Below are 56833 nucleotides of genomic sequence, written 5' to 3'. Positions count from 1 at the left end.
GGATAACACCGTACTGGGTCTGGTGTCCTACGCCTGGGCTGGCTTCGGCGCCGCCTTCGGCCCGGCCATCCTGCTGTCGCTGTACTGGAGTCGCATGAACCGCAATGGCGCTCTGGCCGGCATCATCCTGGGCGGCCTGACCGTGGTGATCTGGAAGCAACTGTCCGGCGGGATTTTCGACCTGTACGAAATCATCCCGGGCTTCATCCTGGCCAGCGTCGCCATCGTCGTCGTCAGCCTGCTGAGCGAAGAGCCCGAGGCTGCGCTGCAAGTCCAGTTCGACGAGGTCGACCGCAAGCTGGCTTGAGTGACGCGTTTCATCCCCGCCTGCAGCCGGTCGTCTGTGGGCGGGGCACCCGAGTCAGGATTTCACTGCTGATGCCCGGCTCGGGCCCCACGACGACCCGATAGTGCTTTGCCGGCCCACACCCCGTTGTGTTGGGCCGGTTTTTTTTTGCCACCGTACCCGTTAGCGCTTGTGTCACTCGGCGCGAGGCGGAGCCAGGTTTCCGGCAAGGCCCGGATTGCCTCCGCACCTGCGGGAGGCCCATCCTCGGGGCGAGCTTTTGGCGACGTTAGACCGGGCAACCCGGCGGGCTGCATCGCTGCGGGGGCGTGCCTCCTACAGGACCTGTGCATCATCGCGTCCCAGGCTTCACCTGGCTGACCAGCACCGGGGACATAGTCTTTTTTTGCCTGGGCAGATCAGTGGTCATGCGTGTGCTGCAGCGGCCTGCTATCCCTTACGAGGCATACTGGCGGAGCGCAACGGTGGCTTCTGTCCGCGCAGTGCTGCGCAAGCAACAGACTCAAGTGATTGATGGCCGGACTCGCGGATTTGGAAGAATGGCGGCCCTCTTCCAGGTAATCGCTGCCGGCTCTGTGACCGCCATTCAGCAACCCTGACAAGGGGTGTAATCATGGCAACCTTCATCTCGCTGGTTAATTTCACCGATCAGGGCATCCGGGCGGTCAAGGACTCGCCGGATCGTTTTCAGGCATTCAAGGCGCTGGGAGAAACGCTGGGCATAGAGGTCAAGGCCGTCTATTGGACCATCGGCAGTTACGACCTGGTGCTGATCGTCGAGGGCGACGAGGAGGCCGCAACCTCCCTGTTGTTGAAAGTGGGCTCGCTCGGCAATACGCGCACCCAGACATTGCGCGGCTTCTCGGAGCAAGAGATGCGCAAGATCATCGGCAACATGCCTTAGCGCCAGCCCGTGTCTGAGAGGCTGTGAATGCTTTGCCGCAGACGCACAACCGCAGCAGTCGTATAGCGGCCCATCCCCAAGGGGGAGGGGCCGTTTTTTTGTTGAGGCGATGCCGCTCGGCGCATTTTCCGCCGCCTGGGACGTCAGACCCGCCGGATGCTGCCAGAGCCTTGGGGGCGCTTGCAGACCATCGTGCGAGTCGCTCTGCAACGCTCGTGTAAGGCCAGTCGGGCATCTATCGGTTCGCCAGCTATTCTTGTTAACAACCCTTGGCTCAATCGGCAGGCGGCTTGGTTCCGTCGCCATCGAGGCTGAAGATAATGCGCAGCGCACTTTTAGGCTTGGGCGAGCCTGCCCCGTGGTTCACCTGTCGTACCGAAACCCGCGAGCGCTTCGTGTTCGATACGGTCGCTGGCCGTTATGTGGTGCTGTGTTTCTTCGGTTCCGCCGCCGAGCCCGGCAGTGCCCAGCTGCTGACGCAGCTGGCTGCGAGCCGCCAGCGTTTCGATGATGCCAATCTGTGCTTTTTCGGGGTCACGGTCGATCCCGAGGACGAACGACAGCAGCGGGTGCACACGTCGTTGCCGGGGGTTCGCTATATCTGGGATTTCGATCGCCGGGTCAGTGGGCTCTATGGGGCGCTGCTGCCGGATGGCAGTTACCGCCGAATCACCTATGTGCTCGATCCGATGTTGCGCGTGCTCGCGGTGCTGCCGTTCCAGGCTTCCACGGATCTGCACATGCCCGCTTTGCTGGCGGTACTGGATCGTCTGCCAGCCATCGGTCCGTCATTTCCGGTTGCAGCCAGGGCCCCGGTGCTGGTTTTACCGCGGGTGTTCGAGCCCAAACTGTGCCAGGCATTGATCGACTACTACCGTAACCGGGGTGGAGAGCCCTCCGGTTTTATGCAGGATATCAATGGCCGGACGGTGCTGGCGCATGGCCAGGATCACAAGAGTCGGCGCGACTGTACGCTGGAGGACGAGGAGTTGCGCCAGGCTTGTCGACGGCGCATCCAGGAGCGGGTGACGCCTGAAATCAACAAGGCATTCCAGTTTCGTGCCACGCGCATGGAGCGCTACCTGATCGGTTGTTACGAGGCCAGCGAGGGCGGGCACTTCCGTGCCCACCGCGACAACACCACCAAAGGCACGGCCCATCGACGTTTCGCCATTTCGCTGTTTCTCAACAGCGGTGACTATGAAGGCGGTTTTCTGCGTTTCCCCGAATTCGGCCCAGGGCTGTATACGGCGCCGCCTGGAGGTGCGGTGGTGTTCTCCTGCGGATTGCTGCACGAGGCCAGTCCGGTCACCCGTGGCCAGCGCTATATGTTTCTGCCGTTTCTCTACGATGAACAGGCGCGGCGCATTCGCGAGGAAAACCAGGCGTATCTCGATGCCGAGCCTGACGCCATGACGTCGTCGGACAGGCCGGGGGCGGTCGGTTAGCCCTGCAATCCGCAGCAACCTTCGTAGGCTTTTCTGTGCAGTGTGAGGCTTGCTCGTCTGTGTAAGTGTGCCTTGCCTGAGCAGAACCCCGTTTTATCAGGGGGCATGACAACTTGGCGCTGTGTTTGCCGCAAACATGGCTCTAGACTGCCCGGACATAACTACAACATTGCGTGACCTTGCCTGCATGAAAATCCATCCACTGCCTCCGCTCAACAGCCTGGTGGCATTCGAAGCCGCTGCGCGACATTTGAGTTTTACCCTGGCCGCCCAGGAGCTGAACGTCACCCAGGGGGCGATCAGCCGCCAGGTGCGTTTGCTCGAGGATTATCTGGGCAAGATCCTGTTCGAGCGCACCACCCGGGCGATCAACCTGAGCCCGACCGGCAGCCAATACTACGACACCGTGCGCGACGCACTCATGCAGGTGGCTCAGGCCACCGGCGAGATTCGTCACTGGCGTGGCGCCCAGCAGGTGACCGTCGCTACCAGCACGGCGATGGCCTCGTTGTGGCTGCTGCCCAAGGTGGCCGAGTTCCAGCGCGATAACGAAGAGATCGACCTGCGCATCATCGCCTACGACCACGTCAAGGAGTTCGCCCGCCTGGATTGTGATCTGGCGCTGTACTACTGCCGCACGCCGCCCAAGGATATTCAGGTCACGCCGCTGTTTTCCGAAGAGGTGTTTCCGGTGTGCAGTCCCGACTACCTGGCCAAGCACCCAGAGTTGCATGAGCCGCAGCAGCTGGCGGTCTGTACCTGGTTGTGGCTGGAGGATCAGCAGCGCGACTGGATCGGCTGGCCCGAGTGGTTTCAGCAGCTCGGGCAGAAGGCCCCGGAGCCCAAGCGGCGGATCAATATCAACAGCTATTCGATGCTGATCCAGTCGGCGCTGAGTGGCCAGGGCATTGCCCTGGGCTGGTCGAATCTGGTCGACAGCCACCTGCTGAGCGGGGCGCTGGTGCGGCCGGTCGAGACGGTGCTGAAAACCGAGGCGAAGTTCTGCCTGCTCGAACCGCAGAGCCGTGGGGTCAGCCGGCAGAGCGTCCAGCGCTTTCGCAGCTGGTTGCTCGAACAGTTGCCGCCGTCACTTGCCGAGGGGCAAGAAGCGCGATAAGGGATTGCCCGCCGTCTTCGCCGGAATGCTGTCGCGCAGAAAACCGGAGGCATTCGGGTCTATTGGCTATTGGGCACTCGTAGGAGCGGCGGGAACGCCCAGTTCCATGGTCGCGATGGGCCGCAATCCCGTCAAAATATTCGCGGCTAAGGCCCCTCCCAAAAGAACACCGCCCCCCCGCTCCTACAGAAAACTGCGGTGTCCGCTAACGCTGAAACGACCGCTGCCGCAGGCTTGTGGCCGGCGGCAGCGGTCGCTGGAGCAGGTGCGCTGAGAGCTTGTGAAAAAACACTCGCCTACTGCGACCGCCCCCTGGCGTCCGCTGCTGGCGTTGCGTTAAGCGAAAAACAGGGTCATTTAGCTCACTAAACTCCCCTATTTTTCGCGTAACACGCCTTGCCGCGAACACCAGGCGACGCTCTCGCCACGGCGCTCGATATTTTCACAACCTCTGAGTGCAGCGCGGTCGTTAGCAGGCCTTGCGCGCGTGTAACGCCAATGGCGAGGCCCCGCCCAGGATCGGGACAGGCTGGTCGGCTGTCTCGTCCTCGGCGTGTTCCCGGGTGGCGAAGTGGCTGCCCGGCAGCGGCGTGGGCAGGCCGCTGAAACGCTCCTGACGCAGACAGCGCATCAGGGTATAGCTCATCAGCAGGATGAACACCGCGATCGGCAAGCCTGCGGCGATCGAGGCCATTTGAATGGTCTTCAGGCCGCCGGCATACAGCAGGCCCATGGCGATAAAGGCTTGCAGCACGCCCCAGAGCACGCGAATGCCTTGCGGTGGTTCGGGATGTCCGGCGGCGCACAGGGTACAGAGCACCAGGGTGCCGGAGTCTGCCGAGGTGATGAAGTAGGTCGCCAGCATCAGGCAAACCAGCACGCTGAGCAGTTGCCCCAAAAGACCGCTGTCGATCTTCTTCAGCAGGGTGAACATCGCCGAGGTGGTTTCCGCCTTGGTCGCGGTCAGCACGTCACCGCCCTTGAATACCGCCGCCTCGCCAACCAGCTGACCGCTCTCGACCTGCTGTTGATGCAGCGCGCGGTCGTCCTGTTCGGCCTTCAGGGCCGAGCCACCGAGTACCGACATCCACACGATGGTCACCAGGGTCGGTACCAGCAGGGTGCCGGCGATCAGTTCGCGGATGGTACGGCCACGGGAAACCCGGGCGATGAACAGGCCGACGAAGGGACCCCAGGTCATCCACCAGGGCCAGTAGAAGGCGGTCCACCAGTTCTGCCAGCCGCCGTCTTTCTGGGTGTCGCTCCACACGCTAAGGCCGACGATGTTCTGCAGGTAATCACCGCTACTTTCCAGCATCAGGTTGAGCAGGTAGCGGGTCGGGCCAAGCAACAGCACCACGCCGACCAGCAGGATCGACAGCAGCATGTTCCATTCCGACAGGCGACGGATGCCGCGCGAAACCCCGGACATCACCGAGAGAATGGCGCAGCCGCTGATCAGCGCAATCATCAGGGCCTGCACGCCGAAATTGATCGGCAGGCCGAACACCTGGTTGAAACCGGTGTTGATCTGGGTGACGCCGAGCCCCAGCGACTGGGACACGCCAAAGGCGGTGATGGCCACGGCGAGAATATCCACGGTGTGGCCGATGGGGCCATAGATGCGCTTGCCGATCAGGGGATAGAGGATCGAGCGCATGCTCAGGGGCAAGCCCTTGCGGTAGGCGAAGTAGGCCAGGGCCAGGCCGACCATGGTGAAGATCGCCCAGGGGTGCAGGCCCCAGTGGAACAGGGTGAGGCGCATGGCCGCGGTGGCCGCCTCGTCGCTCAGCGCTTCGGCGAACGGGTTGCCGGCGTAATGCCACATGGGTTCGGCCACCGACCAGAAGATCAGGCCGATACCCATGCCGCCGCTGAACAGCATGGCGATCCAGGACGTGAAGGAAAACTCCGGGCGCTCATCGTCACGGCCCAGGCGGATATGGCCAAAGCGGCTGACCATCAGGTACAGCAGCAAGCCGAGCACGCCGCTGACCAGGCTCAGGTAGAACCACTTGAAGTTGTCGAGGATGAAATCCGAGGTGTGTTGGAAGAAGGCGCCAGCCTGTTCGGCGAGTACTGCGCAAAGCACTACGAAGCCGATGACCAGAAGCTTGGAGACCACGGTTACGGTTGGGTTTAGGCCCTTGAGCAGGCCTGACTGTGCACGCATTGCAATGTCCCCTTTTATTGTCGGTAAGGGTTTTTGTGGTGCAAGCCGGGGGCGTGGGGGTCCAGCTGCAGACTCGGCCAGTCCGGCCAAAGGCAGTCGCTCAATGCGCAGGTCAGCAGGTGGAACCGTCAGGCTCGGTTGCCCTGTTTCAGAGAACAAAGTGACGGTTTGGGCGATTGTCCAACAAACTATTTATTTTCATTGATTGATGAGTTTTTAACATCAATCAACTCAGCAGCTCGACCAACGGAGCGCTGTTGTTCAGCATTGATGGTGGATTCTCGTTTATGAGAAAAAGTCATTAATTGGCCTGTAAAAATCGTTTGTCGAACAATCCCCCGGTCTCGACACTCGCTGCCAACGGACCTTGGCCAGTGCGCCTGCCGATCATCAATCACCGTGCCTTGCAGGGGAGAACAACAATGAACAATTCCATCTCTCAACGAATTCCTGTGCAACAACTGGAACGTGTACTCAATCCGATCGACCAGGCCACCGGGCTTGGCAACGAGTTCTACACCGAGCAGCGTTACTTCGAGCTGGAGCGCGATCAGGTCATGGGCAAGACCTGGGCCTGCGTCGGTTTCGCCAGCGACCTGGTCAAGAATGGCTCGGTCAAGCCGGTCGACTTCATGGGCCTGCCGCTGCTGCTGATGCGCAACCGCGAGGGCCTGGTGCAGGTGTTCCATAACGTCTGCAGCCACCGCGGCATGAAGCTGGTGCAGGAGGAGGGTGAAGTGCAGGGCGTGATTCGCTGCCCCTACCACTCCTGGACCTATGACCTCAATGGCGGCCTGCGCGGCACCCCGCACGTCGGCGGTATCGACAAGCACAAGGACGAGCGTTTCGCCTGCGAGAAGCACGGCCTGAAAGCCCTGCGCAGTGCGATCTGGATGGACATGCTGTTCGTCAACCTGTCCGGCGACGCCCAGCCGCTGGAAGACATGCTGGCGCCGTTGACTGCGCGCTGGAGCCAGTTCCTCGGCGCCGACGGCATGGGCCTGCTGCGCCGCCGCCCGGGCTTTGATTCCACCACCCTGGATATCAACTGCAACTGGAAACTGGCAGTGGAGAACTACTGCGAGGCCTACCACCTGCCGTGGGTACACCCGAGCCTGAATACCTATTCGCGCCTGGAAGACCACTACAACATCCTCTTCGACGAGCGCTTCGCCGGCCAGGGTAGCTACGCCTACAACCTGTCCGACGTGGCCGGCACCCACCTGCCGAAGTTCCCCAGCTGGCCGCAGGATCGTCTGCGCAACGCCGAATACGTGGCCTTCTTCCCCAACGTGCTGCTCGGCATCCAGGCCGATCACGCCTTTGCCATGCAGCTGGAGCCGGTAGCACCGGGCCGGACCATCGAGCACCTGCGCCTGTTCTACGTCGGCGACGAGGCCCTGGGTGACGAGTACGCCGCCTGCCGCAACGCCATTCTGGAGTCCTGGAAAGTGGTGTTCGCCGAGGACATCAGTTCGGTGGAAGGCATGCAGAAAGGCCGTCATTCGCCGGGTTACAGCGGCGGTGCGTTCTCGCCGGAAATGGACATCCCGACCCACTTCTTCCATCAGTGGGCGGCCCGTCAGCTGCTCGAAACCACGCCGTCCGCCTGAGGAGGTTGCCATGTATCCGATTGCCCCCCACTGGCTGAATTACATCGACGGTGAGTGGTGCGACAGCACCCAGCACCTGACGGTGAACAACCCGGGCACCGCCGAGCCGTTGGCGAGCATTGCCCAGGCCAGCATCAAAGATGCCGAGCGCGCCCTGCAGGCGGCGCGCCACTGTGCCGATGGCGGCGAGCTGAGCCGGGTGCGCCCGGCGCAACGGGTCAGCTGGCTGCTGCGCATCGCCGCCGAGATTCGTGCGCTGGCCGACGAAGGTGCCTGGGTCTTGTGCCAGGAAAACGGCAAGAGCCTGGCCGATGCCAAGGACGAGTTCACCGAGGCGGCGCGCTACTTCGAGTACTACGCCGGCATGGCCGACAAGATCGAAGGCACCTCGATCCCGCTGGGCGACGGTTACATGGACTTCACCGTCTACGACCCGATGGGTGTTTCCGCGCAAATCGTGCCGTGGAACTTCCCGGTGTCGATCTGCGCCCGTTCGCTGGCGCCGGCCCTGGCCGCCGGTAACGCGGTGGTGATCAAGTCGCCGGAACTGTCGCCGCTGGGCATGTGCGTGTTGATCCGCGCCGTCGCCCAGGCCGGTTTGCCGCGAGGCGCGGTCAACCTGATCTGCGGCCGTGGCCGTGAGGTCGGTGCGCATCTGGTGAGCAGCGCCAAGGTCGATCAGATCGTCTTCACCGGTTCGGTGCCGACCGGCCAGTCGATCCTCCGTGATGCCGCCGAACATGCCATCCCCAGCGTGATGGAGTTGGGTGGCAAGTCGGCGGCGATCGCCTTCGCCGATGTCGACCGCGAGCAGCTGCTGGCCAGCGTCAAGGGCGGCATCTTCTTCAATGCCGGCCAGGTCTGCTCGGCCATGTCGCGGCTGCTGGTGCAGCGTGAAATCTACGAAGAAATCGTCCAGTCCGTGGTCGCGCTGGCCGAAGGGCTCAGCGTCGGCCTCGGCCAGGACAACCCGGACCTCACTCCGGTGGTCAGCGCCGGGCAACTGGCCGGCATCGAAACCCTGTGTCGGCGCGCAATCGATGAAGGTGCGGTAGCGGCCACCGGTGGTGAGGCCTTCAGCGACCGCGCCGGGCACTTCATGCGCCCGACCGTGTTCCGCGATGTCAGCCCCGAGATGTGCATCGCCCAGGAGGAGGTGTTCGGCCCGGTGCTGGCGATCATTCCCTTCGACAGCGAAGAGGAGGCCATCGCCATTGCCAACGGCACCGACTTCGGCCTGGTGGCCGGGGTCTTCACCCAGGACATCAGCCGCGCCATGCGCTGCGCGCGCCGCTTGAAAGCCGGCCAGGTGTTCGTCAACGAGTGGTATGCCGGCGGCATCGAAACCCCGTTCGGCGGCGTCGGCCTGTCCGGTTTCGGCCGCGAGAAGGGCCAGGAAGCCTTGTACAGCTACGTGCGTACCAAGAACGTAGCGATCCGCGTGGCGGGGGAGTAAGCGACATGTTCAAGACCTGGCTCTGTGTGGTGTGCGGTTTGATCTACGACGAGGCCCTCGGTTGGCCGGACGACGGTATCGTCGCCGGCACCCGTTGGGACGATGTGCCGCAAGACTGGAAATGCCCCGAGTGCGGGGTCGGCAAGGATGATTTCGAGATGCTCGATATCAGCCCGGTGGTTGTGGCAGTGGCCAGCGAACCGCTACCGCTACCGCTACCGCTGCCGTCGGTGGCGGTTGCTGCGCCTGTGCAGGCGGCGCAGGTGCGCCAGCCAATCGTGATCATCGGCAGTGGTTATGCCGGTTACGGTTTGGCCCAGGCCTTGCGCCGGGCCGACCCGCAGGTCGAGATCCGCGTGCTGACCCAGGAGTCCGGTCACCTGTATTCCAAGCCGGCGCTGTCGATCGGCCTGGCGCAGGGCAAGAGCGCCGCGCTGCTGTCGGGTGAGTCGGCCCTGGCGATCGAGCAGCGCCTGAAGATCCGTGTCTACCCCTATTGCACGGTCGAACGCATCGACAGCGGTGCCCGGCGCCTCTACACCAACATCGGCGAGATGGACTACGGCCAGTTGGTGCTGGCCAGCGGTGCCGCACCGATTCGTCTGCCGATCGAGGGCGACACGGCGGCGCTGCTCAGCGTCAACAACCTGCACGATTACCGCAGCTTTCGTGAGCGTCTGCTTGGCGTGCGTCGGGTGGCGATCCTCGGTGACGGCCTGATCGGCTGCGAGTTCGCCAACGACCTGGTCAGCAGCGGTTTTTCGGTCAGCGTCATCGGCCTCGGCCAGTGGCCGATGGAACGCCTGCTGCCGGTCGAGGCCGGCCGCCAGTTACAGGCGGCCCTGGGCGAACTGGGTGTGAGCTGGCATTTGCAGAACACCCTGCAGCGTATCGAGTCGGTCGAGCAGGGCTATCGCCTGACCCTCGCCGATGGGCAGTGTCTGCACGCCGACCTGGTGCTCTCCGCCGTTGGCCTGCGGCCCAATCTGAGCCTGGCCGAGACGGCCGGAGTCGCAGTCGGGCGGGGCATCCAGGTGGATGCCCAGTTGCAGTGCTCGCAACCGGGGATCTACGCCCTGGGCGATTGCATCGAGATCGACGGCCAGCTGCTGCCCTACCTGGCGCCGATCAACCAGGGCATCCAGGCCCTGAGCAAGACCCTGCTCGGCCAGCCGACGGCGGTCAGCTATCCGCTGATGCCGGTGACGGTAAAGACCCCGGCCGCGCCGCTGTGCCTGTTGCCGCCGGCCGTCGGTGTAACCGGCGAATGGCGCTGCACGGCTACTGACGATGGTCTGAGCGCCGGGTTCTACGATACCGAGGGGGGGCTGCATGGCTTCGTCCTGCTCGGTCGCCAAGCACAAGTGCAGCGCAACAGCTGGCTGCAATCCTGTCAGAACGCGCAACGGGCCGTGGCCTGAGAGCTTGACCATGAAGAAATCGATCAATCTACCCTACGATGATGCCAGCTGCGGCTGGTATGCCGCACTGCCTGCGGCCAAGCCTGCTACGCGTTTGCAGGGCGAACAGCGCGCCGATTACGCGGTGATCGGCGCCGGTTTTGCCGGCCTGGCTGCCGCCCGCCGGCTGGCCGAGCACCATCCACAGGCGCGCATCCTGCTGGTCGACGCCCAGCGCGTCGGCTACGGCGCCTCTGGGCGCAACTCCGGCTTCGTCATCGACCTGCCGCACAAGTTCGCCCTCGAGCACCCGGACCCGGCGCACAAGCAGCGCCTGCTCGGCCTTAATCGCGCCGCCATCGACCAGTTGCAGGGGCTGATCAAGCGCCACGGCATCGATTGCCAGTGGTCGCACGCCGGCAAGTACCAGGGTGCCGTGGGCTCGCGCGGCCTGGCCTATCTGGAGCATTTCGAGCACCTGCTCAGCGAGCTCGGCGAGCCCTTCCACTGGGTTGAGCGCGAGGAGCTGGCCAAGGTAGTCGGCAGCCGGCACTACAGTCGGGCGATCTACACTCCGGGCTGCTACCTGATGCAACCGGCGGCGCTGGTCACCGGCCTGGGTGCTTCGCTGCCGGACAATGTCGAGCTGCTCGAGGAATCGCCGATCCAGCGCCTGGAGCGTGACGGCCAGGGCGGCTGGATTCTGCACGGCAACAATGGCCACATCCGTACCCCGCAGCTGCTGCTCGGCACCAGTATCTTCACCCAGGAGTTCGGTTTCCTGCGCAACCGCCTGCTGCCGGTGATGACCTTCGCCAGCTGGACCCGGCCGCTGACCGACAGCGAGCTGCAGGCCTATGGCGGCGAACTGGATTGGGGCCTGACCCCGGCCGACCACGCCGGCACCACGGTGCGCATGACCCAGGATCGCCGCCTGATGATCCGCAACACCTACAAGCACGTGCCCAAGTACGGCCAGAGCACCAGCGATGCCATGCGCGCCGGCGTGCGCGAGGATCACCGCAAGGCCTTCCTGGCGCGCTTCCCGCAACTGGCCAACGTACCCTTCAGCCACACCTGGGGCGGCGTCTATGCCATCTCGCGCAACTTCACCAACTTCTTCGGCGAGCTGGAGCAGGGCATCCATGCCTCGGCCTGCGACAACGGCGTCGGCGCGGCCTGGGGCACCATCTCCGGCACCCTGCTGGCTGATCTGGCGGTGGGCGCGGATTCGGCGCAGTTACGCGACATCCAGGCGGTCACCGGCATGCCGTCGCTGAACCCGCCGGAACCCTTCCTCGGCCTCGGCGTGCGTTCGCGCATTCGCCTGGCGGCGTGGAACAGTCGGAGCGAGCTATGAATCAGGTCGTTTCCGGAAAGGGCCCGGTGCTGTTGGTCGATCACCATGATCTGGACTTTATTCCCCGTGGCGGCCCGCCCGGCGCCGCCTTTGTCGCCCGCGCCATTAGCAATGAAGTGTCGCCCAATATCGGTATCGGCTTCGCCCGCTGGGAGGGCGCCGAGGTCAACTGGACCCTGCTGTATGACGAGGTGATCTTCGTCATCGAAGGCTGCTTCGAGCTGCAGGCCAACGGTGAGCTGTACCGGGTCAAGCCGGGCCAGCTGCTGTGGATACCGGAAGGCACCGAACTGGTCTATGGCGGTCATGCACTGTTCGGTTATGTGGTTCATCCGGGTGACTGGAAGCAACGTCACGGCTTGGCCTGAGCCTCGCCCTGATCGTTTTGCCGGCGCATTCCCCGTTCGGGAGCGGCGACTTTGTTCATTCTGGCCAAGGAGCCACGCATGCTGGGACTGACACGGACCTTCGGCGCCCTGTACCTGGCCAGCCTGCTGATGCAGCTGGGCTCGACTCTGCTGATGACCTACCTGGCGTTGCGCCTGACGGCCGATGGCGTCGCCGAGTTCTGGGGTGGCGCGCTGATGGCGGCCAACGCCCTGGGCATGGTGGCCGGTGGCAGGGTAGGGCGCGTGCTGATCGAACGGGTCGGGCATATCCGTACCTACGTTGCCTGCGCCGGGGTGATTGCTGCCGCCGTACTGGCCCACGAATTCAGCAGTGCCTTGCCGCTCTGGCTATTCCTGCGTGCGCTGGTCGGTCTGGCCATGATGTGCCAGCTGATGGTGCTGGAGAGCTGGCTCAACGATCGCGCCCAGAGCGACCAGCGCGGCAAGGTACTGGGTATCTACATGGTCGCGGTCTATGTCGGCATGATGCTCGGCCAACTGGCCCTGAGTCTCAATGGCGACCTGGGTATCCACGCCTTGCTCGGCGTGGCCATGGCTTTCGCCCTGTGCCTGGTGCCGGTGGCGCTGACCGGCAGCATGCACCCGGCTGCGCTGCGCCCGGCCCCCATCGATATTCGCCTGTTCCTGCGGCGGGTGCCGCAGTCGCTGGTGACCATTCTGATCTCTGGCATGATCAACGGCGGCTTTTATGGGCTGGCCTCGATCTACGCCAGCCAGCAGGGCCTGGGTACGGTCGAGATCGGCCAGTTCATGGCGCTGGCCATTGCCGCCGGTCTGCTCGCCCAGTTACCGCTGGGCTGGCTGTCCGACCGTCTGCCGCGTGCCAGCCTGATCCGCGCTGTGGCCGTGCTGTTGCTCCTCGCCTGCCTGCCACTGGCGTTCTACCAGCACTTGTCGTTCGGCGCCTTGCTGTTGTTCGGCGCCGGCATCGGTTTCCTGCAGTTTTGCCTGTATCCGCTGGGCGTGGCCCTGGCCAACGACAATATCGAAGCCGAGCTGCGGGTGTCGCTGGCTGGCCTGTTGCTGGTGGCATTCGGCATCGGCGCCTGCATCGGCCCGTTGCTCGCCGGTGCGCTGATGGAGCAGTTCGGCGCGTCGAGTCTGTACGGCTTTTTCGCCGCTTGCGCCGCGCTGTTGGCCCTGGCCGTCGGCCAGGGCAAGGTCACCGGCGAACATTTGCAGGCGGATGCTCCGCTGCATCACCAGGCCACGCCCAACGGCCTGGCCAGTTCGACCCTGGCGGCAGTGATCGAACCCGTGGCCGAGGCGAGCACGGCATCCGCCATGGCCGAACCGGCAGCGGCGGGGAGTACAAGCGCCGCGCGGCTGTGACCCGCCATCATCAACAGGAAATTCGCGCATGTTCGACAATAACAATAAATACCCGAGCGACAGTTCATCCGCGCAGCCCCTGCGCAACCCGGTCGACGCCCAGACCCACAGGACGGCGCGGGCGTATCGCCTGCAGCGGGTGCGCGAGCAACTGCTGGCCGCCGATTGCGCGGCGATCCTGCTCTACGACCCGGTGAATATCCGCTACGCCACCGACACCTCGAACATGCAGGTGTGGACCCTGCACAACTTCGCCCGCTACGCCCTGGTCTTCGCCAGTGGGCCGGTGATCCTCTTCGAGTTCCATAATTGCGAGCATCTGCACGAGGGCAACGAACTGCTCGATCAGATCCGCCCGGCGATCAACTGCAGCTATTTCGGCGCGGGCTCGCGTATCTCCGAGAAGACCCTGGTCTGGGCCGATGACATCGCCAAAGTGATGCAGCAATACGCTGGCGGCAAGGCCCGTCTGGCGGTGGACAAGGCCGACCTGGAAGGGCTCGACCTGTTGCGCGAGCACGGCCTGAGCCTGATCGAGGGGCACAGCCTGATGGAGGAGGCGCGCAAGATCAAATCCGCCGAGGAGCTGGCATTGATGCGCTGGACCATTCAGGTTTGCGAGCGCGGTATCCAGCGCATGCACGACGAACTGCGTCCGGGCATGAGCGAGAACCAGCTGTGGGCCTGGTTGCACTACGAGAACATCCGCCACGGCGGCGAATGGATCGAGACCCGCCTGCTGGCATCCGGCCCGCGCACCAATCCATGGATGCAGGAGTCCAGCGAGCGGGTCATGCAGCAAGGCGAAATCGTCTGTTTCGACACCGACCTGATCGGCCCCTATGGCTATTGTGCGGATATTTCCCGGGCCTGGACCGTTGGCCACGTCGCGCCCACGGCCGAGCAACGCAAGCTGTATCGCCTGGCCCATGAGCAGATCCAGCACAACATGGACCTGCTGCGTCCGGGGCTTAGTCATCGCGAGTTCGTCCAGCGCGCCTGGGACATCCCCCAGCCCTATCTGCACAACCGCTACTGCTGCGTGGTACACGGCGCCGGCCTGGCCGACGAGTACCCGGCCCTGGCGCACAAGGGCGCAGACTGGGACAGCAGCGGTTACGACGGGGTCATCGAGGAAAACATGGTGCTCTGCGTCGAGAGTTATATCGGCGAGCGCGGCGGCAAGCAGGGCATCAAGCTCGAACAGCAGGTGCTGATCACTCGTGATGGCTGCCAGGCACTGTCGCAATACCCCTGGCAGGACGACTGGTTATGAACAGTCGAGAACTTACGGGTTCTGAGGTTGCTGGATATAAGGCCTGAATTCATAGAATAAGTGCAACGCTTGAAACGATAGGTAGAGAGCCAGTCACCGGTAAAATCCAGGCTCTCACACCCAAGGATTCAAGCGCAGATGACAAGGCATTACCTGCAGTTGACCCGAGACCACCGTTACCAGATCGAGGCTGGCTTGGTCTGTGGCATGAACCAAGTCCGTATCGCCAAACAGCTGGGTGTATATCTAGCGACGGTCAGTCGTGAAGCTCGCCGCAATGGGGCGCCAACGGCCGACAAGACGGTCTTGGCAGACCAGCAATGCGACGTTCGCCGAGCCAGTTCGCGTAAGTTTTGCAAGCCTCGCTCCAGGCCCTCCGGGCAGAGTCAAAAACAGCTGCACCGCCCCCGACCCGTTTGCTCCGTGACAGTGCGGCGTCGAAGACGCGTTGGGATTTCCTACATTCAATAACAATCAAATATCAGCCTTGTCCTGCCCCTTTTTCACCAACGTGGGCGCACCACTTTCGCTACGAATCTGCGCATGGCTGATCAAGGCAAAGATGAAACTGCCACCGATGATATTACCGGCCAGAGTGGGTCCGGCGAAGATCAGCCAAAAGTCCTTCCACGGCAACTGGCCCGCGAACACTAGGTATGAGACTTCGGCTGAGCCGACGATGATGTGGGTGAAGTCGCCCAGGGCCATCAGGTAGGTGATGAAGAGGATGATCCAGATTTTTGCGCTTTTCATGGACGGGATCATCCAGACCATGGTGGCGATCATCCAGCCGGAAACGATGCCTTTGGAGAACATTTGGTTGACGTTGTTTTCCATGACCTTGCGCCCTATATCGAGAAACGCAGCGTCGGTTTTTGAATCGAAAATCGGCAGGTTGAGCATGACGTAGGCCACTAACAAAGTGCCTGCCAGATTGCCCACCAACACCACGCCCCACAAACGCATCAGCCGGGCGAAATTGTACCGCGTGGGTTTGGTCATCACTGGCAACACGGCGGTCAGGGTGTTTTCGGTGAACAACTGCTGACGCGCCAGAATCACCGCCAGAAAACCTGCCGAATAACCGAGACTGGCAATCACATGGCTGGTCTCGACGTCGGGCAGCCGCGAGTAGAACAGGCCCATTGCCATTAGCGACAAGCCCATGGTCAGGCCTGCCGCGAGGGCTGACCACCAGAGCGCGGCAACGCTGCGTTCCAGTTCCAGCTCGCCTTGGGCGCGGATGGTTTCGTGCAGCACCGCCGCACGCGGGGGGTGCTGCTTTTCGACTTCCTTTTCTTCTTCTGCGGACAGGCCAGGAGTCTTGCCATCTTTTTTACTGTCCATAAAACTCCTTGAGTCGCATGTTGAATTCTGAATGGTTGAGACCCTGGATTCATGGATAAGTGCAACGCTTGAAACGATTCAGGAGGCAATACAAGTAACTCGGTGGTCAGTTCAGTGCGCTGATTGATCGGTGTTGATTGCGGCAGATACGGCGGGTCTCGGCGGTTGCCAATAAGGCTGTTGTTGCGTGCTTATATTGATGATCAAAAGTCATTAATGGCGCAGATAAAATGATTTGTGGCGAGCGCTTAGCTACTCGACCATCACTCATCTGTTCAATTCGGCTGGCCGGTGTTTTACGTCATTTAAGTGCTAGCCGCGATTGGCATGACTACAAAAATAATACAGTGAGGATCCTTGGGTGAAAGACATTGCCGTCGATGCTTCATTACCCCGGAATTTCAATATCCAACTACTGGGTTTGAACTTCCACAGGGTTATTTTCCCCGCTTCATTCGCTATCGTTCTGGTCTTGGTTCTGCTGGCCCTGAATGACCCCGTGGCCTTCGGTCTGGCCCTGGAAGGGGTCAAGGGCTGGATCCTGAAGAACTGCGACTGGTTCATCATGATCATGGGCAATCTGGCTGTTCTGTTCTGCGCCGGCCTGGCGCTATCGCCATTCGGCAAGATCCGCCTGGGCGGTAAGCACGCCCAGCCTGAATTCAGCACCCTGTCCTGGTTTTCCATGCTGTTCGCCGCCGGGATGGGCGTCGGCCTGCTGTATTGGGGCGTGGCGGAGCCAGTGGCGCAATACACCGAGTGGTGGAAGACCCCGCTCAACGTTCCCAAGCAGACCCCCGAAGCATTGCACGCGGCCATGGGCTCGACCATTTTCCACTGGGGTTTTCATCCCTGGGCGATCTACCTGACCAGCGCACTGGTGGTGGGTTTCTTTGCCTATAACAAGGGCCTGCCGTTTTCCCTCAGTTCCGGCCTTCAGCCGCTGATCGGCAAGGCGCACAAGGGCCTGCCCGGGCAACTGGTGGATACCTTTACCGTAGTGCTGACGGTGTTCGGTCTGGCCACCTCCCTGGGCCTCGGCGCCATGCAGGCGACCGCCGGGATCTCGCATGTGCTGGGTATTCCCAACTCCTTCGGCCTGCAGCTGCTGTTCATCCTGGTGGTGACTGGCGTGGCCGGATTCTCGCTGTGGCGCGGCATGGATGCCGGGGTCAAACTGCTGAGCAACATCAACATGCTGCTGGCGCTGGGCCTGTTCCTGCTGGTGGTTGCGGGCATTGGCGTGCTGAGCTTCTTCTCGGGCGTGCTGGACACGACTGTCGACTTTGCCGAGTTCTTCCTGCCGTTGGCCAACTGGGTCGATCGTCCGGATCAGGACTGGTTCCAGGGCTGGACCGTGTTCTATTGGGCCTGGTGGTGCACCTGGGGTCCGCTGGTCGGGGTGTTCGTCGCCCGCGTCTCCCGGGGCCGCACGCTGCGGCAGATGGTCGGCGTGGTAATGGTGGTGCCGACCATCGTGGCGATCTTCTGGTTCAGCGCCTTCGGTGGCGGCGCGATAGCCCAGGTCATTGACGGCAGTGGCGCGCTGGCGGCCGGTCTGACGGACGTCAACATGGCGATCTTCCAGTTCCTCGAAGTGCTGCCGCTGGCGGCCGTCACCTCGGTGCTGGTGGTGGTCCTGCTGGTCATCTTCATGGTCACCTCCATGGACTCCGGTGCGCTGGTGGTGGACAACCTGGCGGCCGGTGGCGACCCGGGTACCTCGCCGGTGCAGCGCGTGCTCTGGCTGGTGATGATTGCCCTGGTGACCATCACCTTGTTCGTGATTGGCGGCGATACGGCGCTCAAAGGCATTCAGGCCGGGGCCGTGGCCATGGGCCTGCCGTTCATGGTGCTGATGCTGTTCCTGATGATCGGCTTTCTCAAGGCGCTGAGCCAGGAGCCGCGCGGCTGACTCTCGCGAGGCAGGCGCATCGCCTGCCTCTGTCGTTGGCTGAACTACTTGCGCCGAGTTTGGCGCGAATGGATCGGCCGAGGACGTGAATAGAATACTTTTGAGTTGCCCCATGACCCTATAGTCAGCCGCCAAATAATCATCCGCTCGCCAAATTTTGGCGTGGCGTGCGGATGCACTTGGCAAACTTATGGATAGTGATGTTACCCCGCTCGGGGTGGTTTTCGTGTGCAAGCTCGAGTGCCGTTTAGGCAGGAGAAGAAAAACGCTGTTGTGAGTCGATTAATGATTAAAGCTCATTGATTGTTGGTATGAGAACCATGTGTCAGAAGTTGGTTTTTATCGAATTATCGGGGGCTGATAAAACAGCCTGGAGGTAACCGCACAGATTCATCAGCTCGCCCTGGGCCCCGCATGCACAGAGGCGTACAGACAATAACAATGGAGCACATGCTATGAGTAATTCCAGCGGGGTTTTTCGCGGCGTCGATGCGGGGATAACCTTGATCTCGATCCTGATAATTGCGGCCTTCGTCGGCTTTTGCGCCGTCATGGGTGAGCAAGCCGGGGCACTGTTCGGCGAGCTTTCCACGACTATCCTGCAGAACTTCAAGTGGTTTTATCTGGCCATGGCCTCGGCCGTGCTGGTTTACCTGTTGTATCTGATGACCAGCCGTTACGGCAATGTCACCCTGGGCAAGGACGGCGAAAAGCCCGAGTTCAGTACGATTTCCTGGTTGTCCATGTTGTTCAGTGCCGGCATGGGCATTGGCCTGCTGTTCTGGTCGGTGGCCGAACCCATGTGGCATTACGCCGGCAACCCCTTCAGCGTCACCACCCTGAGTGCCGAATCGGCCGAGTCGGCGATGCGCGTGACCTTCTTCCATTGGGGCATGCATGCCTGGGCGCTGTACCTGCTGCCGGCGCTGTGCCTGGCCTACTTCTCCTTCCGCAAGGGCAAGCCGCTGTCGATCCGCTCGACCCTGACCCCGCTGTTTGGCGAGGCGCGGATGAACGGCTGGCTGGGTAGCCTGTTCGACATCCTGATCGTGGTCGTCACCGCGTTCGGCATCGCCACCTCCTTCGGCCTCGGCGTCGAGCAGCTGGCCACCGGGATCAAGACCCTGAGCGGCTTCGAACTGGGCATCGGCCTGAAGATGGGCCTGATCCTGGCGATTTCCCTGATAGCGATCATGTCGGTGGTGTCCGGCGTGGACCGCGGCATCAAACTGCTGTCGCTGTGGAACATGCTGCTGTCGCTGGTCATACTGGCCGCGGTGATGGCGTTCGGGCCGACCCGCTACATCCTCAACACCATCCTCGAAGGCACCTCCGGTTACGCCCAGAGCGTGATCGGCATGAGCCTGTGGAGCGATACCCAGAACGACGCCGGCTGGCAGAACTGGTGGACCGCCTTCTATTGGGCCTGGTGGCTGACCTGGGCGCCCTTCGTCGGCACCTTCATCGCGCGGATTTCCCGTGGTCGGACCATTCGCCAGCTGGTGATGGGTTCGCTGATCATTCCGGTGCTGTTCAGCTTCGTCTGGATCGGCACCTTCGGCGGCGCCGCGCTGAACTACGAGAAGGCCGATCGCCTGGCCCATCAGGAGCAGGTCGCGAGTCAGGCGCTGAGCGGTGAAGCCGCCGAGTTCACTGGCGGCGCCATCCTGCTGGCGACCAAGGCCGATGCCACCGCCTCGCTGTTCACCCTGTTCGACAAGATCGAGCAGTCCTCGGGCATGGCCATCGGCGGCCTGCTCGGCGCGCTGGCCTCGCTGCTGATCGTGACCTACTTCGTCACCTCGGCCGACTCCGGCACCCTGGTGGTGAGCACCCTGGCCGCCCGCGGCAATATCCATCCGCCGACCTGGAGTCGCGTGGCCTGGGGGCTGATGGTCGGTGCCATCGCCGCGGCCCTGCTCTGGTCGGGCGGACTCAAGAGCGTACAGACCGCGAGTATCTGCGCCGCCTTGCCGATCGCGGTGATCCTGGTGCTGATGGCCATGGCCCTGCATCGCGCCCTGCTGACCGAACCTGCAGCCAGCCTGCAATTCACCAGCGTTGACGACCCGCGCGCCTCGGCCAGCTGAGCCTTGCGCGTGGAGTGAGACAAGGGCCTGCCTCCTGCTCGGAGGCGGGCCTTTTTCATTACGGCTGCCCAGCTTGTGACTGGGCTGGAGCACTGTGGATGAGCATCGATAGTTACACCCTGGAGCGCTTTATCGACGACCTGCGGCGCCTCGCCGCGAGCGCCGTCGACGAGGCCAGCCTGCTGGGGCAAATTGCACCGCTGGCCCAGCGGGTCGTCGCCGAACGTGGCTGGCTGCGGGCGGACATGTACCGCGCCGATCCGCAGCTGGGCTTTGGCACCAGTCTGCTGCACGTCGAGGCCGATCAGTCGCTGTTCGTGGTGGTCGACAGCTGGCTGCCCGGACGCGGCGTGCCCCCTCATGACCACGACACCTGGGCGCTGGTGGTGGGCGTCGAGGGCAGTGAGCGCAATATATTCTGGCAACGCCTGGACGATGCCACGCGCCCCGGTTATGCCGAATTGCAGCGTATGGACGAGCAGTGCATTGCACCCGGGCAGGTGCTGGCGATGCCCAGCGGTAGCATCCATAGCGTGATCAATGAAACGCCGCACACCAGCCTGTCGTTCCATGTCTACGGCCGTCACCTCAACCATACCGCCCGCCGTCAGTTCGACCCCGAACACCACCGCGAGCTGCCGTTCATCATCGACGCGCGCTGAGGTTGGCCGAGACCCAGCAAGCCAAGCGGCGTTTTTGCGCTGGAGCTGGCCAGGGAGTCAGGTCAGAATGTGTCCCTTCGCGTGCCCGAGCCTGTCAGCCGGTGCGCCTCGCCACGCTGTCGACACAGGTTACGCATGACCCAATTACCGAAAGACCCGCTACATGGCGTCACCCTGGAAGCCATCCTCAATGACCTGGTGGCCAAGCTGGGCTGGGACGGCCTGGCGGAGCGCATCGATATCCGCTGCTTCAAAAGCGATCCGAGCATCAAGTCCAGCCTGACCTTCCTGCGCAAGACCCCCTGGGCGCGGGAGAAGGTCGAGGCGCTGTATATCCGCCTGCAGAAGAAGGGCTGAACAGTACCCCTCCAGTAGGAGCGACGGGGACGCCCAGTTCCATGGCCGCGAAGGCCGCAGGGCCAGTAGTGGGTAAAGCGTCATCCAGGCTCTTGCCGCCCTTGCAGATGAAACATCGAGTCTACGCCTGATGCCTACTGCCCACTGACCTGCAGCGCTGTCAGCGGGGGAAGGCATTGGCTGTAGCTGCCCGGTTCCAGGTAGGGCGCGAGGATCGGTGCCATGCCTTTGAGTACCTGCACCGGCAAGGCCGAGGTGAAGGTGAATTTCTCGGCGGCGCGTCCAGGTACGAAGGCGGTGAGGGTGCCGTAATGGCGCGGGCCGATGAAGAAGACGAAGGTGGCGGTGCGGTTCATCGCCCTTGAGCTGAGAACGCGGCCGCCGCGGCCGACGGTTTCGACCCGGTTGTCGCCGGTGCCGGTCTTGCCACCAAGGGTCAGCAGGCGGCCGTCGGGCAGGCTGAAGCTGCCTTGCAGGCGCCGTGCGGTGCCGCCTTCGACCACTTGCGAGAGCGCGCCACGCAAGGCCGCGGCCACTTCGCTGGGCATCACCCGTTCACCGTCCAGGGCGTTGCGCGCGACCCGGGTGTCGTAGGGCGTAGCAGCGGCGAAGTGCAGGCTGTCGATGCGCACCGTGGGTTGGCGGATGCCGTCGTTCTGGATGATGCCCATCAGTTCGGCCAGCGCCGCCGGGCGGTCGCCGGAACTGCCGATGGCGGTGGCCAGCGACGGTACCAGGTACTCGAAGGGGTAGCCGTGTTTCTGCCAGCGCTGGTGGATATCGAGGAAGGCTTCGACCTCCAGCATGATGCGCAGGCGGCTGTCGCGGGCGCTCTTGTGCCGGCTGCGAAACAGCCAGCCGTAGACTTCCTGGCGCTGGTCGCGGCTGGCGAGCACGGCGTCGTTGAAGCTGGCCTCGGGTTTTTCCAGCAGGTAGCCGAGCAGCCACAGCTCCAGCGGGTGTACGCGGGCGATATAGCCCTGGTCGGGCAGGCTGTAGGCGCCGGGGCCGTAGTTCAGGTACAGATCGCGGATGCGCTTGTCGCTGAGCTTTTCGTTGGGCGCATGGGCGCGCAGGAAGGCGGCGAAGGTCGCTTTGTCGACTTCCGGCATCAGGTAGCGGTGTACGGCAGCGAGGCGTACCGAGGTATGGCGCAGGCCGCTGAGAAAGGTCTCGAGGCGTTGCTGGGCCGGCTGGCCCTGGTATTTGCGCCAGAAACGCAGGAGGAAGGTCGTGCCTTCGCGGTCGGCGAAGCGGCTGAGGTAGGCCTGGCGGCGCGGGTCCTTGTCGTCCTTGAGCAGTTCGGCGCTGTTACCGGGCGCCTGGTAGGTGCTGTAGCGCACCAGGTCGCGCATCAGGCGGATGAACGGCAGGTTGATCGACTCGCGTAGCGCTTCGCGCAGGGTCGGTCTGCGACCGTTGTCTTCGCGGCGGAAGTTGGCGAAGGTATGCAGGCCGCCGCCGGTGAAGAAGCGTTCGTGCGGGCTGGCTGAATACTTGCGTTCCAGCGCGGCCTCGAGCATGGCCGACAGTGCGGCGCCGGGGTCGCGGCTCAGGTAGTCGATGGCCCAGCGGGTCAGATAGTCCTGCTCGGCAACCTCCACGGCGCGCAGCTCGGCAGCGCTCTGCCCGGCATGGCGCTGGTGCAGTTCGGCGATGATTTCCAGGTAGGTGGCCAGCACCCGCAGCTTGGCGGTGGAGCCGAGTTCCAGTTTGCTGCCTTCGTTGATGTCGAAGGGTTGGTCGGTGTTGTCGGTCTGCACCCGCACCCGGCTGCCATTGGCGGTGCGTTCGAACAGGGTGAAGCTGTAGCGCACCTCGTCGGTCTTCTCGGCAGACAGCAAACGCTCGCCGAACAGGCCGATCTGCTCGGCAAAGGCGGGGTCGGCGAGCTGCTCCAGATAGCGGCTGACCGCTTGTTGCAGCTCGTCGTTGAGGGTGGTGCTGGCGGAGAGATCGAGGCGGTCGAGGTCATACAGCGGCATGTTGAGCGCGCCGGAAAGGCGTGTGCGGGCCACGCTGATGCCCTTGTTGCCGTCCACCGTGCGCAGGTTTGGCTCCAGCACCCAGTCGCGATAACGCAACTGCTGGGCCAGGGCGGCATCGCGCAATGCGGGGTCGATCAGGCCGCCGCCCGCCAGCAGGCGGATATGGCTGTCGATCAGTTTGTCCAGCTCATGTCGGCCCTGGGCCAGGTAATAGGAGGGCCGGCGCTGGGCGATCAGCATGGCCAGCACCTGGCGCAGGGCCAGGCCGCGTTCGGCATTGCTCGCCTCGGGCGAGCGTTGCGGGTCGAGCAGGCGGTTGACCTTGGCGAAGTCGGCAGCGAACCAGATGCGCAGGCCATCGGCCAGGCCATGCACCTCGCCGTGCCCGGGCGCAGCGGAGAGCGGCACGCTGTTGAGGTAGTCACGCACGATGTTCTGCCGTGCCGCCAGGGTTTGCGGGCCGCTTTGGTAGGCGCGCACGCTGGCCGAGACCATCTGCCGCAGTTTTTCCGCGGCCGAGTGGGTCAGACCATCCGGTGAGTGGCGGTATTTCTCCAGCTGGGTGGCCAGGGTACTGCCGCCGGCGGATTGATCCTGCACGTCGAGCACCTTGCCAACCTGGGAGATGGCCGCCATGGCGAAGCGCGGCCAGTCCACCGCCGGGTTGGCCAGGGGCTGTTCGGGGTCGAGCAGGTGACGATTTTCGATGAACAACAGGCTGCCGGCCACCAGCGGCGGGATGGCACTGAAGCTGGGGTAGCGTTGCTGCGGGTAGCGGAACTCGTAGAAGGGCGTGCCGCGGCAGTCGCTGATGCTCAGGCCGGTCTGGATTTTCTCTGGAAAGGGCGCGAAGAAGCCGCGTTGCGTGTAGTCGAGCAACGCCGGGGAGAATCGTGCCTGTTGGGTAATCTGGAAGTCGCGTTGCTGCAGGCGCTCCAGCATCAGCGGCAGGTAGGTGTAACCCAGGCGTTTGTCGAAGGGCCCGTCCTGCGGGTAGAGGATCGCCGGACTGGGGCCAGGCTCCACACGGTAGCTCAGGCTATTGCTGTAGCGACTGAGATAGTGGGCCTGGAAATGCGCGGTGCGCAGTTCGAACAGCAACAGCAGCGCAGCCGCCGCTATCAACAGTGCCAGCACCCCCCAGGTGACCATGTGCACTTTGCTGGTGCGCTTAACCGGCTTCAGGTAAAACGCTGGCTGCTTGCTTGCCGGTGGCGCCTTCTCTGGCGCGCTGGATTGCCATAGTACGCCCATAATCGTTCGGTCTGACCTCTCGTCACCCTTCACAACAGCTTAGTCGCTGCTTGATCAATTAGACGCTAGTGTTATTGGCCAAGTCGCACATATTTCAGCAGTGCGCGACTGCTCGACACTGTGCCCGAGCCCCTGGAGCAGGGCGGCCGGCACCGCCACTACTCTATCCGTCGAACCGGCAGCGAGGGACTATGCAGCGCGATCATCGTGAGCAGCTTGCCTTGAGCTGGCAGGCCAATGCCGATGCCTGGACCGCCGCGGTGCGCGAGCAACGCATCGAAAGCCGGCGCCTGGTCACCGATGCGGCGATCCTGCAGGCAGTGCTGGCCCTGGCGCCTGCACGGGTACTGGATGTCGGCTGCGGCGAGGGTTGGTTGTGCCGTGGCCTGGCCGCGCGGGGCATCGAGTCGGTGGGGGTGGACGCTTCTGCACCCTTGATCGAGGTGGCGCGGGCTGCTGACGAGCCGCGTGCCCGCTACCGGGTCTGCGGCTATGCCGAGCTGGCCAGCCAGGCCCGTGAGCTGGGCCGCTTCGATGTGCTGGTATGCAACTTCGCCCTGCTCGAGGAATCGCTGACGCAGACCCTGGATGCCCTGCATGGGGTGTTGGCGGCGGGCGGCCGGTTGTTGATCCAGACCCTGCACCCCTGGCGCGTCTGCAACGATGCGGGCTATCGCGATGGTTGGCGGGTGGAAACCTTCGCCGGCTTCGGCGCGGACTTTGCGCAGCCGATGCCCTGGTTCTTCCGCACCCTGGAATCCTGGCTGGGCCTGCTCAATGCAACCGGCTGGCGCCTGCAGTGGTTGCAGGAGCCGCTGCACCCGGAGAGCGAGCAGCCGGTGTCGTTGTTGCTGCTGTTGAGCTCCGAGCGTCAGGACCCTGCATAGCAGTCATCTGCGGGAGCTGAACATGCAACTGCTGCTGAATATCGATGTGCCGGATCTGCCGGCTGCCGTGGATTTCTATACCCGGGCCCTGGGGTTGCAGCAGGGGCGCCGCTTGTTTGCCGGTGAGGTGGTCGAGCTGCTGGGAGCTGCCCTGCCGATCTACCTGTTGGCCAAACCCGTGGGCAGTGCGCCGTTTGCCGGCAGCCAGCAGGGCCGCAGTTACCAGCGGCACTGGACGCCACTGCACCTGGATCTGCTGGTGGACGATCTGGATGTCGCCCTGACCCGCGCCCTGGCGGCGGGTGCGCAGTTGGAGGGGGCGGTCGAAACACAGGCATGGGGCCGTCTGGCCCGCCTGAGCGACCCGTTCGGCCATGGTTTCTGCCTGATGCAATGGCTCGGGCGCGGCTACCAACAGGTCGCCGATTGAGGCGCTGTTGAGCCCAGGTCGGGTAGCAATCCCCCTGCGCTAATGCGATGCGCTGTACGCCAAGGCCGCGGACCGCGGCGGCCGCAACTTCAGCTGTCGCGACCCGGGAGGGCATCTGTGGACGTTCACCCGCTATGATTCCTGGCGAGTGGATTGAACGAGGGCGAGACGATGCGAACGCTTGAACTAGCCGGTGTGTCGGTGCCGGCAATCGGCCAGGGTACCTGGCGCATGGGCGAAGTGGCCAGCCAGCGGCACGCGGAAGTGGCGGCGTTGCGCCAGGGTATCGAGTTGGGCCTGGGCCTGATCGACACGGCCGAGATGTACGGCGAAGGCGGCGCCGAGCTGGTGGTCGGCGAGGCGATCGCCGGGCGTCGCGATCAGGTGTTTCTGGTCAGCAAGGTCTATCCGCACAATGCCAGCCGCCGGGGTGTGGCGGCGGCCTGCGCGCGCAGCCTGAAAAGATTGAGAACCGAGCGCATCGACCTCTATCTGTTGCACTGGCGTGGCCAGTACCCGCTGGCGGAAACCGTCGAGGCCTTCGAGCGGCTGCGTGAACAGGGCCAGATCGGCCGCTGGGGCGTATCCAACTTCGACCTGGATGACTTGCAGGAATTGCACGACCTGGGCGTTGCTGGCTGCGCCACCAATCAGGTGCTGTACAACCCCGAAGCGCGTGGCGTCGAGTTTGACCTGCTGCCCTGGCAGCAACGCCAGGGCATGCCGCTGATGGCCTACTGTCCGCTCGGCCAGGGCGGACAATTGCTGCACAACCCGGCGTTGTGCCAGGTGGCCGAGGCGCACGGCGTGACCCCGGCGCAGGTTGCCCTGGCCTGGGCCTTGCGCCAGCCTGGAGTGATCGCCATTCCCAAGGCGATCGACCCCGCGCATCTGCGCTTGAATGCCGCCGCGGGGGGCTTGCAATTGAGTGACGCAGATCTTGCGCTGATCGATGCCGCCTATCCGGCGCCAGCGGGCAAACAGGCCCTGCAGATGGTCTGAACGAGCCCGGCAGCCGGGAGCAAGCGCGCCCTTGCTGGCGAGCTCCTTTCGTCGCAGTATTTGGAAGCGATTCAGCCATGCCCAGCTGTTCCGTCGGGTCGTTAACATGGAGTTCCAGCCGGACAAGGCGGCGGCGGGATAATCCTTTGGTCATTGCGGGTTGAACAACATGAGCGGCACCAGCCTGAGCGAGGAACAGGTTCGTTTTATCGAGAGCGGCGTATCCATCAGTGCAGCCTCGCGCGATGTGCGCCGGGTGCCCTCGGTGAGCAAGGTGGTGGGTTGCCGGGTGGCGGCGGATCGGCGCCAGGTCACGGTATTGGTCGATGCCACGCAGGCCGGCCAGTTGCTGCAGGACGTTGAGAGCAGCAAGGCACTGGCCGTGGTCTTCTGCCTGCCCAGCAGTCACCGCACCCTGCAGCTCAAGGGCTGCGACGCCCATCAGGTATCGCTGGCGCCGGGCGATACCGAATTGGCGGCGTGCCACCGTGATGCCTTTGCCGGGGATTTGCTGCCCTTGGGCTACGCGCTGCCGTTCGCCCGGGCCACCCACGAGTTCCAGCCGGAGCAGTTGCGGGCGCTGTGTTTCACCCTGAGTGACCTGTTTGAGCAGACCCCGGGGCCGAATGCCGGCTCGCGCCTGGAGCAGGGCAGATGAGCCCGGGGCCTAGCCTGGACGCCATCCGCCCGTGCCTTGAGGGCGCAGTGCCGGCGGCAATCGCCACCTGCGGGGCGGACGGCACGCCCAACGTTACCCTGGTCTCCCAGGTGCACTATGTGGACCCCAGCCATGTCGCGCTATCCTTCCAGTTCTTCAACAAGACCCGCCAGAACATCCTGGCCAACCCCCAGGCCACGGTGTTCCTCCTGCACCCGCAGACCAGCGCGCGCTATCGCCTGGCGTTGCTCTACCGGCGCACGGAGACCGCTGGGCCGCTGTTCGAGAGCATGAAGGCCAAGCTCGCCGGGATCGCCTCGAATGCGGGGATGAGCGAGGTGTTTCGCCTGCGGGGCGCAGATGTCTATCAGGTGCTGGATGTCGAGCATGTGCCTGGCGTCGAGGTGCCGCCAGCGCAGTGCCCGCCTTGCCACATCGCCCGCTTGCGCCAGTTGAGCCAGCGTCTGGCCGGCTGCAGCGATCTGGCCAGCCTGCTGGAGCAGTGCCTGGAGGGCTTGGCCAGCCAGCTCGAGATGCCCCAGGCCATGGTCCTGCTGCTCGACAGCCAGGGCCAGAAACTCTACACCGTGGCCAGTCACGGCTACCCGCTGTCGGGGATCGGCTCGGAGTTTCCCCTGGGGCGGGGCATCATCGGCGTGGCGGCGCAGTTCCGCACGCCGATCCGCATCGCCCACCTGGCTTCGGAATACGCCTACAGCCGGGCCATCCACGAGCACCTGGCCGAGGCTGGGCTCGGTGATCGGTTGGAGACCGAGATTGCCTTTCCCGGCCTCGCCGAACCGCATAGCCAGTTGTCGGTGCCGATCCTCGCAGCCGGGCGCCTGCTCGGCGTGCTGCATGTGGAGGACGCCGAGCCGCACCGCTTCGGCTACGACGAGGAGGACTGCCTTATGGGCCTGGCCAGCCTGCTCGGCGCCTCGATTCTGGCGCTGCAGCAGGTAGCCGATAACCCGAGCGAGGAGGGTGCCGCGCCGTTGTTCGCCGCGCCGCTACAGGGCACGCCGTTGACGGTGCGCTACTACCCGGCCAACAGCAGCGTGTTCCTCGGCGAGGACTACCTGATCAAGGGCGTGGCCGGCGCGATCTTCTGGCGCCTGCTGAGCCTGCACGTCGAGGAGCAGCGCAGCGAATTCAGCAACCGCGAACTGCGCATCGATCCGGCGCTGAAGCTGCCGGAACTGGACGACAACCTCGAAGCACGGCTGATCCTGCTGCAGCGCCGGCTGGCCGAACGCAGTCGCGACATCGTTCTGCAGAAGTGCGGGCGCGGACGCCTGCGCCTGCTGCTCAAGCGCCCGGTGCTGCTGCAGCAGATCGCGGCCCGCTGATCAGGCGCGGCGCCAGAGCACGTTGCCGGCGAACAGCAGCACCGCCAGCAGCATCACCATCGCGGCGCCGCCGAGCACCGGACCGGCTTGCGGGGTGCCGGTGATCACCAGGGTCAGGGCCACCATCATGACCGGCAGGCACAGGTTGTGCAGCCAGAACTGCAGGCTGGCCAGGCGGCTGGCGGCGGCCTTGGGGAAGTAGTGGTAGATGATCCCGACCAGGGTCAGGGTTACCCAGCCGAGCAGGTTCAGATGGGCATGCACACTCATCAGGCGGTGATCGCCGCTGGTGCCCATGAACACACCCAGGCTGACGGCCAGGCAGAAATAAACGATGGCGACATAGATCCAGCGACGCGAAACGGGACTCATCGGGGTACTCCTCTGGGTGGTGTTGAGGAGCTCCATGCTAGGGCGCGGCGCAGCGACGCATTGCGAAATAGACCCTATGCAATCCCTAAAATTTTCCTAAACGCCCGCCGGGCCGGCTAGGGTGCGCCGTGCCCACCAAGCGCCCTTGCCTGCGGTGCGCACGGCGCACCCTACGGAGGCGTAGCTGGGCGCGCCTTTAGTCGACGATGAACAGTCGCGCGCCGGTGGTCGTCGAGGAGCGGTGGGCTTCGGCCTGGTCGGCGACCTGGTAGCTCATGCCCGGGGTCATGACGAAGCGCCGGCCGTCCTCCAGTTCGGTATGCAGTTCGCCTTCCAGGCACAGCAGAATATGGCCCTTGTGGCACCAATGGTCGGCCAGGTAACCGGAGGTGTATTCGACCATGCGCACGCGAATGTTGCCGAACACCTGGGTGCGCCAGTAGGCCATGCCGGTATCGCCGGCGTGTTCGCTGGCTTCGATCCGGCTCCAGTCGGTGGTGCCGAAAGGGATGTTCTTTATGTCCATTCAGTAACTCCTCTAGCAGGCCGTTGAAAAACTACCTGCGTTGGCCCTCTTGATAAAAGAGAGGGGCGTTAAAAACAGGCTCGGCAAGCCGCTTGCGGCTAACGCGCTTCAGCGCGGCCCGTAGGGCGAGCGAAGCGAGTAATGCTCATTTACAGCACGTAAACTCCGCCTCCTCGCCTGTTTTTGCCTTGTCTTGCCTGCCTCGCCTACGTTTTTCAACGGCCTGCTAATTGTTCAGGCTGGCTTTGGCCGGTTTTGGTGCGAGCAGATGTTCCGGCAGATCCAGCAGGTCGTCGTCGAAGGTCTCCAGCGGCGGCGGGCGGCGTTCGAAGCGCGCGCCCAGCACCAGCAGGCAGGGGGTCAGCAACAGGGTCAGCACGGTGGCGAAACTCAGACCGCCGGCGATGGCGCTGGACAGCTGGGTCCACCACTGGGTCGAAGGTGCGCCCAGGCCCAGGCTCGGGGTCAGCAGGTCGACGTTGACGCTGAGCACCATGGGCATCAGGCCGAGCACCGTGGTCACCGCCGTGAGCAGCACCGGGCGCAGGCGCAGGCTGCCGGTTTCCAGCGCCGCTTTGCGCGGCTCCAGGCCCTGGCGGCGCAGCTGGTTGTAGGTGTCGATGAGGATGATGTTGTTGTTGACCACGATGCCGGCCAGGGCGATCAGGCCCATGCCGACCATGACGATACCGAAGGACTGGCCGTTGACCAGCAGGCCCATCAGCACCCCGGCGGTGGACAGGACGATGGCTGAAAGTACCAGGATGGCCTGGTACAGGCTGTTGAACTGGGTCACCAGGATCAGCGCCATGAGGAAGATCGCCACGCCGAAGGCGGTGGCCAGGAAGACCGCGGCCTCGCGCTGGTCGGCATCCTCGCCGGCGAAGGTCAGTTGCACGTCCGTCGGCAGCTCGCCCATGGCGTCGCGCAGCGCCTGCAGGCGTTCATCCAGGCGCGCGCCCTCGGCCAGATCGGCCTGCAGGGTGATGGTGCGGCTGCCGTCGACCCGGCGCAGGGTGCCGACCTTGGGCGCCGGCTCGAGGTCGACGAAGTTGCCCAGCGGCACCTGGCCACTGGGGGTATTGAGGGTCAGGCGGCCGAGTTGGTCGAGCGAACGCCAGTTGCCGGGCAGGCGCACGCGGATATCGACCTCGTCGGTGGCGTCTTCCGGCCGGTAGGTCGCCAGCTTGAGGCCATTGGTGACCATCTGCACGGCGTTGCCGACGCTCAGCACGTCGGCGCCGAAGCGCGCGGCGGCCTCGCGGTCGACCTTGATCCGCCACTCGATGCCGGGCAGGGCGCGGTCGTCTTCGATGTCCTGGAAGCCGCCGATACCGAGCATGCTGGCGCGCAGCCGCTCGACCAATCGATCGGCCTTGAGCGGGTCGAGGGCACTGATCTGCAGCTTGACCGGCTTGCCGCCGCTGGGGCCTTGTTCCTGTCCACGGAACTCGAGGACCACCCCGGGAATGTCGGCACTGCGTTCGCGCATGTCGTCAAGAATCTGTCGGGCCGGGCGCCGTTCATGCCAGTCGACGAACTGGAACTGCAGGGTGCCGATCACGTCGACCCCGAGCTGGCCGTCAGGCTGGGCCAGGGAACGGGCGTACAGCGCCTTGACCTCGGACATGCCGAGCAGGCGGCGTTCGACCTGTTGCAGCAGGGCGTCCTTTTCCTGCACCGACAGGTCGCCGCGGGCGCGCAGCCAGATCTGCGCATTCTCCGGCTCGACCTCGGGGAAGAACTCCACCCCATGGTTGAAACGGCCGTATCCGGCATAGATCAGGGCAACCAGCGCGAGTATGCCGAGCAGGGTCAGGCCCGGCCGGTGCAGCAGTTTGTCGAGCAGTTTGCGGTAGGCCTGGGCGCCTCGGCCGGGCGTGCTCGGCAGCGGCTGCGGGCGACCGCCGGTCACCGCGCCCAGTACCGGCAGGAACACCAGGGCCATGGCCAGGGAGGCGAGCAGGCAGACGATCACCGTGGCCGGCAGGTATTTCATGAACTGGCCGACCACCCCGGGCCAGAACAGCAGTGGCAGGAACACCACCAGGGTGGTGGCGGTGGAGGCGATCACCGGCCAGGCCATTCGCGTCGCCGCATTGGCCCAGGCCTGGCGCGGGTTCTGGCCCTGGTGCAGGTTGCGGTCGGCCAGCTCGGAGACCACGATGGCGCCATCCACCAGCATCCCGGCGACCAGGATCAGGCTGAACAGCACGACGATGTTGAGGGTGAAACCGAGCATCCAGATCAGCAGGATGCCGGTCAGGAAGGCGCCGGGAATGGTCAGGCCGACCAGCAGCGCCGAGCGCATACCCATACTCGCCACCACCAGGATCAGCACCAGGACGATGGCGGTCATCACGTTGTTGAGCAGGTCGCCGAGCAGGCTCTCGACTTCCTGCGACTGGTCCATGATGTAGCTGACCTGCAGGCCTTCGGGCAGCAGCGGCTGGGCCTGGACCATCAGCGCCTTGACCTGCTCGATGGTGGCGATGATGTTGGCACCGCTGCGCTTGGCCACTTCCAGGACGATGGCGGGCTGACCGTTGATCCGGGCGAAACCGGTCGGGTCCTTGAAGGTGCGCTGGATGGTCGCCACGTCGCCGAAGGTCACCACGCTGCCGCCGACCACCTTGATCGGCATGGCCAGCACGTCTTCCAGGTTCTCGATCACCCCGGGCACCTTCAGGCTCATGCGCCCGGCGCCGGTGTCCAGGCTGCCGGCGGCGACCAGGCGGTTGTTGCGGGTAACCAGATTGAACAGCTCGCTGTAGTCGATGCCGTAACTGTCGAGCACCTGCGGGTCGACGACGATTTCCAGCAGGTCTTCGCGGTCGCCGCCGATCTCCACCGAGAGCACCTCGGCGATGCCTTCGATGTTCTCCTTCAGCTGGCGGGCGACATACACCAGCTGCGCTTCGGCGATGGGCCCGGACAGGCCGATCGACAGCACCGGAAACAGTGCCACGTTGACTTCGGTGACCGTCGGTTCATCGGCTTCTTCAGGCAGTTTGCTGCGTGCGCTGTCGACCTTCTCGCGTACGTCGATCAGGGCCGCCTTGGCGTCGAAGCCGGCATCGAATTCCAGGGTCACCGAGGCCTGACCTTCGTTGGCCATCGAACGCATTTCCTTGACCGCTTCGAGGCTGCGCAGCTCCTGTTCCAGCGGGCGCACCAGCAGGCGTTCGGCGTCTTCCGGGCTGATGCCTTCCAGTGCCACCGAGACATAGATGATCGGGATACTGACGTCCGGGTTGGCTTCCTTGGGGATGGCCACATAGGCGGCCAGACCGCCGATCAGCAGAAAGGCCAGCAGCAACAGGCTGGTGCGGCTGCGGTCCAGCGCCGCGGCGATCAGGGCGTGCATCTCAGCTGCCCTCGTTGGCGAGTTGACTGAGCACCTGCTGGCCGGGCTCGACGAAGCCCTGGCCGAGGGTGATCAGCGCGACCCGTGACGGCAGGCCGCTGACCCAGGCGCCCTGATTGTCGACGCTGATCAGTGTTACCGGGGTGAACTCGACCCGTTGTTGCGCGTTGACCCACTTCACCCCATGCCGGCCGGCCTGATCCAGACTGAGCAGGGCCGGGGAGAGGCGGTGGGCCATGGCCTCGCCGGTCTGGATGTGCAGGGTGGCGCTGGCCCCGGCCAGGCGCAGCCGCTCGGGGTTGTCGACCCGCACCTCGATGCGGAAGCTGCGCGAGTCGGGGTCGGCGGCGGCGGCGATGAAGTGCAGCTCGCCGGCAAGCTCGCGGCCGTCGAGCAGCTGCACGCGAACCGGCTGGCCAAGGGTCAGCTGGATGACTTCCTGCTGGGCGATCTGCGCACTGACCTTGAGCTGGCGGATGTCGACCAGGGTCAGCAGGCTCTGCCCGGGCTGGACGAAGTCGCCCAGCTCGACCTGGCGCGCGTCGTAGACCCCGGCGAAAGGTGCCTCGATGCGGGTGTTGCGCAGGTGCAGGCGGGCGGTTGCCAGCTCGGCGCGGGCCTTGGCCAGCTCGCTGTCCAGGCGCAGCAGTTCGTTGGCGGAAAACAGGTTGCGTTCACGCAGGCGTTTGGCCGAACTGACGTCGGTCTCGCGCTGGCGCACCTCGGCTTCGCTGCGCGCCACCTGGGCGGTGCGGTCGTCCGGCGACAGGCTGAGGAGCAATTCGCCCTGTTCGACCGGCTGGCCCTTGTCCCGGTCCAGGCGCATCACGCTGGCGCTGATCTGCGCGCGCAACTCGACCCGGCGCCAGGCTTCGACCTGGCCCTGGACCACGTGCTGGCGCTGCATCGGCTGGGCTTCCAGCCACTGGATCTCGACTTTCGCCAGCCCCTGCTCCACGACGGGCTGATCGGCGCTGGCGGTTTTCTGCGCCTTGAACAGCGAGCCGCTGAGCAGCCACAGCAGCAGCAAGACGCTGATGGCGACGGCGATCAACCACGGACGTTTGGACACTTGACTGAACATGAGCGGTTACTCGCGGCTGGCGGATGGGACGCAAAGGTTGGCGGCCTGGCCACGCAGGCCGGCGATGATGAAATCGGTGACGCGGTCGAAGTAGTCGCTCAGGGCGATGGGTTCGGCCCAGTGCTCGAAGCCGCCGGAGGCGATGCGCGCCATCACCCCGTTGACACAGGCCTCCACGCCCCACAGCAGGTACTGGCAGTCGGCGGGGCAGAGGGCCGGCTCGCCGAGGGTGCTCTGCAGCAGCTGGCCGAAGAAGGCAACGTAGTCACGCTCCAGTTGCTGGAACTCCTCGCGGTAGGGCGCCTCCAGGCGCTCCTGAAAGGCCGGGCGGTCGCAGTGCAGGCACAGCTGGGTCAGGATCGGGTCGGCGAGCATCTGCTCGAAGGCGCGGCGGATCACCTGGCGCATCGCCAGTTGCGGCGGCTGCGCGGCATGCAGGGCGCGCAGTTCGTCGAGATTGGCCCGGCTCATGTCCAGCGTCAGGCGGGCAAACAGCGCCTCCTTGCTGGGAAAGTGCTTGTACACCGTGCCCTTGCCGATGCCGGCCTGGGTCGCCACCTCGGCGATGGTCACCCGGTCCCAGGGCTGCTGGCGAAACAGCAGGCGCGCGGCGTCGAGGAGGGCGCTTTCGCGCTGCAGGAAGAGTCGGTCTTGAAGGCGCATGGGCAGGAACATATCTGGCTGTGACTGACGGTCATGCTATGACTGCCGGTCACGGCGAGCAAGCGGACAGTTGTAACAGCGCTTGGCGACGGCTGGGTTTATCTGCGGGGTCTGCAGGTGCTCGTAGGCGTTCGCTCGCCGTCTGCGCTGTCGCGCTGTCGCGCAGCAAACTGGGGGTATTCAAGGATCAAAGCCAAGATGGGTTTGGCGCCCGAAAATTGACCTGCTGCCAGCAGAACAAACGCGCCATAACCCATCATCGGTATTCGCCATGCCTGCAGGTGCAGACATAAACCGCTTGATGGGTATCGCTGCGCTCATCCTACGTGGCCCGACGGATCGCCGCCCGCACCATCCTGCTGCCGAGTTGGGTCGGCATTTTCAGTACGGCTTATTAAATATTTACATGTAAAAACAATGGATTGTTTTCAGTTTGATAAGAGCCAGGAAGACGCCCAGTCCTTGCTCGCGATGTAGTTGTCTGCGTCCCCGATTACGCGCTTTTTAGCGTCATCGTCGGCGTGCTAGGGTGGCGTTTTGTCATCCGCGGAGGCCCAGCAATGCCCGTATCCCTGCTGTATCGGCTCGGTTTGATCCTCGCCATGGCGGGCGCCGCCGGCCTGGTTCAGGCCGCAAGCTGGCCGACTGCCGATTGGGCGCAGGAGCCGGTGCCTGCGAGTCCGGCCATCGCCGAGCTGGAGGCCTATGCCTTTCCCGCCCGCGACGACGAAAACCGCACGGGCGTGCGCACCGATGCCTTGCTGGTCATCCGCGATGGCCGGGTGGTTTACGAGCGCTATGCCGGGCCGACTCGAGCCGACACCCCGCACCTGACCTGGTCGATGAGCAAGAGCCTGCTCGCCACCACGCTGGGCGTCGCCTACGGCCAGGGCCGCTTCCAGCTCGATGCGCCAGTGGCGCAGTATTACCCGCCGTTCGCCAGGCACCCGCGGATCAAGGTCGGCCACCTGCTCAACTGGGCCTCGGGCCTGGACTGGCACGAAGACTACGAATTCGCGCCGCTGAAGTCCTCGGTGGTGGCCATGCTCTATACCCGCGGCCGCGCAGACATGGCGGCCTTTACCGCGGCGCACGCTGCCGCTGCCGAGCCTGGCGCCCGGTTCCGCTATTCCAGTGGCGACAGCAACGTGCTGGCCGCCGCGTTGAAGGGCATGGTCGGCGCCGAGGCCTACGCGGATTATCCCTGGAACGCGCTGTTCGAGCCGCTCGGCATCACCTCGGCGGTCTGGGAAACCGATGCTGCCGGTACCTTCGTCGCTTCGTCCTACGCCTACATGAGCGCCCGTGACCTGGCCCGCATCGGCCTGTTGATGCAGCGCGATGGCCGCTGGGGCGAGCAGCAAGTGCTGCCGCAGGCCTGGGTCATGTTCAACCGCACGCCCTTGGCCAGTTATCAGGCCCAGAGCGCCAAGGCGGGAGACGCCGTGCCGGGCGGGCACTGGTGGCTGAACGCCGAGCTGCCCGGCGCAGCCAGACCCTGGGCGGATGCGCCGGCCGATGCCTTCGCCGCCCTCGGTCACTGGGGCCAGGGTCTCTATGTGTTGCCGACGGAGAAACTGGTGATCGTGCGCTACGCCGATGATCGCGACGCCAGTTTCCAGCACAACCAGCTGCTCAAGCGGGTCAGCGCCGCCTTCGCCCGCGAGGTGCAGCCATGATCCGTCGTCGTCCGTTGCGCACGCTGCTGCTGGCGATCGTCCTGCTGCTGGTGGGGCTCGGCTGGCACAATCGCGCGCACCTGCAGGCCTTCCCCGACATCATCGGTGCCTACACGGCCAAGGAATATTGTTCCTGTCGCTACGTGATGAACAACCCCGCGCCCTACTGCGAAGGCTATGTGAGCCAGTACGTGCCGATCAGCCAGTTGCTCGATGACCCGAGCCGCAAACGGGTCACCGCCAGCGGCCTGGGCCGCAGTCACAGCGCCATCTGGCTCGGCCCGCGGCAGGGCTGCCAGTTGCTGCCCGCCGGGTTAATTCCACCACAGCCGTAAGCGAGCGGGCTTTGCAAGGCCGCCACGGGCGGCTATCGTGGCGGGCTCGACGCTTAACCTACGGGGACTTATGCGAATCCGCCAGACCTGCTCCTTGTTGCCGGCTTCGTACTGATGCCTGGGATGGTTTTCCCATGGCGCAACGGCAACCAGTTTGCCTTGCTCAACGATGGCCCGACATTCTTCCCGCGGATGATTGAGGCTATCGACGATGCTCGCGAGCTGGTCGCCTTGGAGCTGTATCTGGTGGCCAGTGGCGCCTGCATGGAAGTCCTGTTGCAAGCCCTGTGTGCGGCGGCGCAGCGCGGCGTCGCGGTGCGTTGCCTGTTTGATGATTACGGTTCCCAGGCGCTGCTCCAGGTCGACCGTCGGCGCCTGAGCGCCGCTGGCGTGCAACTGCGGCGCTATAACCCGCTGCGCTGGCGCCGCGGCATGCGCAATTTCTATCGCGACCACCGCAAGCTGTTGCTGGTCGATGGCCGGCTGGCCTTTATCGGCGGCACCGGCGCGACCGACCAGTTCTGGATACCGGGCGAGGCGGACAGCACCTGGCGCGAGGTCATGGTGGAAATCGCCGGGCCGCTGGTGACGGACTGGCAGGCGTTGTTCGACCGCCAGTGGCATGCCCTGCATGCGCGCTTTGCCTGGCGGCCAAGGCCGGCGCCCGGGCTGAAACGCCTGCCGCTGTCGCCGCCAGTGGGGCAGGGTCTGGGCCGGGTGGCCTACGCCGATGCCCGCCAGCACCGCGACATCCTGCAGTCGCTGGTACGCGCGTTGCGCGGCGCCAAGCAACGCATCTGGCTGGCCACGCCGTACTTTCTGCCGACCTGGAAAGTCCGCCGTGCCTTGCGCAAGGCGGCTGAGCGCGGGGTCGAGGTGCGCCTGCTGCTCAGCGGCCGCCACACCGACAACCCGCCGGTGCGCTTTGCCGGCCAGCGCTATTACCCGAAGCTGCTCCGCGCCGGGGTGCAGATATTCGAATACCAGCCACGTTTTCTGCACCTGAAAATGGTCCTGGTGGACGACTGGGTCAGCGTCGGCTCGTGCAACTTCGACCACTGGAACCTGCGCTTCAATCTCGACGCCAATGTGGAAGCGCTCGATCCGGAGTTGACCGCCGCCGTGGTCGCCAGCTTCCAGGCGGATTTCGCCGACAGCCTGGAGATCAGCCAGGAATACTGGCTCGCCCGGCCCTGGTGGCGGCGCGTGCAGGAGCGCCTGTGGGGGTGGCTGGATCGGCTGGTGGTGAACCTGCTCGACCGCCGTCGCTAAGCAGCATCTTGCCAGGGGACTGTCGTCCGACGTGCGGGCATGTTTCCTGGCGATGTAGTTCTAGGCTATTACCTGTCCGCTGGATGGGGCGCGGATACTGGTTGCGCTCCCTCAACCCGTTACAGGAGAACGCTCATGGCTGCGAAAAAGGTTCTGATGCTGGTCGGCGACTACGTCGAAGATTACGAAGTGATGGTGCCGTTCCAGGCCCTGCAGATGGTCGGCCATACCGTGCATGCGGTCTGCCCGGGCAAGAGCGCCGGAGAAACCGTGCGCACCGCCATCCACGACTTCGAAGGCGACCAGACCTACAGTGAAAAGCCAGGGCACAACTTCGGCCTGAACTTCGACTTCAGCCAGGTCAAGGCCGACGATTACGACGCCCTGCTGATTCCCGGCGGCCGCGCCCCGGAATACCTGCGCCTGAATGCCGAGGTGCTGGCCCTGGTGCAGGTCTTCAATGCCGCCAACAAGCCGATCGCCGCGGTGTGCCATGGCGCCCAGCTGCTGGCCGCCGCCGGTGTGCTCGACGGCCGCGAATGCAGTGCCTACCCGGCCTGCGGGCCGGAAGTGCAATTGGCGGGTGGCCGCTACATGGAGATCGCCGTAGACCAGGCTCATGTCCAGGGCAACCTGGTCACTGCCCCGGCCTGGCCTGCGCATCCGGCCTGGCTGGCCGGCTTCCTCAGGCTGCTGGGTACCCAGATCAACCTGTAGACTGCAACCCCGTAGGAGCCAGCAAGGACCAGGCGTCCCCTGGCTCCCACCCACTACCCATCTTCCGCCCGAGGAGAGGCATGCCATGTGCGAGCTCTATGTCAAAGCCGACCCCATCCTCTATGAATCCCGCTCGCGCTCGCTGCGCATCCGCGGCGTGGTCACCACCCTGCGCCTGGAAAACCAGTTCTGGGACATCCTCGCCGAGATCGCTGCGGTCGACGGCATGACCACCAACCAGCTGATCAGCAAGCTCTATGACGAAGTCATGGACTACCGCGGCGAAGTGGTGAATTTCGCCTCCTTCCTGCGTGTCAGCTGCACGCGTTTTCTCAGCCAGCGACCGAGCAATGTGCGCGAGCTGTCACTGGCGCAGCGGGCGCAATAGCCAGGCAGGCAAAACAGGTACTGCGCGATCCTGGTTGCCGTGGCTTGTGCAGCCAACTGAAAGGTTATGTTGCTGTTGCGTTCGGTCTACGCCATCGAGCTGTTTGCCGGCGCGCCGCGGACGCCTGGGCTTTATCCGCGAAAGTCGCGAAACCTGAAATTTTTGCCGGCCCCGGCCCATCCAGTCTGGACCCTGCTGACCGAGCCGGCGGCTCGTCTGGCGGCATTGCAGCCGGCGACCGAGTGATGCCGGCAACAGCGTTCTTGCGCCGAGTGGATTAAACTCGCTTACCAGGCAGGACAACGGAGGCGAGTAATGAGCGGCGAATTAAAGATCGAAGATATTCAGGTGGGCGAGGGCAAGGCAGTGGTCAAGGGTGCCCTGATCACCACCCAGTACGACGGTTTTCTCGAAAACGGCACCAAGTTCGACTCCTCCTACGATCGCGGCAAACCCTTCCAGTGCGTGATCGGCACCGGACGCGTGATCAAAGGCTGGGATCAAGGCCTGATGGGCATGCGAGTCGGCGGTAAACGCAAACTCTTCGTCCCGGCCCACCTCGGCTACGGTGCAACAGAGTTCGGCCCCCATATCAAACCCAACTCCAACCTGATCTTCGAGATCGAGTTGCTGGAAGTGCTGACGCGGGATGATTGATCGAGGGCTGGTCAAACATCAGTAGCTGAACGGCATGGCGGCTCAGTCGGGGTTTGTGGTGGACACCATGTAAGCCATCACTTACATCGCATGTAAGTGATTAAGGGAAAGAGTGGCAGGCAAGTCGCTGCTTTAATCTAATTATTTAGTTCAAGCTACTGATTTATATGGTTATTTTATTTTTGTACTGACGCGCATTGAGCTTTTTCGGGCGTTTGGTGGGCTTGTGGCTGCTCAGGGGAACGCTAGTATTACACCTGTGCCGAGGGACTGGCACAGGCCGCAACGGATTGCAGCCAGGACAACCGCAGGACGTGGTTTCATCAGGACGATGAGCAGGGAATACAGGGAGTAGGGACAAAAGAGTGGGCGGGTAATACCGCCCCTTTTTTTGTCTGCAAGAAAGCAAAAGACCCGCGCAAGGCGGGTCTTTTGGTGAGCGCCGGTCGAGCCTTAGCGTTCCAGGTGTTGCAGCTTGTCTTTTACGCCATCCCATTCTTCAGCATCAGGCAGCGCTTCTTTCTTCTCGGTGATGTTCGGCCAGACTTCAGCCAGGTCGGCATTGAGCTCGATATATTCCTGTTGATCTTCCGGTACTTCGTCTTCGGAGAAGATCGCTTGGGCCGGGCACTCCGGCTCGCAGAGTGCGCAGTCGATGCACTCGTCCGGGTGGATCACCAGGAAGTTCGGGCCTTCGTAGAAGCAGTCCACCGGACAGACTTCCACGCAGTCGGTGTACTTGCACTTGATGCAGTTGTCGGTGACGACGAAGGTCATTTCTAATTCTCTCCTCAGGCTACGGCACGGGGACTGTTTTCCATAAACAGCCCCTCGACTCGGGAAACTATGACTGCGACGCCAGGCTAGTAGGCCGCAGCATCCCAAAGCGCGCGCGATTCTAACAGCTTGCGCGCGCGGGCGTTAGACTCGCGCTTTCCATGTATATAACAGCTCCAGCGCTTTGCGCGGAGTCAGATCATCCGGGTTGATCTTGTGCAATTCCTCCAGCACCGGGTGTGGCAGGCTGGCAAACAGGTCGCTTTGCAGCGGCGTCAGCGGCTGTCCGGGCTCGCTGCGGGGCAAATCATGGGGCAGGCTGGTGGTCTCCAGGCGCGCCAGATGTTCGCGGGCGCGCAGAATCACTTCGCCGGGCACACCCGCCAGTTGCGCTACAGCTAAACCATAGCTCTGGCTGGCCGGGCCGGGCAGTACATGGTGCAAAAAGACGATGCGCTCATTGTGCTCGGTGGCGTTGAGATGCACGTTGGCGACCAGCGGTTCGCTCTCCGGCAGCACCGTGAGTTCGAAGTAGTGGGTGGCGAACAGCGTGTAGGCGCGCAGTTTGGCCAGCTGTTCGGCGGCGGCCCAGGCCAGCGACAGACCGTCGAAGGTGCTGGTGCCGCGGCCGACTTCGTCCATCAATACCAGGCTGCGTTCGCTGGCGTTGTGCAGGATGTTGGCGGTTTCGCTCATCTCCACCATAAAGGTCGAGCGGCCGCCGGCCAGGTCGTCGCTCGAGCCGATACGGGTGAAGATGCGGTCGACCAGCGACAGCTCGCAGTTTTTCGCCGGGACGAAGCTGCCGATATGGGCCAGCAGTACGATCAGCGCGGTCTGCCGCATATAGGTGGATTTACCGCCCATGTTCGGCCCGGTGATGATCAGCATGCGCGTGTCATCGTCCAGGCTCAGGTCGTTGGCCACGAATGGCGTGGTCAGCACCTGCTCGACCACCGGATGCCGGCCCTGTTCGATGCGCATGCAGGGTTCGTCGACGAAGCGCGGACGATTGAGGTCGAGATTCAGTGCGCGCTCGCCCAGGTTGCTCAGCACGTCCAGCTCGGCCAGGGCCGCGGCGCTGTCCTGCAGCGGGCCGAGGTGGCCGATCAGGTGTTCCAGCAGCTCTTCATAAAGGATCTTCTCGCGGGCCAGGGCGCGGCTCTTGGCCGACAGGGCCTTGTCCTCGAACTCCTTGAGTTCGGGGGTGATGAAGCGTTCCGCACCTTTGAGGGTCTGGCGACGGATATAGTCGGCCGGGGCCGATTCGGCCTGCTTGCTCGGCAGTTCGATAAAGTAGCCGTGCACGCGGTTGTAGCCGACCTTGAGGTTGGCCAGGCCGGTGCGGGCTTTCTCGCGCACTTCCAGGTCCATCAGGTACTGGCCGGCGTTTTCGCTGAGCGACTGCAGTTCGTCCAGCTCGGCGTCGTAGCCGGTCTTGAGCACGCCGCCGTCGCGGATCACCGCCGGCGGGTTGTCGATAATGGCGCGTGCCAGCAGCTCGGCCAGTTCCGGGTAGGTGCTGACGATGCCCGCCAGGTCGGCCAGGTGCGGCGAGTCGAGGTTGGCCATGGCCATTTGCAGCGTCGGCAGGGCGGCCAGGGCATCGCGCAGGCGTGCCAGGTCCCGTGGCCGGGCGTTGCGCAAGCCGATACGGGCGAGGATGCGCTCCAGGTCGCCGATTTCCTTGAGCTGCGGTTGCAGGGTCTCGAAGCGGTAGCGCTCGAGCAGGCAGGCGATCGACTCCTGGCGCGCTTCCAATATGGCGCGGTCGCGCAGCGGGCGGTTCAGCCAGCGGCTGAGCAGGCGGCTGCCCATGGCGGTCTGACAACGGTCGACCACCGACTGCAGGGTGTTCTCGCGGCCGCCAGCCAGGTTGATGTCCAGTTCCAGATTACGGCGGCTGGCACCGTCGAGGATCACGGTGTCGTCCAGGCGTTCGTGACGCAGGCTGCGCAAGTGCGGCAGGGCGGTGCGCTGGGTCTCCTTGGCATAGGCCAGCAGGCAGCCGGCGGCGCCGATGGCCAGGCTCAGGTTTTCGCAGCCAAAACCCTTGAGGTCCTGGGTGGAGAACTGCTGACAGAGGCTCTTGTGCGCACTGTCGCGCTCGAAATCCCAGGGCGCGCGGCGGCGGCAGCCACGGCGTTTTTCTGCTGGCAGGCCCTGGGGCCAGTCGTCCGGAATCAGCAGCTCGACCGGGTTGAGGCGCTCCAGCTCGGCCAGCAGGTTCTCCCAACCGTTGATTTCCAGCACGCTGAAGCGGCCGCTGGTGATGTCCAGCACGGCCAGGCCGAACAGGCGCTCGTCGCCGAGTACGGCGGCCAGCAGGTTGTCGCGACGCTCGTCGAGCAGGGCTTCGTCGCTGACCGTGCCGGGGGTGATGATGCGCACCACCTGGCGCTCCACCGGGCCCTTGCTGGTCGCCGGGTCGCCGATCTGCTCGCAGATGACCACCGACTCACCGAGCTTGACCAGTTTGCCGAGGTAGCCTTCGGCAGCGTGGTAGGGAATTCCGCACATGGGGATGGCCTGGCCGGCCGACTGGCCGCGGGCGGTGAGGGTGATATCCAGCAGTTTGGCGGCTTTTTTCGCGTCTTCGTAGAAGATCTCGTAGAAGTCGCCCATGCGGTAGAACATCAGTTGGTCCGGGTGCTGGTTCTTCAGCCGCCAGTACTGTTGCATCATCGGGGTGTGGGCGGATAAGTCCTGGATTGCCATATTCATCAGATAGTTAGCGCAAGTAGTTAAATTGTGTGGGGCAGGCTGTGGGCTTTTTTCCTGGGTTTTGCTTGACGTGCTGGATGGGTTGGCACTCGTTCGGCGACTCGTTTTCCATCCATCCGGCGTAGACATCGACCCGCAGGGTGAGGTCTTTGTGCCCCAGCTGCCTTGAAATGAACGCAAGGTTACCACGGGCCGTTAGGCGCCAGCAGGCATAGGTGTGGCGGGTTTGCCATGGGCGGCGAGGGCGGATCTTGTCTTGGCGCTGAATGTTGCCCTGTTTAGTATCGCAGGAGGTAGGTACGCAGCAGGCGTTCAGCGTCTTGCGTACCTGTACCACCTGGCGTTGCCGAGCCCTGATCCCGGTGCATGTCACGCCTTCCCGGAGTGGGCGGGCAGTGGCACACGTGCAGAGGTCAGGCGCAAGCGCAATTCAGCGGTACACGGGGCGCTGCGGATTGACCGAGCGTGGCAGATGCACGCTGACCAGCAGCCCGCCCAGCGGCGAGTCGAGCAACTCGATGTCGGCGTTATGTAGTTCGGCGATGCGCGCGACGATCGACAGGCCGAGGCCGGCGCCCTGCCCATCGCCTTGGCGGAAGAAGCGCTGAAACAACTGTGGGCGCAGTTCGGCTGGCACTCCGCGGCCGCTGTCCGCTACCTCCAATATCAGGTTGTCTGCCCGGGTTTCCAGGCGCACCTGAATCTGTCCGCCGGGTGGGGTGTATTCCAGGGCATTGCCTACCAGGTTCTGCAACAGTGTCGCCAGGCTGGCGGCATCGCCGATCAGGCTGAAGTCTTCGCCTTCGGCGGCGTCCAGGGTCAGCTCCTGCTCGCGGGTGAGGGCAAGCGGCGTCAGCTCCGCCAGGGTGTCGCGAACCAGGGTAGAGAGATCCAGCGCTTGCATGCGCAACTGCTGCGCGTTCGGTTCCAGGCGCGCCAGGGTGAGTAGCTGGGTGACCACCCGAGTGGTGCGATCGACGCCGGTTACCAATTGCTCCAGCGCCTGTGCCCGGTCGGTTTCGTCGTGGGTCTGCAGGGCGTTCTGCGCGTGGATGCGCAACACCGCCAGCGGCGTGCGCAGCTCATGGGCAGCATCGGCGATAAAGCGTTTTTCCCGTTCGACCAGCTGCCTGACCTGCTGCAACAGGCGGTTCAGCGACGCAGCCACCGGCTCCAGCTCCGAGGGGAGCGGGGCCAGCAGCAGCGGCGAGAGATTGTCCGGGTCGCGGCTTTTCAGCAGCTGAGCTATCTGTGCCAGCGGTCGCAAGCCCCAGCCCACCGCCAACCAAATCAGCAGCGCCAGGAGCGGCAGGCCGATCAGGTCCGGCAGCAGGCTGCGCCGGGCGATCTTGCCGACCAGCTCGCCGCGCACGTCGTCACGTTCGCTGACCAGAATCCACAAACCGTCCTGGCGATCATGCAGCAGAAACAGTCGCCAGTCGTGGGCGTCGAGCGCCACGTCGTGGTAGCCGCTGTCCAGTCGGGCGAAAGGTTGCGCCGCCGCTGCGCCGGCCCTGGCGAGCAGCTGCTGCAGCGCACCCTCCGGAGCCCCGGCCGATTGCAGCAACGCACTGCCATCTTCGGCGAAGACCTGGAAACCCAGCTTGGTCTCATAAATATGCCCGGGGGTACCCTGGCTGCGCTGCGCGTTCACCGCTTCGTCCAGTGCGGCCTGTAGCGACTGGCGTACCTGCGGGCTCATTTCGCGCACCACCAGCCCCTGCACCAGTCGGGCGCTCTGCGCCAGCTGGGCATCGAACAACTCTTCGATTTCATGGCCCGCGTCGCGGTAGCTCTGGTAGGAGATCAGGCTCAATGACAGCACCAGTGCACCGAGCACCAGCGCCAGGGTGCGGTTGCGGATCGAACGCCTCAGCATTTGTCCACCAGATAGCCGACGCCACGCACGGTGCGGATCAACTCGGGGAAGAACTTCTTGCGTAGGTGGTGGATGTGCACTTCCAGCGCGTTGCTTTCGACTTCTTCGTCCCAGCCGTAGAGCACTTGCTGCAGCTTGTCGCGTGTCAGTACCCGACCGGACTGGGCCAGCAGCTCATGCAGCAGGAGAAATTCCTTGCGCGGCAGGTTGACCGGGTTACCCAGGTAGCTGACCTGCTGATCCACCGGGTCGAGCCGGATACCACGGTATTCCAGCGCCGGCTGTGGGCGGTTGAAGCTGCGCCGCAGCAGCGCACGTAGGCGCGCCTTGAGTTCAGCGACATCGAACGGCTTGACCAGATAGTCGTCGGCGCCGGCATCGAGCCCGGCGATGCGGTCGCTGGTGGCATCGCGGGCGGTCAGTACCAGCACCGGCACCGGATTCGCTGCGCTGCGCAGAAGCTTGAGCAGTTCAATGCCATCAAGCCGTGGCAGGCCGAGGTCGAGAATCACCAGCTCGAAGCTTTCATGGGTCAGTGCATGGAGCGCGCTGGCGCCGTCCTGCAGCCAGTCGACGGTGTACCCCTCGGGCTTGAGCGCGGTGCGAATACCTTCAGCGAGTGCGCGGTCATCTTCTACCAACAATAGGCGCATGGATTTCCTGTGAGGCTTGAATCCGGGATGTTGCGCAGCATTCAACTCCGCTGCGTTGGGTTATTCCAGCCTTTTGCTGACGTCGTCGAGCAGTTTACGGGCTTCGCTACGGCGACCGGTATCGGCAATCACGCGTCCGGGCCGATCGGGGGCTGCCAGGGCCGTTTCCAGTGCGGTGCGGGCTTCGGCGTAGCGCTCCTGATCGATCAGGAAACCGGCGTAAAAGTAGTTCGAGTCGATGCCGTGTGGGTTGATTGCCAGGGCCTGGCGGAACAGCTCTGCGGCCTTCTTATCGTCACCGAAACCGATCGGCCAGCCGGGTACTTGATAGTAGAGGCTGGCGAGGCTGGTGTAGGCAGAGCCGTTGAGCGCCTGCGGATCGAGTGCCAGTGCACGTTCGAAGCGTGCCTTGGCCTGCTTGGCCAGGCCGAGCGCGCCGAGTCCACCCTTGGCGCCGGCCCAGGTGCTGCGAATGATGCCGTCCCAGATCAGCAGCTCGGCTGCATCGGGCTCGCGAGCCAGAGCCTGTTCGGCCACGTCGGCGAGTTTGGCGAATGCCGCTTCGCGTTGCGCCGCCGGCAGCTGATAGTTGATTTCGGCCCAGCGTTGCTGCAGTTGTTGCAACGCCGTCTCGCTGGCGGAGTTGAGGGCGAAGATCGGCTGGCTGAGCAGCGCCAGCAGCGTGAGGCAAATGCCGAACAGGGATTTCATGGTGTATCTCCATTGGAATGGTTGATGGCTGGAATAACCGTCGTGTCGGTGTCCGCATGGCGCCGGGCGAAGCGTTTGATCACCGGCAGTTGCTTGCGCAGTGCCTGGTCAACCAGGCGCGGCAGCAAACTGTTAAGGCGTACGAAGAGCTTCTCCGGCCAGCCGAGATAGAGCTCTTCGCGCTCGCGGGAGATGGCCTGGACGATTTGCGCGGCTACGCTATAGGGCGCGTCCATGTTGACTTTCAGCTCGTTGTTCATCGCCACCACCAGGTCGTTGTTCATTGCCGTGCGGGTGGCGCGTGGGGCGATGTAGAGCACCTTGATCCGGCTGTCGGCGAGTTCCCGGCGCATCGCCTCGGAGAACCCGCGCAGGGCGAACTTGCTGGCGCAGTAGACGCTGAAACCCGGGTAGCCGATGGAGCCGAAGGTCGACCCAAGATTGACCAACAGCGCCTTCGACTGTCGGCGCAGCAGCGGCAGCAGCAGGTGGGTCAGCTGCAGGGTGGCGGTGACGTTGACTTCGATCAGCCGGGCGATGGCGTCTTCGTCCTGCTGCTCCAGCAGGCTGAACTGGTTGATCCCGGCGGCATGGATCACACAGTTGAGCCCGCCGAAATGGCGCGCGGCATCCCGCACCCGGTGCCGGTCGTTGCGCTGGCTGAGATCGGCGCAGACCAGCTTGATCTGCCCCGGATAACGCTGGGCCAGGGCTTCCAGTGCAACGCTATCGCGGCCGACCAGGAGCAGCGCCGCGCCGCCCGCACAGAGTTGTTCGACCAGCACCTGGCCGATCCCGCCACTGGCGCCGGTGAGCAGGGCCCGACATTCATTGAGTTGCATGATCGTGCCCTCTGGCCGTCAGGCTGCGGAAGATGTCGCCATAGAGGCGGTACACCACCGTGGCGGTATGCAGAACGGCGTTCTTGTCGTCCTCGCTGTCGAGACGGTTCATCAGTTTCTTGAACAGTTCCATGTGCTCCAGGTCGAGGCTGCCATGGGAGGTCAGGTAGCTGAAGGCCTGGGCAGGCAGCTGCAGCCGATCCTGCAGCACGCCGGCAGCCTGGGTGGCCAAGGCAATGCTGGTGCCTTCCAGTACGTTGACCATGCCGAAGAAACTCACCGGGTTGTGCCGCGCGATGCGGTCGTAGACGTAGGCGACCATCAGCTCGGTGGGCAGTGCCGGCTGGCTGTTGCGCACAAGGTCGGGATCGCCACCGCAGGCGCGGATGTCATTGAGGATCCATTCCTGGTGGCCGAGTTCTTCCTCGATGTACTCGGCGATTGCCTCGCGCAGCCATTCCAGCCGCTCCGGCAGGCGTGCGCCACAGGCCATCAGCAGCGGCACCGTGTGCTTGACGTGATGATAGGCCTGGGTGAGGAAGGCGATGTACTGCTCCAGTGTGGCGCTGCCGTCAAATGCTGCTGCGAAAATCGGCGCGCCGAGCAGGTATTCGCGCTCGTTGCAGGTCTGGTGTTGCAGCTGGTCAAAGAATTCCATGGTGCTCCTCACTGGATCGGGTTCTGCACGGCCTCGATGGCCGGCTGGTAATGGCTGAACAGAGCCGCGCGGCGCAGGCGACCATTGGCGGTGGCCAGGCCGTTGGCGGCGCTGAAAGATTGATCGGCGCGCAGCCAGTGGTGCGCGCGGGCATAGTCGGGAAGGTGTTGGTTGACTGCCGCCACGGCTGTGGCCAGTTCGGCATCGCTGCAGTCGGTGCGCCGCGGCACCAACACAGCGACGTTCTCTGGCAGCGCCTCGCCATGCAGCCAGGCTTGAGCGATCGCCGTCTGCTGCAGCAGTTCGGCCTCGACCCATTCGGGATTCACGTTGCGCCCATAGGCCGTGACGAACTGGTGCTTTTTGCGCCCGTGCAGGATTAGAAAGTTGCCTTCCCAGTGACCGAGATCGCCAGTCGCCAGCCAGTCGTCGACAAGCGGCGGCTCGCCGAGATAACCAAGCATGCGTGGGCCGCGCATCAGTACTTCGCCGTCATCAGCCAGGCGCAATTCGACGTGGGCCAGGGGCTGGCCGACGCTGCCGATCCGACGCGCCTGGGGGGTGTTCAGGCAGACCACCGAAGCGCACTCGGACAGGCCGTAACCCTCGAATACAGGAAGCCCGAGATTGTCCGCGCGCTGCAGTAACTGTGGCGCCACGCGGCCACCGCCAACGGCAATGAAGCGGAGCGAGGTCGGTAGCGACAGCCCCTGCTCCGCAGCGTTGACCAGTGCCAGCAGCAGTTGCGGGAGCAGAATCAGGCTGTGCGGCTGGCTCTCGCGCAGCGTGCTGATCAAGCGCAACGGATCGAAGCCGCTGGCGCCGCTGAGACCGATCTCGGCCAGCGGGCGCAGCTCGACGCTGGCCCCGGCCAGCAACGGCGCATAAAGCCCGGCGATGTTTTCCAGCAAGGTGGCCAGCGGCAGCACGCAGAGGTGGCGCTGTACGTCGCAGCTGCGGCTGGCCAGCCAGAGGCTTGCGGCGACCTCGAACTGTGCCTCGGCATCGAGGCAGACGCCCTTGGGTTGGCCGGTGGTGCCGGAGGTGTAGGTGATTTTCAGCGTGCCGCTCGGCACCTCGTTGACGGTTGATTGCTGGCGTTGCAGAAGTCCGGGCGCGGTTTGTACGAAGCCGCCACTACGGGTCAGCTCATTTTCCGCACCGAGCAGACAATCGATGCCTGCGTGATCCAGCACATGCTGTTGCTGTGCAGGGGAGAAGAAGCCCGGCAGCGGCACGCAGACCAGTCCGGCGCGCAGCAGGGCGAGATCCCACAGGGCCCACTCCAGGCCGTTGTCCATGGCCAGGGCGACGCGCCGCACGCCGAGTTCTTTCAGTTGATTGGCGCGGGCCGTCACTGCGTGGCGCAGTTCGGCATAACTCAGCGTGCGTTCGCCTTCGATCAGGGCGTCACCGCTGTGTTGCGCGAGCTTCTGCCAGAAATGTTCAACTGCAGGCTGCATGCGCTATCTCCCCGACGTTGAACAAGGGTTGGTAGCCGAGACGCGGATAGGCACCGAGCTGCAGCAGGCGTTGGTGACCGGGCAGGATCTCGCCGGCCATCACCTGCGGGCGGCTGGCGTAGTAGCTGCCCCAGTCGGCCAGTTCATCGCCCATTCGTGCCGGATCGGCGAGCCCCAGCGCTATCGGCGTCAGTGCCAGGCGCTGGAAACTGTTGAGCAAGGCCGGCGTGCCGGTGAACACCACCCAGCGGAAACCCTGGGCGACCAGCAGGTCGGTTAGCGCAACGATCAGCAGGCGCGCCGAGCCGTTGCCGAAGGCGGCCAGGTTGCCCACCTCGACGATTTCCTCGCGTGGCACTTCGCGTCCGCAACGCCGGCTGACCGCCTGTTCGATCGGTTCATCCAGGTAGCGTTCAAGGAACAGCTGGCGCCGCTGGGCGCTGCGCAGACCGATCGCGCCCTGCACCTCGCCATTGTTGGCATGCAGGCCGAGCAGGCAGGGCATGAAATGCCGGATGCGCGCCTGATAGTGCAGGGCAAAGCGGTCCCGGATGAACGTCTCCAGCGCCTCGCGGCGCTCGCCCTGGCCACTCTGGGCCAGTTGCAGGGTCAGCGGCTGCTCGCGACCGATGCGTGCCAGTGCGTCTGTTTGATCTACCCAGGGCAATTCCATGGGGGAACCTCGGTTGAATGTCTGAGCCGATTATTGGTGGCCATTCTTAAGGCAGTCTTAAGTCGCGGGGCGCATATTTACTGGGTGAGCCCGGGGCTCGTCTGCCGACGTTTTCTTCACGTTCGGTCTGCTATTTTTGCCGCGCCTAACGTTGCGTTGAGCGCGGTATGACCCATTCGCCGAGAGATATCCATGCGCATCTTGGTCATCGAAGACAACCGCGACATCCTGGCCAACGTGCTGGATTATCTGGAACTCAAGGGCTACGGGGTCGACTGCGCCCAGGACGGGCTCAGTGGTCTGCACCTGGCCGCGACCGGGCACTACGATCTGATCGTGCTGGACATCATGCTGCCGGGCATCGACGGCTATCAGGTGTGCAAGCGCCTGCGCGAGGACGCTGGGCGCGATACGCCGATCATCATGCTCACCTCCCGTGATGCTCTGGGCGATCGCCTGCAGGGGCTCGCCGTCGGCGCCGATGACTACCTGGTCAAGCCTTTCGCCCTGTCCGAACTGGTCGCGCGCATCGAGGCGATCCTGCGGCGCAGCCAGGGCGCACGCCGGCACCAGTTGCAGGTCGGCGACCTGCACTACGACCTCGACACGTTGCAGGCCACTCGTGCCGGTCAGCCGTTACGGCTCAACCCCATCGGCTACAAGCTGCTGGCGATCCTGATGCAGAAGAGCCCGGCGGTGGTACGCCGCGAGGCGCTGGAAGAAGCGCTGTGGGGGGAGGATCCGCCAGACAGCGATAGCCTGCGCAGCCATATCCATCAGCTGCGTCAGGTACTGGACAAGCCATTCGCCAAGCCGCTGCTGCACACCCTGCATGGCGTCGGTTTCCGTCTGGCGGAGGACGATGATGCTCGCTAAACAGCCTCTTGCCCGGCGCATCGTCATCGCCTTCACCCTGACCACCCTGGTGGTCAGTGGCGTCTTCGCCCTGGGCATCGTTGCGGTGGTGCATTTTATCGAGGAACAGCTGGTCAGCGAGGAGCTGAGCCGCGAGATGGACATCGTGCTGGGCGAGGACCTGCCCCGCGGGCAGCCGCCGAAGCTGGATGCCCGCACCCGTTTCTATGCCTCCCACTTGCCACAGTATGCGATGCCCGAAGGCCTGGTCGCGCTCGGCGAGGGCTTCACCGAGCTGGTGCGCGGCGACGAGGCCCATTACGTCTATGTGCGTGATATTGCAGGCGAACGCTATATGCTGGTCGAGGAGCAGCACGAGTTCGAGGCTCGCGAGAGTGCACTGTTCAATGTGGTGCTGGCGGGGTTTCTGCTCAGCGTCGTCGGCGCCTGGGGGCTGGGCCGGCTGATGGCGCGGCGGGTGATGGCGCCGGTTACGCGCCTGGCGCAGCAGGTGCGCCATCGCGATCAGCTGCACCCGCTGGCACCGCCACTGGCGCTGCAATACCCCGACGATGAAGTCGGTCATCTGGCCGCGGCGTTCGACAGCACCCTCGGTCAACTGCGGCAGACGCTGGAGCGTGAGCGGCTGTTTACCAGCGACGTCAGTCACGAGTTGCGCACACCGCTGATGGTCATCCTCGGCGCCTGCGAGCTGCTCGATCAGGTCGAGTTGCCGCCGCTGGCGAGGCAGAAGACCGCGAGGATCCAGCGTGCTGCGCAGGAAATGCACGAGCTGGTGCAGACCTTTCTGCTGCTGGCCCGGGCCCGCCCCGAAACAATCGCCCTCGGCGGCAACGCCACCCTGGCCCGCGTGGCGCAGGAGCAGGTCGAACGTTGGGCGCCGCTGCTGCGGGAAAAAGGCCTGCATTTCGAACGTGTGGAGGAGGGCCATGACAGCGGCCTGTACAACCTGACGCTGCTCAGTACGGTAATGTCCAACCTGCTGCGCAATGCCCTGCATTACACCGAAAGTGGTGCGGTACGGCTGGTGCTGGGCCGTGGCGGCTTTCGCGTCGAGGACAGTGGTGTGGGCATTCCACTGGAACAGCAGGAGCGCATGTTTCAGCCGTTCGTGCGTGGTTGCGAGGCACGAGGGGAGGGGCTCGGACTCGGGCTTTCACTGGTCAAGCGGATCTGCGCGCATCAAGGTTGGGCGGTCAGTGTGCAGCAGCACACACCTCAGGGCAGTCGTTTTCAGGTGGTGCTCAGGCCCGACGCGGCTTGACGTTTTTTTCACATCCTTTTGACAGGGGCTTGATGCTCGTCTCGTTAGTCTGGCGTTCTGCTTTTTAGAGGAACACCTGCCATGAGCGATTCGAGCCCCATCGAATTGGAGTTCTCGCGCAAGTACGACCGCGAGCACGCCCATCAATACCTGCTCAAGCATCGGGACGGCCTGGCCCGGCGTCTGTCGCACTGGCGTGACGAGCAACTGGCACGCCGCGCGCTGAAGCTGGCGGGTGATCCCGACCTGGTTCTCGATCTGCCCTGTGGTGCCGGACGCTTCTGGCCGCTGTTGGCCGAACATCCGAGCCGGATGATCTTCGCCGCGGACAACTCGAGCGACATGCTGGCCATCGCCGAAGCCGCACAGCCGCTGGAGGTGGTCAACCGGGTGGAGCTGTTTCAAGCCTCGGCCTTCGCCATCAATATGGGCGACAACGCGGTGGACAGCATCTTCTGCATGCGTCTGCTGCACCACATTGCCGACCCGCAGCACCGCCTGGCGATGCTGCGCGAATTCCACCGGGTCAGCCGCGATACCCTGATCGTTTCGCTGTGGGTCGATGGCAACTACAAGGCCTGGAAACGCAAACGCCTGGAACGCCGCCGCGCGCCCAAGGACAACCAGAACCGCTTCGTGGTCGCACGCTCGGTGATCGAGGCGGAGTTCGCTCAGGCCGGCTTCGACATTATCAACCGCAACGACTTTCTCCCCGGTTACGCCATGTGGCGGGTCTATGTGCTGCGCAAGAAGAACTGAACATGAACAGGCCCCTCACCCTGCCCGCACGTGAAGCCCTGACCAGCACTTTCCGGCGCTGGTGGAACACCCAGGGCGAATGGGTCGAGGCACCCAACCAACGCCGCGATGGCGAAAGCGGTGTGCAGCGCTTGCAATTGAGTGATCCGTCGCTGCCGGCGCTTTACTGCAAGCGCCAGGTTGGCCATCTGTATCGCTCGTTGCAGCACCCCTTCGGCCGCCCCACCGTTCTGCGCGAGCGGCAGGCATTGAGCGCCCTGACGCGTATCGGCATACGGGTGCCGGAACTCGTCTACTGTGGCGCGCGCAGGGAGGCCGGGAAGTGGCAGGCGCTGCTGATAACCGAGGAGCTCCAGGGCTTTGTCAGCCTGCAAGACTGGTACCGCGGCAAGCTGTATGAGCAGTGGGGGACGCTGATTCACCGGCAGCTGTTGCAGAACCTGGGGATCACCCTGAGCCGACTTCACCACGCCCACTGGCAGCATGGCTGCTGCTATCCCAAGCACGTTTTCATCAAGGTCCACGGCAAGGCCGATTCGGCCTGGGTCGAGATCGCCTTGCTCGATCTGGAAAAGAGCCGTCGCCGTCTACGGCGCTCAGCCGCCTCGCGACATGATCTGCGCCAGCTGTATCGCCATTGTCAGGACATGCCCGAGTGCGACTGGAGCCTGCTGCGGGTTGCCTACGATGCATCCTTTGCCAATCCAGGCGGGGTATATAGGGATGCCATCTGATTCGATAACAACAAATGGCAAGGCCATGAAAAGACGCAGCGGGTTTTCCCGTATCTGGTATGCCTCCGGTTATTCGGCGGCGGGTCTCAAGACGGCCTATATTGGCGAAGCGGCGTTCCGTCAGCTGGTCCTGCTCAATCTGATATTGATCCCTGCCGCCTTCATGCTCGATGTCAGCCGGGTCGAGCGCGCCCTGTTGATCGCCGTGGTGTTCCTCGGGCTGATCATCGAACTGCTCAACTCGGCCATCGAAGCTACCGTCGATCGCATTTCTCTCGAATTGCACCCGCTCTCCAGGCAGGCCAAGGATATGGGCAGCGCCGCACAACTGCTGGGGCTGATCCTGATCCTAGTGGTCTGGGCTGTGATTCTGCTATGAACCCGCGTGCTCAGCACCAACAAGGACTCCCCATGAAATCCATTGAACGGCCGTTCGCGGGGCATCCGCTGTCGGTTGGCATCGGCCAGCACCTGGCGTTCACCGCCGCCAGCGCCCTGGCGCTGCTGCTGATGTTCGCCCTGTTGCGCCTGGGCCTGCTTGGGTTCAACCGCGAACTGATCGGCACCACGCCACTGGCCAGCTTTGTCGACGCCTTCATCAACGGCGCGCGTTTCGATCTGCGGGTATGCGTATACATCCTTGTGCCGCTGTTGCTGGCGCCGCTGAGCCTGCGCGTCATGTCCGCGCGGCCGCTGCTGTGCATCTGGCTGAGCGGCTGCGCCAGCGTGGCGATCCTGCTCGGGTTGATCGAACTCAACTTCTATCAGGAGTTTCACCAGCGGCTGAACAGCCTGGTGTTCCAGTACCTGCAGGAAGACCCGGCCACTGTGCTGAGCATGCTCTGGCACGGCTTCCCGGTGTTCAAGCTGCTGGCCGTCTGGGCGTTGCTGAGCGCGCTGATGTTCGCCCTGTTCGGCTGGCTGGAACGGCTGACGCGGCGCTCGATGCGCTTGCCGAAGGGTTGCCCGCAGCAATCTGGCAGGACGGGCTGGGCGCAGCGTGGTGCGGTGCTGCTGGTGCTGGTCCTGATTGCGCTGGTGGCGGCGCGCGGCACCCTGCGCCAGGGCCCGCCGCTGCGCTGGGGCGATGCCTTCACTACCGAGTCGATGTTCGCCAACCATCTCGGCCTGAACGGCAGCCTGAGTCTTTACGACGCGGCCAAGAGCCGGATGTCGAGCCACCGAGAGAACATCTGGAAACCGACCATGCCGGACGAGCAGGCGCGGGCGATCACCCGCCAGCTGCTGCTGACCGCTCATGACCAACTGGTAGACGCACAGAGCGCCGCGGTGCGTCGTGACTACCAGGCACCGGCAGCCGGCTCGCTGCCAGTACGCAACGTGGTGGTGATCCTGATGGAAAGCTTCGCCGGCCGCTTCGTCGGCGCATTGGGCAGCCAGGACGGCATCACCCCCAACTTCGACCGCCTGGCCAAAGAAGGTCTGCTGTTCAGCCGGTTCTTCGCCAACGGCACCCACACGCACCAGGGCATGTTTGCCAGTATGGCCTGCTTTCCCAACCTGCCCGGCTTTGAGTACCTGATGCAGGCACCGGAAGGCGGACAGCGCTTCTCCGGTCTGCCACAACTGCTCGGCAGCCGCGCGTTCAACGACGTTTACCTCTACAACGGCGACTTCGCCTGGGATAACCAGGCCGGGTTCTTCGCCAACCAGGGCATGACCCGCTTCATCGGCCGCAGCGATTACCTCGATCCAGTGGTGGCCGACCCGACCTGGGGCGTCTCCGACCAGGACATGTTCGATCGCGCGGTAGTCGAACTGCAGCAGCTGGATCGCGACGAGCCGTTCTATGCGCTGCTGCAGACGCTGTCCAACCACACCCCCTATGCCCTGCCGGAGCAGCTGCCGGTAGACGCGGTAACGGGGCACGGCTCACTGGATCCGCACCTGACCGCCATGCGCTATTCGGATTGGGCGCTGGGGGTGTTTTTCGACAAGGTGCGCAAGATGCCCTGGTTCGACGAAACCCTGTTCGTGGTCGTCGGTGACCATGGTTTTGGTGCCCATGAACAGCTTACCGAGATGGACCTGTACCGCTTCCACGTACCCATGCTGCTGATCGCACCGGGCATCAGCGAGAAATTCGGCAGCCGCCGCGAGGTGGTCGGTACTCAGGTCGATATGGTGCCGACCATCATGGGCCGGCTTGGCGGCGAGGTGCGTCACCAGTGCTGGGGGCGCGATCTGCTCAGCCTGGCTGCGGACGATCCGGGTTTCGGCATCATCAAGCCCTCGGGCAGCGATCAGACCGTGGCAATGTTGCGCGGCGATCGCATCCTGGTGAAGCCCAAGGGCCTGGAGCCGCAGCTGTACCGCTACCGTCTCGGTGAAAAGCCCCAGGCCGAACGGTTGCCATCGAGTGCCATCGACCGGGCCATGAGCGAGCAGCTGCAGGCGTATCTGCAGACGGCGACCGAGAGTCTGCTGGCCGACAGCACGGCAGACCGCGAGCGCGAACCCGCGGCGCAGTCCAGTCCGGTGGCGGCCGCCACAGACCCGGAAACCCCTCCGGTGGTGCCAATCAAGTCGGTTGTGGCGACCGAGGGTAGAAAACGCCGATAGTCGCCACACAAGCAAAGGCCGCGAGTCGTCAGCAATGCCTCGCGGCGTTTTGCCTGTTGCGCGATGGGCGCTGTGGCTGTCCGAAGCCGGATGTCAGGTGGCCGGCCACTTTGTCATTGGTGTACGGTACCTCCCTTGGTTGGCTTTAAACCCGGAGTGCAGATGAGCGTCAACGAGCAGCACCTGACCCGGCTGGCCGCCGAGTTGGGCCAGCAGTTGCAGGTGCAAGGCGCACAGGTGGCTACCGCCGAGTCCTGTACCGGCGGCGGTATTGCCGAGGCGATTACCCGCATTCCTGGCAGCTCGGCCTGGTTCGAGGCCGGCTATGTCACCTACTCCAATGTGCAGAAGAGCAGGCAGTTGGCGGTTCCCGAGGCGTTGTTCGCCACCGTGGGGGCGGTCAGCCGCGAGGTGGTCGAGGCCATGGTGCGTGGCGCCCAGG

At 64.0% G+C, this 56833-nt stretch carries 51 protein-coding genes and 1 pseudogene (2 of these 52 cut by a window edge); 35 read left to right on the top strand and 17 right to left on the bottom strand.

Features of this window, described 5'->3' with window-relative positions:
- The 4 genes from putP to R3355_RS01345 form a co-directional block, all read left to right on the top strand.
- Positions 1-307, top strand: partial view of a sodium/proline symporter PutP gene (gene putP / locus R3355_RS01360; protein WP_318959736.1) — the 3' end only. The gene continues 1178 nt to the left of window position 1, outside the view; 307 of the gene's 1485 nt are visible here — the last part of the coding sequence; its start codon lies beyond the left edge, outside the window; the stop codon is at positions 305-307.
- A gap of 613 nt (positions 308-920) precedes the next feature.
- On the top strand, positions 921-1211 hold the full coding sequence (locus R3355_RS01355; protein ID WP_318959735.1) for a GYD domain-containing protein: 291 nt from the start codon (positions 921-923) through the stop codon (positions 1209-1211).
- 320 nt (positions 1212-1531) lie between these two features.
- Positions 1532-2659 (top strand): redoxin domain-containing protein, encoded by a 1128-nt coding sequence (locus tag R3355_RS01350; protein ID WP_318959734.1) that lies wholly within the window; start codon positions 1532-1534, stop codon positions 2657-2659.
- 187 nt (positions 2660-2846) lie between these two features.
- Entirely contained in the window at positions 2847-3776 is a 930-nt protein-coding gene (locus R3355_RS01345) for a LysR substrate-binding domain-containing protein (RefSeq protein WP_318959733.1), read from the top strand.
- Positions 3777-4245: 469 nt separating this feature from the next.
- Here the strand turns inward: R3355_RS01345 and R3355_RS01340 are convergent, their stop codons facing one another.
- Positions 4246-5949 (bottom strand): BCCT family transporter, encoded by a 1704-nt coding sequence (locus tag R3355_RS01340; protein WP_318959732.1) that lies wholly within the window; start codon positions 5947-5949, stop codon positions 4246-4248.
- Between the two features lie 422 nt (positions 5950-6371).
- On the opposite strand from R3355_RS01340, the gene R3355_RS01335 reads away from it, so the two are divergent.
- The 8 genes and pseudogenes from R3355_RS01335 (at position 6372) to R3355_RS01300 (ending at position 14796) form a co-directional block, all read left to right on the top strand.
- A complete protein-coding gene (locus tag R3355_RS01335; protein ID WP_318959731.1) occupies positions 6372-7562 on the top strand; it encodes an aromatic ring-hydroxylating dioxygenase subunit alpha in 1191 nt (396 codons plus the stop codon).
- A 10-nt stretch (positions 7563-7572) separates the two neighbouring features.
- Positions 7573-9018 (top strand): aldehyde dehydrogenase family protein, encoded by a 1446-nt coding sequence (locus R3355_RS01330; protein ID WP_318959730.1) that lies wholly within the window; start codon positions 7573-7575, stop codon positions 9016-9018.
- A gap of 5 nt (positions 9019-9023) precedes the next feature.
- Positions 9024-9188: pseudogene (locus R3355_RS01325) on the top strand (rubredoxin); the annotation flags it as partial.
- Positions 9177-10439, top strand: a complete 1263-nt coding sequence (locus R3355_RS01320) for an FAD-dependent oxidoreductase (protein WP_318959930.1) — start codon at positions 9177-9179, stop codon at positions 10437-10439. The pseudogene R3355_RS01325 and the gene R3355_RS01320, both read left to right, overlap by 12 nt.
- 10 nt (positions 10440-10449) lie before the next feature.
- Positions 10450-11778, top strand: a complete 1329-nt coding sequence (locus R3355_RS01315) for an FAD-dependent oxidoreductase (RefSeq protein WP_318959729.1) — start codon at positions 10450-10452, stop codon at positions 11776-11778.
- Entirely contained in the window at positions 11775-12146 is a 372-nt protein-coding gene (locus tag R3355_RS01310; protein WP_318946075.1) for an ethanolamine utilization protein EutQ, read from the top strand. The genes R3355_RS01315 and R3355_RS01310 overlap by 4 nt, the downstream gene beginning before the upstream one ends.
- 78 nt (positions 12147-12224) lie before the next feature.
- On the top strand, positions 12225-13520 hold the full coding sequence (locus R3355_RS01305) for an MFS transporter (RefSeq protein ID WP_318959728.1): 1296 nt from the start codon (positions 12225-12227) through the stop codon (positions 13518-13520).
- 28 nt (positions 13521-13548) lie between these two features.
- Positions 13549-14796, top strand: a complete 1248-nt coding sequence (locus R3355_RS01300; RefSeq protein WP_318959727.1) for a Xaa-Pro peptidase family protein — start codon at positions 13549-13551, stop codon at positions 14794-14796.
- 474 nt (positions 14797-15270) lie between these two features.
- Here R3355_RS01300 and R3355_RS01295 read toward each other — a convergent pair whose 3' ends face one another.
- A complete protein-coding gene (locus R3355_RS01295; protein WP_318959726.1) occupies positions 15271-16143 on the bottom strand; it encodes a formate/nitrite transporter family protein in 873 nt (290 codons plus the stop codon).
- Positions 16144-16504: 361 nt separating this feature from the next.
- Here R3355_RS01295 and R3355_RS01290 point away from each other — a divergent pair, with 361 nt between their 5' ends.
- The 4 genes from R3355_RS01290 (at position 16505) to R3355_RS01275 (ending at position 21167) form a co-directional block, all read left to right on the top strand.
- Complete coding sequence (locus R3355_RS01290; RefSeq protein ID WP_318959725.1) at positions 16505-18058, top strand: BCCT family transporter; 1554 nt, start codon at positions 16505-16507, stop codon at positions 18056-18058.
- Between the two features lie 455 nt (positions 18059-18513).
- Positions 18514-20148 carry a BCCT family transporter gene (locus tag R3355_RS01285; protein WP_318959724.1) on the top strand — a complete coding sequence of 545 codons (1635 nt, stop codon included), beginning with the start codon at positions 18514-18516 and terminating at the stop codon, positions 20146-20148.
- Between the two features lie 98 nt (positions 20149-20246).
- Positions 20247-20810, top strand: coding sequence for a hypothetical protein (locus tag R3355_RS01280; RefSeq protein ID WP_318959723.1), 564 nt, complete (start codon positions 20247-20249; stop codon positions 20808-20810).
- Positions 20811-20945: 135 nt separating this feature from the next.
- Positions 20946-21167, top strand: a complete 222-nt coding sequence (locus tag R3355_RS01275; protein WP_318946080.1) for a VF530 family protein — start codon at positions 20946-20948, stop codon at positions 21165-21167.
- Between the two features lie 134 nt (positions 21168-21301).
- Here the strand turns inward: R3355_RS01275 and R3355_RS01270 are convergent, their stop codons facing one another.
- The gene (locus tag R3355_RS01270; protein ID WP_413243468.1) at positions 21302-24409 is read right to left on the bottom strand and encodes a transglycosylase domain-containing protein; all 3108 of its coding nucleotides are present in this window, start codon (positions 24407-24409) and stop codon (positions 21302-21304) included.
- Positions 24410-24600: 191 nt separating this feature from the next.
- On the opposite strand from R3355_RS01270, the gene R3355_RS01265 reads away from it, so the two are divergent.
- The 5 genes from R3355_RS01265 (at position 24601) to R3355_RS01245 (ending at position 28735) form a co-directional block, all read left to right on the top strand.
- On the top strand, positions 24601-25296 hold the full coding sequence (locus R3355_RS01265) for a class I SAM-dependent methyltransferase (protein ID WP_318959722.1): 696 nt from the start codon (positions 24601-24603) through the stop codon (positions 25294-25296).
- A gap of 22 nt (positions 25297-25318) precedes the next feature.
- Entirely contained in the window at positions 25319-25726 is a 408-nt protein-coding gene (locus tag R3355_RS01260; RefSeq protein ID WP_318946082.1) for a VOC family protein, read from the top strand.
- Positions 25727-25897: 171 nt separating this feature from the next.
- Entirely contained in the window at positions 25898-26728 is an 831-nt protein-coding gene (locus R3355_RS01255) for an aldo/keto reductase (protein ID WP_318959721.1), read from the top strand.
- A 169-nt stretch (positions 26729-26897) separates the two neighbouring features.
- The gene (locus R3355_RS01250) at positions 26898-27386 is read left to right on the top strand and encodes a hypothetical protein (RefSeq protein WP_318946084.1); all 489 of its coding nucleotides are present in this window, start codon (positions 26898-26900) and stop codon (positions 27384-27386) included.
- Positions 27383-28735 carry a GAF domain-containing protein gene (locus R3355_RS01245; protein ID WP_318959720.1) on the top strand — a complete coding sequence of 451 codons (1353 nt, stop codon included), beginning with the start codon at positions 27383-27385 and terminating at the stop codon, positions 28733-28735. The genes R3355_RS01250 and R3355_RS01245 overlap by 4 nt, the downstream gene beginning before the upstream one ends.
- Here the strand turns inward: R3355_RS01245 and R3355_RS01240 are convergent, their stop codons facing one another.
- From R3355_RS01240 to R3355_RS01220, 5 genes are all read right to left on the bottom strand, one after another.
- Entirely contained in the window at positions 28736-29107 is a 372-nt protein-coding gene (locus R3355_RS01240) for a hypothetical protein (protein ID WP_172145011.1), read from the bottom strand. It abuts the gene before it with no gap.
- A 196-nt stretch (positions 29108-29303) separates the two neighbouring features.
- On the bottom strand, positions 29304-29633 hold the full coding sequence (locus R3355_RS01235; protein ID WP_318959719.1) for a DHCW motif cupin fold protein: 330 nt from the start codon (positions 29631-29633) through the stop codon (positions 29304-29306).
- A 226-nt stretch (positions 29634-29859) separates the two neighbouring features.
- Positions 29860-33000 carry an efflux RND transporter permease subunit gene (locus tag R3355_RS01230; RefSeq protein WP_318959718.1) on the bottom strand — a complete coding sequence of 1047 codons (3141 nt, stop codon included), beginning with the start codon at positions 32998-33000 and terminating at the stop codon, positions 29860-29862.
- A gap of 1 nt (position 33001) precedes the next feature.
- A complete protein-coding gene (locus tag R3355_RS01225) occupies positions 33002-34084 on the bottom strand; it encodes an efflux RND transporter periplasmic adaptor subunit (protein WP_318959717.1) in 1083 nt (360 codons plus the stop codon).
- A gap of 6 nt (positions 34085-34090) precedes the next feature.
- Positions 34091-34747: a helix-turn-helix domain-containing protein gene (locus R3355_RS01220; protein WP_318959716.1), complete on the bottom strand. Its 657-nt coding sequence runs from the start codon at positions 34745-34747 to the stop codon at positions 34091-34093.
- Between the two features lie 560 nt (positions 34748-35307).
- Between R3355_RS01220 and R3355_RS01215 the strand changes: the two genes are divergently transcribed.
- The 7 genes from R3355_RS01215 to R3355_RS01185 all read left to right on the top strand — a co-directional run bounded on the left by R3355_RS01215 (position 35308) and on the right by R3355_RS01185 (position 39795).
- Positions 35308-36426 (top strand): serine hydrolase, encoded by a 1119-nt coding sequence (locus R3355_RS01215; RefSeq protein ID WP_318959715.1) that lies wholly within the window; start codon positions 35308-35310, stop codon positions 36424-36426.
- Positions 36423-36761, top strand: a complete 339-nt coding sequence (locus R3355_RS01210; protein ID WP_318959714.1) for an amidase — start codon at positions 36423-36425, stop codon at positions 36759-36761. The genes R3355_RS01215 and R3355_RS01210 overlap by 4 nt, the downstream gene beginning before the upstream one ends.
- A 114-nt stretch (positions 36762-36875) precedes the next feature.
- A complete protein-coding gene (locus tag R3355_RS01205) occupies positions 36876-38033 on the top strand; it encodes a phosphatidylserine/phosphatidylglycerophosphate/cardiolipin synthase family protein (protein WP_318959713.1) in 1158 nt (385 codons plus the stop codon).
- A 135-nt stretch (positions 38034-38168) separates the two neighbouring features.
- Positions 38169-38750, top strand: coding sequence for a DJ-1/PfpI family protein (locus R3355_RS01200; protein ID WP_318959712.1), 582 nt, complete (start codon positions 38169-38171; stop codon positions 38748-38750).
- An 85-nt stretch (positions 38751-38835) separates the two neighbouring features.
- Entirely contained in the window at positions 38836-39138 is a 303-nt protein-coding gene (locus R3355_RS01195; protein WP_172147753.1) for a ribbon-helix-helix domain-containing protein, read from the top strand.
- A 66-nt stretch (positions 39139-39204) separates the two neighbouring features.
- Entirely contained in the window at positions 39205-39384 is a 180-nt protein-coding gene (locus R3355_RS01190; RefSeq protein WP_318959711.1) for a hypothetical protein, read from the top strand.
- Positions 39385-39453: 69 nt separating this feature from the next.
- On the top strand, positions 39454-39795 hold the full coding sequence (locus R3355_RS01185; RefSeq protein ID WP_318946096.1) for an FKBP-type peptidyl-prolyl cis-trans isomerase: 342 nt from the start codon (positions 39454-39456) through the stop codon (positions 39793-39795).
- Positions 39796-40248: 453 nt separating this feature from the next.
- Here the strand turns inward: R3355_RS01185 and fdxA are convergent, their stop codons facing one another.
- From fdxA to R3355_RS01140, 9 genes are all read right to left on the bottom strand, one after another.
- The gene (gene fdxA, locus R3355_RS01180) at positions 40249-40572 is read right to left on the bottom strand and encodes a ferredoxin FdxA (protein ID WP_090500306.1); all 324 of its coding nucleotides are present in this window, start codon (positions 40570-40572) and stop codon (positions 40249-40251) included.
- Positions 40573-40716: 144 nt separating this feature from the next.
- The gene (gene mutS / locus R3355_RS01175; RefSeq protein WP_318959928.1) at positions 40717-43284 is read right to left on the bottom strand and encodes a DNA mismatch repair protein MutS; all 2568 of its coding nucleotides are present in this window, start codon (positions 43282-43284) and stop codon (positions 40717-40719) included.
- Positions 43285-43726: 442 nt separating this feature from the next.
- A complete protein-coding gene (locus R3355_RS01170; protein WP_318959710.1) occupies positions 43727-45175 on the bottom strand; it encodes a sensor histidine kinase in 1449 nt (482 codons plus the stop codon).
- Positions 45169-45828, bottom strand: a complete 660-nt coding sequence (locus R3355_RS01165; RefSeq protein WP_318946098.1) for a response regulator transcription factor — start codon at positions 45826-45828, stop codon at positions 45169-45171. The genes R3355_RS01170 and R3355_RS01165 overlap by 7 nt, the downstream gene beginning before the upstream one ends.
- Positions 45829-45888: 60 nt before the next feature.
- Positions 45889-46539 carry a tetratricopeptide repeat protein gene (locus R3355_RS01160; RefSeq protein ID WP_318959709.1) on the bottom strand — a complete coding sequence of 217 codons (651 nt, stop codon included), beginning with the start codon at positions 46537-46539 and terminating at the stop codon, positions 45889-45891.
- Entirely contained in the window at positions 46536-47381 is an 846-nt protein-coding gene (locus tag R3355_RS01155) for an SDR family oxidoreductase (RefSeq protein ID WP_318959708.1), read from the bottom strand. The genes R3355_RS01160 and R3355_RS01155 overlap by 4 nt, the downstream gene beginning before the upstream one ends.
- Positions 47368-48039, bottom strand: a complete 672-nt coding sequence (locus R3355_RS01150) for an iron-containing redox enzyme family protein (protein WP_318946101.1) — start codon at positions 48037-48039, stop codon at positions 47368-47370. The genes R3355_RS01155 and R3355_RS01150 overlap by 14 nt, the downstream gene beginning before the upstream one ends.
- A gap of 8 nt (positions 48040-48047) precedes the next feature.
- Positions 48048-49502: an AMP-binding protein gene (locus R3355_RS01145; protein ID WP_318959707.1), complete on the bottom strand. Its 1455-nt coding sequence runs from the start codon at positions 49500-49502 to the stop codon at positions 48048-48050.
- The gene (locus tag R3355_RS01140; protein ID WP_318946103.1) at positions 49486-50175 is read right to left on the bottom strand and encodes a thermostable hemolysin; all 690 of its coding nucleotides are present in this window, start codon (positions 50173-50175) and stop codon (positions 49486-49488) included. The genes R3355_RS01145 and R3355_RS01140 overlap by 17 nt, the downstream gene beginning before the upstream one ends.
- A 192-nt stretch (positions 50176-50367) precedes the next feature.
- Between R3355_RS01140 and R3355_RS01135 the strand changes: the two genes are divergently transcribed.
- The 7 genes from R3355_RS01135 to R3355_RS01105 all read left to right on the top strand — a co-directional run.
- The gene (locus tag R3355_RS01135; RefSeq protein ID WP_318959706.1) at positions 50368-51051 is read left to right on the top strand and encodes a response regulator transcription factor; all 684 of its coding nucleotides are present in this window, start codon (positions 50368-50370) and stop codon (positions 51049-51051) included.
- The gene (locus tag R3355_RS01130) at positions 51041-52315 is read left to right on the top strand and encodes a HAMP domain-containing sensor histidine kinase (protein WP_318959705.1); all 1275 of its coding nucleotides are present in this window, start codon (positions 51041-51043) and stop codon (positions 52313-52315) included. The genes R3355_RS01135 and R3355_RS01130 overlap by 11 nt, the downstream gene beginning before the upstream one ends.
- A gap of 81 nt (positions 52316-52396) precedes the next feature.
- Positions 52397-53074 (top strand): class I SAM-dependent methyltransferase, encoded by a 678-nt coding sequence (locus tag R3355_RS01125; RefSeq protein ID WP_318959704.1) that lies wholly within the window; start codon positions 52397-52399, stop codon positions 53072-53074.
- A gap of 2 nt (positions 53075-53076) precedes the next feature.
- The gene (locus R3355_RS01120; protein ID WP_318959703.1) at positions 53077-53808 is read left to right on the top strand and encodes a lipopolysaccharide kinase InaA family protein; all 732 of its coding nucleotides are present in this window, start codon (positions 53077-53079) and stop codon (positions 53806-53808) included.
- On the top strand, positions 53798-54187 hold the full coding sequence (locus R3355_RS01115; RefSeq protein WP_318959702.1) for a diacylglycerol kinase: 390 nt from the start codon (positions 53798-53800) through the stop codon (positions 54185-54187). The genes R3355_RS01120 and R3355_RS01115 overlap by 11 nt, the downstream gene beginning before the upstream one ends.
- 32 nt (positions 54188-54219) lie before the next feature.
- On the top strand, positions 54220-56391 hold the full coding sequence (locus R3355_RS01110) for an LTA synthase family protein (protein WP_318959701.1): 2172 nt from the start codon (positions 54220-54222) through the stop codon (positions 56389-56391).
- Between the two features lie 162 nt (positions 56392-56553).
- On the top strand, positions 56554-56833 hold the 5' portion of the coding sequence (locus R3355_RS01105; RefSeq protein ID WP_318959700.1) for a CinA family protein. 233 nt of this gene lie beyond the right edge of the window; the window shows 280 of its 513 coding nt (coding positions 1-280); it begins with the start codon at positions 56554-56556; its stop codon lies off the right edge, out of view.

The organism is Pseudomonas sp. (assembly GCF_033723075.1).
GTDB lineage: Bacteria > Pseudomonadota > Gammaproteobacteria > Pseudomonadales > Pseudomonadaceae > Aquipseudomonas.
The sequence above is the reverse complement of the archived record's forward strand: the minus strand, read 5'-3'. Positions and strand labels throughout refer to the sequence as shown.

Excerpts from the sequence above, each read along its gene's own strand:
- R3355_RS01355 (WP_318959735.1), top strand. The coding sequence starts at position 921 with ATGGCAACCTTCATCTCGCTGGTTAATTTCACCGATCAGGGCATCCGG.
- R3355_RS01350 (WP_318959734.1), top strand. The coding sequence starts at position 1,532 with ATGCGCAGCGCACTTTTAGGCTTGGGCGAGCCTGCCCCGTGGTTCACC.
- R3355_RS01345 (WP_318959733.1), top strand. The coding sequence starts at position 2,847 with ATGAAAATCCATCCACTGCCTCCGCTCAACAGCCTGGTGGCATTCGAA.
- R3355_RS01340 (WP_318959732.1), bottom strand. The coding sequence starts at position 5,949 with ATGCGTGCACAGTCAGGCCTGCTCAAGGGCCTAAACCCAACCGTAACC.
- R3355_RS01335 (WP_318959731.1), top strand. The coding sequence starts at position 6,372 with ATGAACAATTCCATCTCTCAACGAATTCCTGTGCAACAACTGGAACGT.
- R3355_RS01330 (WP_318959730.1), top strand. The coding sequence starts at position 7,573 with ATGTATCCGATTGCCCCCCACTGGCTGAATTACATCGACGGTGAGTGG.
- R3355_RS01320 (WP_318959930.1), top strand. The coding sequence starts at position 9,177 with ATGCTCGATATCAGCCCGGTGGTTGTGGCAGTGGCCAGCGAACCGCTA.
- R3355_RS01315 (WP_318959729.1), top strand. The coding sequence starts at position 10,450 with ATGAAGAAATCGATCAATCTACCCTACGATGATGCCAGCTGCGGCTGG.
- R3355_RS01310 (WP_318946075.1), top strand. The coding sequence starts at position 11,775 with ATGAATCAGGTCGTTTCCGGAAAGGGCCCGGTGCTGTTGGTCGATCAC.
- R3355_RS01305 (WP_318959728.1), top strand. The coding sequence starts at position 12,225 with ATGCTGGGACTGACACGGACCTTCGGCGCCCTGTACCTGGCCAGCCTG.
- R3355_RS01300 (WP_318959727.1), top strand. The coding sequence starts at position 13,549 with ATGTTCGACAATAACAATAAATACCCGAGCGACAGTTCATCCGCGCAG.
- R3355_RS01295 (WP_318959726.1), bottom strand. The coding sequence starts at position 16,143 with ATGGACAGTAAAAAAGATGGCAAGACTCCTGGCCTGTCCGCAGAAGAA.
- R3355_RS01285 (WP_318959724.1), top strand. The coding sequence starts at position 18,514 with ATGAGTAATTCCAGCGGGGTTTTTCGCGGCGTCGATGCGGGGATAACC.
- R3355_RS01280 (WP_318959723.1), top strand. The coding sequence starts at position 20,247 with ATGAGCATCGATAGTTACACCCTGGAGCGCTTTATCGACGACCTGCGG.
- R3355_RS01275 (WP_318946080.1), top strand. The coding sequence starts at position 20,946 with ATGACCCAATTACCGAAAGACCCGCTACATGGCGTCACCCTGGAAGCC.
- R3355_RS01270 (WP_413243468.1), bottom strand. The coding sequence starts at position 24,409 with ATGGGCGTACTATGGCAATCCAGCGCGCCAGAGAAGGCGCCACCGGCA.
- R3355_RS01265 (WP_318959722.1), top strand. The coding sequence starts at position 24,601 with ATGCAGCGCGATCATCGTGAGCAGCTTGCCTTGAGCTGGCAGGCCAAT.
- R3355_RS01260 (WP_318946082.1), top strand. The coding sequence starts at position 25,319 with ATGCAACTGCTGCTGAATATCGATGTGCCGGATCTGCCGGCTGCCGTG.
- R3355_RS01255 (WP_318959721.1), top strand. The coding sequence starts at position 25,898 with ATGCGAACGCTTGAACTAGCCGGTGTGTCGGTGCCGGCAATCGGCCAG.
- R3355_RS01250 (WP_318946084.1), top strand. The coding sequence starts at position 26,898 with ATGAGCGGCACCAGCCTGAGCGAGGAACAGGTTCGTTTTATCGAGAGC.
- R3355_RS01245 (WP_318959720.1), top strand. The coding sequence starts at position 27,383 with ATGAGCCCGGGGCCTAGCCTGGACGCCATCCGCCCGTGCCTTGAGGGC.
- R3355_RS01240 (WP_172145011.1), bottom strand. The coding sequence starts at position 29,107 with ATGAGTCCCGTTTCGCGTCGCTGGATCTATGTCGCCATCGTTTATTTC.
- R3355_RS01235 (WP_318959719.1), bottom strand. The coding sequence starts at position 29,633 with ATGGACATAAAGAACATCCCTTTCGGCACCACCGACTGGAGCCGGATC.
- R3355_RS01230 (WP_318959718.1), bottom strand. The coding sequence starts at position 33,000 with ATGCACGCCCTGATCGCCGCGGCGCTGGACCGCAGCCGCACCAGCCTG.
- R3355_RS01225 (WP_318959717.1), bottom strand. The coding sequence starts at position 34,084 with ATGTTCAGTCAAGTGTCCAAACGTCCGTGGTTGATCGCCGTCGCCATC.
- R3355_RS01220 (WP_318959716.1), bottom strand. The coding sequence starts at position 34,747 with ATGCGCCTTCAAGACCGACTCTTCCTGCAGCGCGAAAGCGCCCTCCTC.
- R3355_RS01215 (WP_318959715.1), top strand. The coding sequence starts at position 35,308 with ATGCCCGTATCCCTGCTGTATCGGCTCGGTTTGATCCTCGCCATGGCG.
- R3355_RS01210 (WP_318959714.1), top strand. The coding sequence starts at position 36,423 with ATGATCCGTCGTCGTCCGTTGCGCACGCTGCTGCTGGCGATCGTCCTG.
- R3355_RS01205 (WP_318959713.1), top strand. The coding sequence starts at position 36,876 with ATGCCTGGGATGGTTTTCCCATGGCGCAACGGCAACCAGTTTGCCTTG.
- R3355_RS01200 (WP_318959712.1), top strand. The coding sequence starts at position 38,169 with ATGGCTGCGAAAAAGGTTCTGATGCTGGTCGGCGACTACGTCGAAGAT.
- R3355_RS01195 (WP_172147753.1), top strand. The coding sequence starts at position 38,836 with ATGTGCGAGCTCTATGTCAAAGCCGACCCCATCCTCTATGAATCCCGC.
- R3355_RS01190 (WP_318959711.1), top strand. The coding sequence starts at position 39,205 with ATGTTGCTGTTGCGTTCGGTCTACGCCATCGAGCTGTTTGCCGGCGCG.
- R3355_RS01185 (WP_318946096.1), top strand. The coding sequence starts at position 39,454 with ATGAGCGGCGAATTAAAGATCGAAGATATTCAGGTGGGCGAGGGCAAG.
- fdxA (WP_090500306.1), bottom strand. The coding sequence starts at position 40,572 with ATGACCTTCGTCGTCACCGACAACTGCATCAAGTGCAAGTACACCGAC.
- R3355_RS01170 (WP_318959710.1), bottom strand. The coding sequence starts at position 45,175 with ATGCTGAGGCGTTCGATCCGCAACCGCACCCTGGCGCTGGTGCTCGGT.
- R3355_RS01165 (WP_318946098.1), bottom strand. The coding sequence starts at position 45,828 with ATGCGCCTATTGTTGGTAGAAGATGACCGCGCACTCGCTGAAGGTATT.
- R3355_RS01160 (WP_318959709.1), bottom strand. The coding sequence starts at position 46,539 with ATGAAATCCCTGTTCGGCATTTGCCTCACGCTGCTGGCGCTGCTCAGC.
- R3355_RS01155 (WP_318959708.1), bottom strand. The coding sequence starts at position 47,381 with ATGCAACTCAATGAATGTCGGGCCCTGCTCACCGGCGCCAGTGGCGGG.
- R3355_RS01150 (WP_318946101.1), bottom strand. The coding sequence starts at position 48,039 with ATGGAATTCTTTGACCAGCTGCAACACCAGACCTGCAACGAGCGCGAA.
- R3355_RS01145 (WP_318959707.1), bottom strand. The coding sequence starts at position 49,502 with ATGCAGCCTGCAGTTGAACATTTCTGGCAGAAGCTCGCGCAACACAGC.
- R3355_RS01140 (WP_318946103.1), bottom strand. The coding sequence starts at position 50,175 with ATGGAATTGCCCTGGGTAGATCAAACAGACGCACTGGCACGCATCGGT.
- R3355_RS01135 (WP_318959706.1), top strand. The coding sequence starts at position 50,368 with ATGCGCATCTTGGTCATCGAAGACAACCGCGACATCCTGGCCAACGTG.
- R3355_RS01130 (WP_318959705.1), top strand. The coding sequence starts at position 51,041 with ATGCTCGCTAAACAGCCTCTTGCCCGGCGCATCGTCATCGCCTTCACC.
- R3355_RS01125 (WP_318959704.1), top strand. The coding sequence starts at position 52,397 with ATGAGCGATTCGAGCCCCATCGAATTGGAGTTCTCGCGCAAGTACGAC.
- R3355_RS01120 (WP_318959703.1), top strand. The coding sequence starts at position 53,077 with ATGAACAGGCCCCTCACCCTGCCCGCACGTGAAGCCCTGACCAGCACT.
- R3355_RS01115 (WP_318959702.1), top strand. The coding sequence starts at position 53,798 with ATGCCATCTGATTCGATAACAACAAATGGCAAGGCCATGAAAAGACGC.
- R3355_RS01110 (WP_318959701.1), top strand. The coding sequence starts at position 54,220 with ATGAAATCCATTGAACGGCCGTTCGCGGGGCATCCGCTGTCGGTTGGC.